This window comes from Streptomyces sp. STR69 (assembly GCF_024519455.1).
Lineage (GTDB): Bacteria > Actinomycetota > Actinomycetes > Streptomycetales > Streptomycetaceae > Streptomyces.
In genome coordinates this window covers 1-57,671 of sequence record NZ_JALJRY010000041.1, presented here as the reverse complement: position 1 = coordinate 57,671, position 57,671 = coordinate 1, and the positions used below count along the sequence as shown (strand labels likewise).

Sequence of the window (57,671 nt, the reverse complement as noted above, 5' to 3'; positions counted from 1 at the left end):
GCACGAAATGGCGCTACAGCGCGTTCTTCGGGTCGGAGCTGCTGCAGCGCATGCGCGCGCAACGGCGTGACCAGTTGATCATTTGCGGTGTCTACGCGCATATCGGTGTGCTGTCGACTGCTTTGGAAGCGTTCTCCAACGACATCCAGCCCTTCCTGGTCGCCGACGCGCTCGGCGACTTCTCCGAGGACCGCCACAGGATGGCCCTCGAATACGCGACACGGTGCTGCGCCATGGTGGTCCGAACCGAGGACGTGCTCGCATGAGCGCACTGCTTGAGCAGGTTCTCGCGCTGGAACTACCCGCCTTCGCGATCATCCACCGTCCCGAAAGCGGCTCCCCCGGCAGGCTGGACATCCTGACCGGCCGGGTGACCGAGTACAAGTCGCTGGACGACATCCCGTTGGCGGACGACTCCGGGCCGGGTCCCGCGCTCGACACGTTGGTGCTCGTCCCCTACCGGCAGCTGGCCGACCGCGGCTTCGCCGCGCGGGACGACGGCACGCCCCTGCTCGCGATGAGCCTCACCGCTCGCGACACCGTGCCGGTCGCCACAGCGCTCGCCCGCTTCCCGCAGGTCCCGACAGAATTGGCCGACGGTCACTTCGACGTGGACGACACCGCCTATGCGCAGATGGTGCGTCAGATCGTCACCGAGGAGATCGGCACCGGCGAGGGCGCCAACTTCGTGATGAAGCGCTCGTTCGTCGCGGACATCGGCGACTACTCCCTGAGCAGCGCCCTGTCGTTCTTCCGGCGGCTGTTGGAGCGCGAGGAGAAGGCCTACTGGACCTTCATCATCCACACCGGCCGCAACACCCTCGTCGGTGCGACACCGGAGCGCCATATCTCGCTCGCCGGCGGCACAGCCGTCATGAACCCGATCAGCGGCACGTACCGGTATCCGTCCGGCGGCCCCACCTTGCAGGGGGTCATGGAGTTCCTCGCCGACGTCAAGGAGACCGACGAGCTCTACATGGTCCTCGACGAGGAACTGAAGATGATGGCCCGGCTGTGCGATGACGGGGGGCGCGTCCACGGGCCGTACCTGAAGGAAATGGCGCGGCTGGCGCACACCGAATACCTGATCGAAGGCAGGACCAGCCGCGATGTGCGGGAGGTCCTGCACGAGACGATGTTCGCCCCGACCGTCACGGGAAGCCCGCTGGAGAGCGCCGCCAAGGTCATCTCGCGCCACGAGCCGAAAGGACGCGGCTATTACAGCGGGGTCGCCGCGCTGATCGGACGGGACGCGGCCGGACAGCAGACACTCGACTCGGCGATCCTGATCCGGACGGCCGACATCGATCCCGGCGGCCGGATGAACATTTCCGTGGGGGCCACACTGGTGCGCCACTCCGACCCGATGGCCGAGGCCGCCGAGACCCACAGCAAGCTGGCGACCCTGCTCAACGCGCTCAAGTCCGACCGTTCATCCGGCTACGCGGCCAACCCGGAGGTCCGCGCCGCCCTGGAGCGCCGCAACGAGGGGATCGCGGGCTTCTGGCTCCGGGACAAGGGCGACCACCCGTCGGCCGGGGCCTCGCTGGACGGCATGACGGCACTGGTCGTGGACGCGGAGGACACCTTCACCGCGATGCTCGACCAGCAGTTGCGGTCACTGGGGTTGTCCGTGAAGGTCCGCCGCTTCGACGAGCCGTACGACGTGGCGGCCTACGACCTGACGGTCTTCGGTCCCGGTCCGGGAGATCCGCGGATGACCTCCCACTCCAAGATCGCCAAGCTGCGGCAGTCGATCGACACCGCGCTGGCGGGTCGCCGGCCGATGCTGGCCGTGTGCCTGAGCCATCAGGTGCTCAGCACGAAGCTCGGCTTCGACCTGCACCGCCGCGAGGTACCCAACCAGGGCGTACAGCGTGAGATCGAACTGTTCGGCGTGCGCGAACGAGTGGGCTTCTACAACACGTTCGCCGCGCACAGCGCGGTGAGCAAGCGAACCGTCGACGGGATCGGCGTGGTCGAGGTGAGCCGAGACCAGGAGACCGGCGAGGTGAACGCGCTACGCGGGCCGGGCTTCGCCTCGGTTCAGTTCCACGCCGAGTCGGTGCTCACCGTCGACGGCCCGCGCATCATCCGAGAGGCGATACAGGGGGTGCTCGGCCGATGAGAGTGGATGTCGTCTGGTGGGACCTGGCCAGGTCCCACCAGACCGTCGAATCCCTGGAGAAGGATCTTCGTGACGGCTCCGTCGAGCCGTGGCACGAGGTCAAGGGACTGCGCCTGAAGCTGTGGATCGCCGACCGTGAACGCGGCCGTTGGGGCGCGGTCATGTGGTGGGACTCGGACGTTCCGGCAGATCAGCAGCTGCCCCCCAACCGGGCGGCCGAGCTGATCGGGTACGCACCCGACCACCGCACCGCCTTCGACGTCGCAGCGGTGGCCGAGGGGATCGACTCGCACGGCCTCGCCTTCTCCGCCGGGCCCTCGGTACCGGCACAAGCCCTGGAGCGCGGGTAATGCACCGATACATGGTCGTAGACGCCTTTGCCAGCGAGCCGCTGCTGGGCAACCCGGTCGCCGTCTTCTTCGACAGCGAGGATCTGACCGGTGAGACGATGCAGCGCATCGCGAAGGAGATGAACCTCTCCGAGGTCACCTTCGTGCTGCCGGCCGAGCAGGACGGCGACGCACGGATCAGGATCTTCACCCCGGTGAACGAACTGCCGTTCGCCGGGCACCCGATGCTCGGCACGGCCTTCGCACTCGGTCGGACCTGGGGACGCGACAGGCTGCGGCTGGAGACCGCGATGGGGGTCATCCCGTTCGAGCTGGGTACCCGCGACGGCGCCGCGTGGGTCCAGATGGAACAGCCGGTTCCCAGTTGGAAGCCCTACGATCTCGCCACGGACCTCCTGGCCGCACTCGGGGTCGGGTCATCGACGGCCCCGGTCGAGATCTACCGCAACGGGCCGCGGCACGTGTTCGTGGGGTTGAGCGACGTTGGGGCGCTTTCCGCTCTCCACCCGGATCATCGCGCCCTCTCGCGCTTCCCCGATATGGCCGCCAACTGCTTCGCCGAGGCGGACGGGGGTTGGCGAACGCGGATGTTCTCCCCCGCCTACGGTGTGGTCGAGGACGCGGCGACCGGTTCCGCTGCCGGGCCTCTCGCGATTCACCTGGCCAGACACGGGTTCGCCGAATACGGGCAGGAAATCAGAATTACCCAGGGCGTGGAAATGGGACGCGCGTCGGTCATGAGGGCGACCGCCGAGGGGGTCGGCGAGTCAATTCACTCGGTGCACGTCGGCGGGCACGCTGTCGCGGTCGCCGAGGGAACAATCAATGTCTAACGGGGGAGTCTTTCATGGACGCAAGTGAATTCGAGTCCCTCAGCGGGAAGGTCGACCTCCCCTTCCCCGAGTACGACGAGCCGCCGTCGGATCCTCTCCAGCTGGTGCGCAGCTGGATTTCCGAGGCACGGGAAAGCGGAGTCCGCGAGCCCACCGCGCTGGCGCTGGCCACTGCGGACGCCCGCGGCCGTGCCTCCAACCGGGTGGTCGCCATCACCGAGGTCACCGACCTCGGTCTGGTGTTCACCAGCCACACGTGCAGCCAGAAAGGACGCGAACTCGCTGCTACGGGGTGGGCGTCGGGTTTGCTGTACTGGAGAGAGACCGGTCAGCAGATCATTCTCTCCGGTCCAGTCGTGCTGCTGCCCGACGCCGAGTCGGACGCCCTGTGGTCCGCCCGGGCGATTCCGTTGCACGCCATGTCGACGGTCACCCGGCAGAGTGAGCCACTGGAGGACGTCGAGGCTCTGCGCGCCAGGGCACGCAGCCTGGAACTGACCGGGTCGCCCCAGCCCCGGCCGGAGTTCTTCGTCGGCTACCGGCTGCAGCCCGCCGTCGTCGAATTCTGGAGCGCGAGCTCGGACCGGCTGCACCGCAGGCTGCGCTATGACCGCGACTCGCTTGAGTGGCGTACGAGCCGACTGCAGCCGTAATCCCCACTCCAGTGCCCGGATACACCCGACCCTTTCCATGAGGGAGAGACAATGCCCTTTACCGCAGAACAGATTCTGGATCTTCCATTCGACGTCCAGCCCGATCCGGACGAGTTCATCCGCGCCGCCATGGAGTGGCACTTCAATCCCGAGACCGGCTGCAGGTTCTGGCTGGACCGAGCCGCCGGTCTCGGCTTCGATCCGCGAGCCGATATCAAGTCGTACGAAGACCTCCGGCTCTTCCCGAACATGGCCGCGGAGCTTCGTGACGTCCGTGGCGAGGACCTGATTCCCGGGGGATACGGAAATCAGCCCGACGTGATCGGGTTCTTCGAAAGCGGCGGCACCACCGGCGCCCCGAAGCGGGTCGTTCTGATGCGGGACTGGCTCGATCGCATGGTGAGCTGGAGCAACGCGAACCTGGACCGCCACGGTGTGCCGCGCGGAGGGAACTGGCTCGGAATCATCCCGACCGGACCGCACGTCGTGGGCACCCTGTTCCGGCAGCACGCCGTGACGCACGGCCGCCACGGCTTCACGATCGACCTCGATCCGCGCTGGGTGAAGCGGCTCATCGCCGACGGTCAGTTCGGGCAGGTCGACGCCTACGGCCGGCACCTCATCGACCAGGCCGCCGACGTCCTGCGGACGCAGGACATCGGCCTGCTCACCATCACGCCCCCGCTGCTGGAACGGCTGTCCAGGGACGAGAAGTTGGTCGCCCTGGTGAACGAGCGGGTGAAGTGCATCAGGTGGGGAGGCACTCAGATGGACGCCGACTCCCGGCACCTCTTCAAGACCGAGGTGTTCCCCGAGGTCGCGCTGTGCGGCGAGTACGGAAGCACGATGATCATCGGGGTCGCGGGCGAGCGTGCCGGGATATCCGTCGACGGTCCGTGTGTCTTCGACTCGTTCTCCCCCTACGTGACCTTCACGGTCGTAGATCCGAAGAGCCTTGAGCCGGTGCCCTACGGAGAGCGGGGCCGGGTGCTGGTCAACCACGTCAGCAAGTCCTTCCTGCTGCCCGGCAACCTGGAACGTGACCTCGCCACGCGGATTCCTCAGGTGAACGGCCTGGTCGGGGACTCGGTCGCCGACATCTCCACGGTCGCGGTCTTCGAGGACGAGGACGTCATCGAGGGGGTCTACTGATGATCGACCTGCCCGCGCTCGGTGCAACGGGTGCCTACCGCTCCAGGAACATACAGACGGTCACCGATGTGGCAGGCACTGCCCTCGCGGAACTGAGCCTCGTGCCGCCGTTGTATGTCAACCGCACCATGGCGGCGCTGCGCCGGGGCAGCGGCATGCCGGCCGACGAACGGGCCGACGCGATGATCCGTGCGGCCGAGCTCTTCGCGACCGCGACGATCGACGGCCTGACCGTCGAGGAGTATCAACACGCTGTCAGCAGAGTCGGTGGAGTCCCGATCTCCTCCGTCGTCACGGCGACCGCCACGGTCGCCGAGCGGGTGGCGAAAGCTCATGCGAGCGTCCAGTACGCGCGTCCGCGGGGGGCGGTCGACAACTGGCGCGATCCGCTGACACGGACCGGCCGTTCGGTGTGGACACGGCGCGGAGACGTGTTCGCCGTGCACGCCGCGGGCAACCATCCCGGCACCCACAGCATCTGGCCGGAGGCACTGGCGCTGGGCTACCGCGTCGCGGTCCGCCCGTCGAGCCGCGATCCCTTCACCCCGCACCGGCTTGTGACGGCACTGCGGAGCGCGGGATTCGCCGACGATCAGGTGGTGCTCCTGCCCACCGACCACGCCGGTGCCGACGCCATTCTGCGCGGCGCCGACCTGGGGATGGTGTACGGCGGCGAGGAGGTGACCCGCAAGTACGGCGAGGCCGCGACGGTGCTGCCGCAGGGGCCGGGTCGGTCGAAGATCCTCATCACGGCGGACGTGGACTGGCGCGACCACCTGGACGTGATCGTCGCATCCGTGAGCGGCCACGGCGGGACCGGATGTGTGAACACGACAGCCGTCTTTGTGGAGGGCGACCCGACTCCGCTGGCCGAGGCGGTCGCTGCGCGGTTGTCCACCGCGACCCCCCTGCCGCCCGAGGACGACAAGGCCGTACTCCCCGTACAGCCGGTCGCGGTCGCCAAGGCGATCGAAACGTACCTGCTGAAGAAAGCAGCGGGCGCCCGGCCCTGGCTCGGCGGCGACGGCGTCGTGGGCGAACTCGGGGACGGGAGCGCCGCGTTGCTGCCGGCCGTCCACCAACTCGACGATCCGGCCGCTCCGCAAGCAGGTGTGGAACTGCCGTTCCCTTGTGTGTGGATCGCGCCGTGGACACCCGAGGCCGGTACGGACCCGCTGAAGAACACGCTCGTGCTCAACGCGATGACCCACGACACCCAGCTCATCGACCGCCTGCTCGACGAGCCGACCATCAGCAACCTGTACCTGGGAAGCCGGCCCACCTACTGGATGGACCCGTCGGTACCGCACGACGGCTACCTCGCCGACTTCCTCATGCGGAACAAGGGCGTTGTCCGGAACGGACTCCCCGTGTCTGTCGGCCGCCACTGAAAGTGGTTCCGGCGACGCTCACGTTCGCACCGTGAGCGCGGTTCCGATGTCGCCCGCGGCGGCTCGCCACCGGGACGCTTCCTCCAACTCCAACGAGATCGAAAGGGTCCTACCTTGTCCCACTCCGTGGAACCGGCCGACGTCCTGATCGTCGGCGGCGGGTCGGCCGGCGCGGTGCTCGCCGCGCGCCTGAGCGCGAACCCCGCCCGGCGCGTCGTGCTGCTTGAGGCCGGGCCGGACTACGGCCCCACCCAGTTCCCCACCGCGCTGCTCGACGCCAACCGCATAGCCGATCTCGATCACGACTGGGGATACACCTCACGGGGCGGGCGACTGAGCCCCGAGATCGCCACTCTGCGCGGCAAGGTGATCGGCGGGAGTTCCGCCGTCAACGCCGGCGCCGCCCTCCGCGCCCGCGCCCGCGACTTCGCCCGCTGGGCCGAGAACGGGCTCGACGACTGGAGCTTCAGCGACGTCCTGCCGTACTTCCGTGCCCTGGAGAACACCCCCACCGGCCAGGACGAGTTTCACGGGCGAAGCGGGCCGATGCCCGTGCGCCAACTGGCCGACTCCGATCTGACCCCCGCGCATCGTGCCTTCATCGACGCCGCGGTCGCCCGTGGCCACAAGCGGATCGCCGACTTCAACGGTACCGAGCAGGACGGCGTCGGAGCCTTCGCGGTCAACGTCCTCGATGGGGTCCGACAGAACACCGCACTGGTCTACCTCACCCCTGAGGTGCGCGCCCGCCCGAATCTCAGCGTGCACGGTGCCGTCACCGTCGACCGGATCCTGTTCCACGGTGGCAAGGCGACCGGAGCGGTCACCGCCGACGGGACCGTGCACAACGCCGACGAGGTGATCCTCTCTGCCGGGACCTACGGAAGCGCGGCGATCCTGCTGCGCTCCGGCATCGGCCCCGCCGGCGAACTGGCGGCGCTCGGCATCGAGCCCCTCGCCGACCTACCCGTCGGACAACACCTGCAAGACCACCCTTTCTGCCCCGCGGTCTATGCCCTCGCCCCGGGGCGAGGGGAGATGGCTCCGGCCCTCGGCGCACTGCTGTGGACCGCCTCCAGCGAGGCCGCGGACGGTGAACTCGACCTGAACGTCGTCGCCGTGCATCCCAACGGCGCTCCGTTCATGCCCGCCGGCGGCGTCATCGCCCTCTCCACGGCTCTCGTGCTCCCCGAGGCGCAGGGCACGGTGCGCCTCGCCGGCCGCGATCCGCTTGCCCAGCCCTTGATCGACCACAACTACCTCGGCACCGACCGCGACCGCCGACGCATGCTCGAAGGCGTACGAATCGCCCGTGATCTGGCCCGTGACCCGGCACTCGCGCCGTCGCTCGCCGGGCTTCTGATGCCGCGCGAACTGCCCGACGACGCCGAGGAACTGACGCGGGTGATCGAATCCAGCCTCTCCATCTACGGTCACCCCACCTCCACCGCCCCCATGGGTGCCGCCGACTCGCCTCAGGCCGTCGTCGACTCCCGCGGAGCCGTGCACGGACTCGCCGCCCTGCGTGTCGTGGACGCCTCGATCATCCCGTACGTGCCCTCCAGCGTCACCAACCTGACCACGATCATGCTCGCCGAACGCATCGCCCACCTCGTCTACGACGACTGACAGCCGTGCTTCCCCTGGCTGAACTCGGCAGGAGTTCAGCCAGGGAGCCCGCATCAGGCCGAATCACTGCGTCTGGGGCTGCTGTGCAGGAAGGGACTGCAGGATTTGAGGGTCCTCTGGACAGGACTTGTTTCGATCATGCGGATGGAGTCCAGCATGCTGAGACTGTCGGCCAGATAGTCATGCAGTTCACTGGGACTCTTGCACAGGACCAGGGCCACCAGGTTGGTCGGGCCGGTGGTGGAGGCCAGGAAGGCCAGTTCCTTGTGTTGGATCAGGGTGTTCGCCACCTGGTTCAGGTGCGCGGGGGCGACGGACATCCACAGCAGGGCTTGCGTGGTGATGCCGTACACCTCCGCGCTGATCTCGACGTCGAAGGTGAGCATGCCGCTGGCCTGCAAAGCGGCGAGTCGCCGCGTAATGGTCGAGGAGGACTGGCCGGTCTCGGCGGCGAGGTCCGTGTAGCTGATGCGGCCGTTGTTCTGCAACGCGGCCAGCAGCTGCCAGTCCGCCTGGGTCAGGGATGAGCGCTTGGGCTCGTCAGCTTCATCCGACGAGTCGAGTCCTCGGCGCAGCTGTTCCTGCTGCTCCTTGGTGAGAGCGCTGGTGTGCCCCTGCCATGCGGTGGGACCGCCCAGATAGTTGTGCAGCAGGCGGTGCGCCGACACCTCGGCGATGTTGGCCACACGAGGGATCTCGCGGAACAGCAGCGTATGGTGCGCCGCGGAATTCATGACGAAACATATTTCGGTTCCGCCTGACACGAGCCGCACCCAGGTCGTGTCGTCCCGCCGAGCCAGGCTGTACGCGACACTCTGAGCGGTGTTCGGGCTGGCCGTGAGCCTCAGAATCCATTTCCCGGCCGACGATTGCCGCGGATTCGCCACCCCGACAACGCGAAGCGACAGCTCACTGCTCAGCCGCCCGTAACGACGGGCGACTGTTTGTGTGGAGACGCCCAGAACCTCGGCGATCCGGCTGAATGGCGCCCGACCGTCGATACGCAGGGCATGAATGATACAGTGGTCCAATTCATCTATTGTTGGGACCGTTGGCTCAGAAAAATCGCCCACTGGCCGTTTAGGCCCATGGACGCTCAGCACGGTTTGCTCAGCAAGGTTTGCAGCACCAGTTTTCCCCCGATAGCCTGGGACAGGACCTTGTCAATGGACTTGACTGTGGGCGACGGCGATCTTCATCACCAAAGCCCCGGCACGTTCCGTTCGATCATGGTGGTCAGCCAGTTCTCGTGATCGGTCACGCTTTGCCGGCCGTGGCGCGCGAGCATGGAGTCCGCAATCGTGGTCTGAGGAATACGCGTCCGCCGAGTACCGGCATCACGTCCTGGCATTCCAAGCGATCAAGGCCGAACGATTCGGCAATATCGCATGCAGCCGCTGCCACTACACCAGCCCCCCGACCAGCTCCTGAACCACTACGGACCATGACCATCTCCACGAAGTGGATATCAATACGTCAAGAGCAACTCGCCGTTTTCCTGACTTATTGCCAGGATTTGGTCGGCGGAATCCACTGGGCCCAGTCTTCGGACGAGTGTACACAGGTTCTCGCTCTCCGTGTGTACGGCGGAAGTATCTGCAGGTGGCAGCGGTGGAGCGGCCCCGTCCTTCAGCGCGCCGGTCCCGGTCGGCGAGCGCGGCTAGGAGCCCCCGCCTCCCGGGGAGACAAGTCCCGTCTCGTACGCGAGGACGACGGCCTGGACGCGATCGCGGAGATCCAGCTTGGACAGGATGCGGCCGATGTGGGTCTTGATGGTGGTGGGGCTGAGGAGCAGGCGGTCCGCGAGTTCGGCGTTGCTCAGGCCCGTCGCGAGCAGGCGGAGCACCTCCAGTTCGCGCGGGGTCAGGCCGGACAGGTCGCGGTGGAGACCGGCCGGCCGGTCCTCCTCGCGCTGGGCGAAGCGTTCGATCAGACGGCGGGTGATCGCGGGGGCGAGCAGGGCGTCGCCGGACTGCACCAGGCGTACGGCGGCGACGAGATGCTCGGGGCTGACGTCCTTGAGCAGGAAGCCGCTGGCGCCGGCGGTGAGCGCCGCGTAGACGTAGTGGTCGAGGTCGTACGTGGTCAGGATGATGACCCTGGTGCCGTCCGGGCCGTCGGCGAGGATCCGCCTGGTCGCTTCTATGCCGTCCATCTGTGGCATCCGGATGTCCATGAGCACGACGTCGGGCCGGGTGCGCCGGACCGCGGCGAGCGCCTCGGCTCCGTCGGCCGCCTCGGCCGTCACCTCGATGCCGTCCGCGGCGAGGATCATTCCGAAGCCGGTGCGGACGAGGGCCTGGTCGTCGGCGATGACGGCGCGCAGCGCCGGCCGGTTCACGCCGTCCGCCACGGGACTCGGGCCTTGACCCGGTAGCCACCGGCGAGGGTCGGACCGGCCGTGAGTTCGCCGCCGTAGACCGCAAGCCGTTCCCTCAGTCCGATCAGCCCGCGGCCGTTGCCGTCCGGCCGAGGGGCGTCGCGGGCGGCTCCGGTGTCGGTGATCTCGATCTCCAGTGAGTCTCCGGTGTATCCGACGGTGACGGAGGCATCGGCGCCGGGCGCGTGTTTGATGGTGTTGGTCAGTGCCTCCTGTACAACGCGGTACGCCGCGAGGTCCACCCCGGGCGGCAGCGGGTCGGGCGGCAGCGACATCGCGATGCCGACCGGTGTCCCGGCGGCACGTACCCGCTCGATCAGGGCGTCGAGCTGCCCGAGGCCGGGCTGCGGTTCGAGGCCGTCGGCGGGGCTGTCGGGGCGGCCGGTGTCCGGGGCGGCCAACAGGCCCATCACATGCCGCAGTTCGGCCATCGCGGCCCGGCCGCCGGCCTCGACCGCCAGCAGGGCCTGCTTCGACCGCTCCGGCGCCGCGTCCATCACCTTGCGTGCCGCGCCCGCCTGGATGACCATCACGCTCACATTGTGGGTCACGACGTCGTGCAGTTCGGCGGCGATCCGGGCCCGCTCCTCCTCGACGGCCCGGCGCATGCTCTCCTCCTGGACCTGCTGCAGCCGTGTGTACCGGTCCCGGCTGGCCGCCAGCCGCCGCTGCCAGAAGCGGACGGTGCTGGCCAGCACCCCGGCGACCAGCAGCACGACCGCTGGGGTCGACCATCCCGGGAACACCGGATCCGTACCCCGGAACGCAAAGCCGACCAGCACGGCGGCGACGACCAGCCCAGCCGTCGCCCGCGCCCGGTGACGGCTGTACATGGTGGCGCTGTAGGCGCCGATGACGCAGGTCAGCACGTTGATCCAGGAGGCGGCGTCGCCGATGACCGCCGTCGCGCCCAGCACCACCCCGAACGTGGCCAGCGGATACCTGCGCCGGGCCGCCAGCGGCAGCGCGGACAGGACGACCAGCGGCCAGGCCGGGGCGGAGGGTTCGCCCTCCACGACCCGCGAACCCGGTACGGGGGGCACGGGCGGGCGCGGGACCGGCAGGCTGTCCCGGGCATACCCGGACTCGACCTTCGAGCTGACCCGAACCGGCCCGTCGCCGGGATAGCGCGACGCCACGACCAGCGCGAGAACGGTCAGCAGGACCGCCAGCACCACATCGGCGCGCACGGCCCGCCGCGACCGCGGGGCATCCTCCGCCTCCGACCGCAGCGCGTCGCGCAGTTGCCGACGCCAGCCTTGCCGGCCCTCCGTCTCCACCGGCTCATTGTGCGGTCCCCGCGCCCCCTTCCGCGTCCTCCTGCGCGGCCAAGTCGCCGTCCCTCAGGCGTACTTCGCAGGGATGAGGCCGCGGGCACCTCCTTCGCAGGGAGGCCCGGATGTCGGTGCCGCGGCCGACGCGCCCCACAGAGCCACGGCCCTACCTTCGCTGGGCCGACACAGACATCTCCCTCTCGGCCGTCTCTCCGACCACCTCCCTCTCGACCGCAAGGACGGACCACACCCATGACTCACGTGATCGAACTGGCGGGCGTGGCGAAGCGCTACGACAGCGCCGGTGCGCCCGCGCTCGGACCGCTGGACGTCAGCGTCGCCCAGGGCGAGGCGCTCGCCGTGACCGGTCCCTCCGGCAGCGGCAAGTCCACGCTGCTGAACCTGGTCGCCGGCCTCGACAAGCCGACCGAAGGCGCGGTGACCGTGGCCGGGCAGCGGATCGACCGGTTGAGCGAGCACGCGCTGGCCCGGTTCCGCCACGAGCGGATCGGCATGGTCTTCCAGTTCTTCAATCTGCTCGACGACCTCACCGTCGCCGACAACATCCAGCTTCCCGCCCAGCTGGCCGGGACCCCGCGGCGCAAGGCGGCGGGCCGCGCCGACGAGCTCATGGAGCTGCTGGGCATGACCAGGCACGCCCGCGCCTACCCGGGCCGGCTGTCCGGCGGCGAGCGCCAGCGGGTCGCGGTCGCCCGGGCGCTGGTCAACCGGCCGGCGCTGCTGCTCGCCGACGAACCGACCGGCGCGCTCGACACCGCCTCGGGCCACGACGTACGGGAGCTGCTGCTGGAACTGCACCGCGGCGGGCAGACCCTCGTACTGGTCACGCACGACATGGCGCTGGCTCAGGCGTGTGCGAGCCGCACCATTCACCTGGTGGACGGCCATCTCTCCCTCGACACGCGTGCGGAGGCCGTCCGATGAACCTCTTCGGCACCGGCGCGCTCGGCCGGGTCGTACGTTCCGGGGTGGGACGGCGCCGGGTGCAGACGGTGGTGATCGCCGTGGCCACCATGATGGCGGTCGCCGCGGCCGTGATCGCCGGATCGCTCATCGTCGCCTCGAACGCCCCCTTCGACCACGCCTTCGCGAAGCAGCACGGTCCGCACATCACCGCGCAGTTCGATCCGGCCAAGGTGAGTGCGGCGCAGCTGAGGGCGACGGGGCGGCTGGACGGCGTCACCGCGAGCGCGGGGCCGTATCCGTCGACGACCATCAGTCCGGTCGATCCGGACGGCGGGCACCTGCCGGACCTGAGTCTGGTCGGGCGGTCCGGTCCGCACGGCGACGTGGACGACCTGGACCTGCAGTCCGGCCGGTGGGCCGCGAAGCCGGGCGAGGTCGTTCTCTCCGCGTCGTTCAAGAGCCCCTTCCTCAAGGTCGGTTCCACCCTGAAGGCTTCGGACGCCGCCGACAGCCCGACCCTGAAGGTCGTCGGCTTCGCGGTGTCGGCCGGCCAGACCGCCGATGCCTGGGCGACCCCGGGGCAGGTCGGTGCGCTGGCCTCGAAGGACACACCGGTCACGAGTCAGATGCTCTACCGCTTCGACTCCGCGGGGACCAAGGCGCAGATCTCCGCCGACCGCAAGAAGCTCACCGCCGCCGTACCGTCCGGGGCCTTGATGGGCACCCAGTCCTACCTGGACACCAAGCGTGCCGCCGACACGGGCGCGGCGGCGACCATCCCGTTCATGGTGGCCTTCGGCGTCCTCGGCATCGTGATGTCCGTGATCATCATCAGCAGCGTGATCAGCGGCGCGGTCGGCGCCGGCCTGCGCAGGATCGGCATCCTCAAGGCCATCGGCTTCACCCCGCGCGAGGTCGTACGGGCGTATGTGGCCCAGGCGCTGATCCCGGCCGGCGCCGGTATCGCCCTCGGGGTCGGGCTGGGCAATGTGCTGGCCCTTCCGCTGCTGAAGGACACCGAGCAGGTGTACGGCTCCGCCTCGCTGACGGTGGCCTGGTGGGTGGACGTCGTCGTGCCGGCCGTCGCGCTGCTGATCGTCGCGATCGCGGCGCTGGTCCCCGCGCTGCGGGCCGGGAGGCTGCGCACGGTCGAGGCCATCGCGATCGGCCGGGCACCCCGCACCGGGCGCGGCCAGTGGGCGCACCGGGCGGCCGGGCGGCTGCCGCTGCCGCGGGCGGTGAGCTACGGCCTCGCCAGCCCCTTCGCGCATCCGGTCCGTACGGTCGCGATGCTGCTCGCGGTGGCCTTCGGCACGGTCGCGGCGACCTTCGCGGTGGGGCTGACCTCGTCCCTGAACGCGGTCGGCAGCGCGTCGGATCCCGAGGACCGCGCGGCGGTCACCGCCGTCGTCGGCGGGCCGACCGTTCCGGGTGGCGCCGGAGGCGGAGTTCGCCACATGCACCCCGGGGAAGGAAGCGGCAGTCCTCCGTCGGCCGACCCGGCGAAGGTCCGCGCCGCCATCGAAGCGCAGGCCGGCACGGCTTCGTACTACGGCATGGCCAAGGACGACGTGACCGTGGTGGGGATCTCCGGCTCGGTCCAGGCCACCCTCTACCAGGGCGATTCACGTCCCGGCAGCTACGAGATGATCTCCGGGCACTGGATCACCGGCGCGGGGCAGGCCGTCGTACCCACAGGTTTCCTGGAACGGACCGACACCAAGATCGGCGACACGGTCCGGGTGACCCTCGGGAAGGACACTCGGACCCTGAAGATCGTCGGCGAGGCCTTCGACACGTCGAACGACGGCCTGTCGATCCACGCGGACCTCGCCAGTTTCGCCGGGGCAGAGCCCCAGGTCTTCCAGATCGAGGTGAAGCCGGGCGTCTCCCCCGCCGCGTACGCCGAGAAGCTGCATACGGCGGTGGAGCCATTGGGCGGCGACGCCATCGCCAACTCCGCCTCGCAGCAGGAGAACATGATCCTCGTCCTGAATACGATCGCGGTGCTGCTCACCCTCATGCTGGTCTCCGTGGCGGGCCTCGGTGTGCTCAACTCCGTCGTCCTCGACACCCGTGAACGAGTCCACGACCTGGGCGTCTGCAAGGCACTCGGTATGTCGCCGCGGCAGACCGTGAGCCTCGTACTCGCCTCGGTGGCCGGGATCGGCGTGCTCGGCGGACTGGTCGGGGTACCTCTCGGGTTCGCGCTGCACGGCTTCGTGCTGCCGGTGATGGGGCACGCGGCGGGCACGAATCTGCCGCCGGCGATCCTCGATGTGTACGACGCTCCTCAACTGGTGCTGCTGGGGCTGGCCGGCGTCGCGATAGCCGTGCTGGGCGCGCTGCTCCCGGCCGGCTGGGCGGCCAAGGCCCGTACGGCGACGGCGCTTCGCACGGAGTAGGCGGTCAGCGCGCGCCCTGGGACTCTCCACCGCGGCACGCTTCGTGACGTCGTACCGGAAACGCTTCGGGGTACGCACCGTCGAACCCTTCGCCGTGGAGGCCTGCGACGCCCTGCTCTTCGTCGCCCAGGGGCTGCGCGCGCTGGGCACGGCCGGGGTCGAACGGGGTGCCGTGGTGCACGGGCTCCGCGCGTCCACCTACAAGGGGCTGGCCAAGACCATCCGCTTCGAGGCGTCGACCGATCAGTTCCACTGGGTCGACGGCCTCTTCCTGCACCGCGTGGAGAACGGCGGCCCACACTTCCTCGGCCACTACGACAAGGCCTGACCGGTGCACACCCGCCCGGCCTTGGAGACGGCACGGGAAAACGGGCGGAGGCCGGTCGGCTCCCCTGCTGCCGACCGACTCCCGCCCGGGTCTCTCGCTCTCGGTGGCGTCCGGGCTTCGCGAGAAAAGGCCGGAGCACTTCCGAAAGTGGTCTGTGATGCCGCTCAGGCCAGTTCGGCAGGGCCCTCGCGACTGCTGCTGGCGCGCTCGTACAACCGCTGACGCGCCCTGCCGCCGACCCGGCGGATGCCGGCCCGGGTGTCGTTGAGCGCGCGCGAGACCTCGGCGACCAGCTGCATGGACTCGGCCATCTGCTCGAAGAGGCCGACAGTGGACGGAACCCATGTTCCTTCCGGTGCGTGCTGCTGTCCTACCGACGCGCACTTGCTGAGCAACTCGCCCATCAGACGGTGGAATTCAGCAACGTCCTCATCGGTGAAGTCGTCAATGGTTAATTGATACATATTCGGCGCAGTCGGCCCGCGCATACGCAAAACTCCTTGGCGGTGGGTGAAGAAGGAACAGCTGACGGAGAGCACTTGACGCATACCCGACCCGCCCGCCGAACGGGTCCTAGTGCCCGAGCCCCGCTCCCCCGTCGACCGGAACGACGGCGCCGGTGATGTATCCGGCACCACCGGAGGCCAGGAACGCGACGGCCGCGGCGACCTCCTCGGGCCTGGCGAGACGGCCGAGGGGGATCTGGCCGGTCAATTGCGTGCGTTGTTCTTCCGTGAGGTTCTCACTCATCGAGGTCTCGGTGAGACCGGGTGCGACCACGTTGAAGGTGATCCCGCGAGCGCCGAGTTCCCTCGCCATCGAGCGGGCGAATCCGATCAACCCCGCTTTGGACGCCGCGTAGTTGGCCTGTCCGCTCTCGCCCCTCAGGGCGACGGCGGAGGAGATGAACACGACGCGGCCCTTCCTGGCGCGGAGCATTCCCCGGGTGGCTCGTTTGACGACGCGGAAGGCGCCGGTCAGGTTGGTGTCGACGACCGCGGTGAAATCCTCTTCGGACATGCGCAGCAGCAGCTGGTCCCTGACGATTCCCGCGTTGGATATCAACACCTCGACCGGTCCGTGCTCCGCCTCGACGTGCTCGAAGGCGACGTCGACCTGATCGGCGTCGGTGATGTCGCACCGAACCGCGAGCAGACCCTCCGGCGGCTCGCCCGTCCGATAGGTCACCGCGACGCGGTCACCGGCGGCTGCCATACGACGCGCGACGGCCAGGCCGATACCGCGGCTGCCCCCGGTGATCAGGACTGAACGGGACACAGAATGCCTTTCCGGTCTCTTGGTTCGCCGTGGGGCGGGCTTCTGACGGATGCGGTCGATCAGGGGTGGCAGCTCATGAAACCTCCGCTTGTTGTCGCTTGATCAACCATCCTCGACATGGACGCGTGCAGGAAGCCTCAGCATGTGCAGATGCCTAATGCTGAGGGGGATAAAGAGTGCACAAAGCCGCCATTTTCTCGTGTTCGAGCCCCCGCAACGCCCCGTTGCCGCTTGAAGTCCGGCCCGGGAAGAATGCGTCCCCATGACTGATTCGACCCAACTCCACGAGATCGCGGCCGGCGTGCACATGTGGGCCCCCAACGGCGTGGACACATGGGGTCTGGCCAACTGCGGGCTGGTCCACTCGGACGGCGAGGCCCTCATCGTGGACACGCCGTACACCCCGGCGCTGACCGAGGCCTTTCTCGCCGCGGCCCGCCGCGTGACGGGCGACATCGTGCCGAACACCGTGGTGGCCACGCACGCCAACGGCGACCACACCTGGGGCAATCAGTGCCTCGCCGGCAGCGAGATACTCGCGACGGACGCGGCACTTGAGCACCAGTGCGTGGAGCCGACACCTCAGCAACTGCACGCGCTGGTGCGGGACAGCGATCCGGACCAGCCGCTGGGCTGGTACTTCCGCCGCCACTTCGGGAAGTTCGACTTCTCGGACATACAAGTCCTGCCGCCCACCGCGACGTTCAGCGGTCGCCACGATCTGACGGTCGCTCGGATACCCGTCGAACTGCACGAGGTGGGCCCCGCCCACACCATGGGCGACCTGGTCGTCCATCTCCCCGAGCAGCGGGTCGTGTTCGCGGGCGACATCGTCTTCTCCGGTGACCATCCCTGTCACTGGGCCGGCCCGCTCGACCAGGTCTCGGCGGCGGGCGAACGCATCCTGGCCTTCGATCCCGAGTGGATCGTGCCGGGCCACGGCCCGCTGCTGACACCCGACGAACTGCGCACGTACATCGCGTACTTGGACGACCTGTCCGACCAGGCGCTCCTGTTGCACGGTCAGGGGAAGACCCCGATCGAGGCGGCCCGCGTCCTCATCGACGAGGACCGCTATCCGGGTCTCGGCCTGCCGGAGCGGCTGGCCATCACCCTGTCCACGGAGTTCCGCCACCTCAACGAGGACCGTTCACGCCCGAGCCTCGTCGAACCGTTCGCACTCGCCGCCCGGATCGCCTGGCAGCGCGCGTCGGACACGGCGGCGCCCGCCTGATCCCCAACTGGCATACGGGGTTGGACAATCGGGCCTCCTCCGGTGCAACCAGGACCACCCCCGGGGACCGCGGGCGGAAGCCTCGTCGCCCACGCGCGGCGGATCGCCGGTAGCGTCGCCGACGAACTGCCGCCCGCAGGAACGGACCCGCCAGCGTGACCGACCCGTTGCAGGACCCCCGGTTCTTCGCCGACCCCTACCCGACCTACGCCCGGCTGCGGAATTCGGCGCCGGTGCAGAAGGTGCCCACCGGTTCCGGAGGGCGCTTCAGCTATCTGGTCACGGGCCACGCGGAGGCCCGGGAGGCGTTCACCGACCCCCGGCTCTCCAAGAACACCGCGCGGTTCTTCGCCGGCCGGCTGTCCGACCGCGACCTCCATCCGGCCGTCTCCCAGAACATGCTGGCCACCGATCCCCCGGAGCACGCGCGGCTACGGGCCCTGGTGACAAAGGCGTTCAGTACCGGAGCCGTCGCACGGCTGCGCCCCTGCATCGCCGGCCTTGTCGACGAACTGCTCGACGCCTGGCCGGAACACGGACCGGTGGACCTCGTCGCCGGCCTCGCCGTACCGCTGCCGGTCACGGTCATCTGCGAGATGCTGGCGGTGCCCGAGGCCGACCGCGAGCGTGTGCACGCGTGGTCCGGCGAACTGTTCGCCGCGGGAGATCCCCGGCGGATCGACGCCGCCTCGCAGGCCGTCGGCACCTACATGACCGACCTCGTCGCCGCCAGGCGCGCCTCCCCCGGCGAGAGTCTGCTCGACGATCTCATCGCGGTACGCGACGGCCAGGACCGACTGACCGAGGACGAACTCGTGTCGCTCGCCGTGCTGTTGCTCGTGGCCGGCCATGAGACCACCACCAACTTCATCGGCAACGCGGCCCTGGCACTGCTCCAACACCCGGAGTCCCTGGCCCGGTTGAAGGCCGAGCCGGAGCTGTTCGGCACCGCCCTTGAGGAGTTGCTGCGCTTCGACTCGCCGGTGGGGATCGCCACGTTCCGCTACAGCACCGAAGCGTTCACGCTCGGCGGGACCGACATCCCCGCCGGCGTTCCGGTGCTCATCGCGCCCGGCGCCGCCAACCGCGACCCCTCCCGATTCCCCGGCCCGGACCGGCTCGACCTCGACCGCGGTGCCACCGGGCACCTCGCCTTCGGCCACGGCATCCACCGCTGCCTGGGGGCACCGCTCGCGCGGGCCGAGGGCGAACTGGCGCTCCGGGCCGTCTTCGCCCGCTTCCCCGACGTACGACTGGCACTTCCCGTGGAACAACTGGAGTGGCGGCACACGCGGTTGACGCGCGGCCTCACGTCCCTGCCGGTCGTCGTGTGACGCGAGTGCTTGCCCGACGTGGAGTCAGCTCGCCCTGGCCGGGCCCGAGTTGTCGACGGCGAGGGAGACGGCGAGGGCGCCGAGGACCGTGCCCATCGCGTAGCGCTGCGCCTTGAGCCAGGAGGGGCGGCGTTCGAGGAAGACGGCGATCGCCCCGGCCGCCAGGACGATGGCGAGGTTGACCGCGATGCTGACCACGATCTGGACCGAGCCGAGGACGAGGCCCTGGAGAAGGACGTGCCCCTTGTCCAGGTCGATGAACTGGGGGATGAGCGAGAGGTACATGATGGCGATCTTCGGGTTGAGCAGGTTCGTCATCAGGCCCATGGTGAACAGCTTGCGCGGTGAGTCGTGCGGTACGTCCTGCGGGGCGAAGACGGAGACACCGCCCGGCTTCAGGGCGCTCCAGGCCAGGTAGGCGAGGTACCCGGCACCCGCGAGCTTCACCGCGAAGTACAGCTCGGGCACGGCGACGAAGAAGACCGACAGGCCCAGGTTCGCGGCGAGCAGATACACCATGAAGCCGAGTGCCACCCCGCCGAGGGAGACCATCCCGGCGCGCCTGCCCTGGGTGATGCTGCGGGAGACGAGATAGATCATGTTCGGGCCGGGGGTGAGCACCATGCCCAGAGCCACCGCCGTCACGCCGAGTACACCGCTCGGTTCGACCATGAATACCCCTTGTGCTGTCGGTGCGTTGGCATCCCTCGGCCGCCGCTCGGAGCGTATTCCAGACCAATGCCTCGATGCAATGCAGATATTGCACTCGGTGCAATGCCATGATTGGATGGATGCTCGATCGAGAAGGGCGGGAGAGCGGAGAGCCGTGCAGGATTACCAGACCGTCGCCGACACCGTGGCCGGGGAGATCAGGTCCGGCGCCCTCCGCCCGGGTGACCGGCTCCCCCCGCAGCGCGAGTTCGCCCGGCGGCACGGCATCGCCAACTCCACCGCCACGCGCGTGTACCGGGAACTGGCCCGCCGGGGCCTGACGGTGGGCGAGGTGGGCCGCGGCACCTTCGTCCGCGCGATGTCCGCCGACCTCTCCGGCTCCGCGCTCACCGAACCCGCCGACGGCCGCCGCATCGACCTGGAGCTCAACTACCCGGTCGTCCCCGAGCAGAGCGCGCTCCTCGCCGAGGGTCTCGCCGGTCTGCTGCGGCCCGACGCCCTCCGGTCCGCCCTGCGGCCGGTCGGCACCTCCGGCTTCCCGGCCGCCCGGGAGTCCGCCGCCGACACGCTCGCCCGCGGCGACTGGCGCCCGGACCCGGCGCGGATCCTCTTCGCGGGCAACGGACGGCAGGCGATCTCGGCCGTCGTCACCGCCCTGGTACCGCCGGGTGCCCGGCTCGGCGTGGAGGAGCTGACGTACCCGGTCGTCAAGGCCGTCGCCGCCCGGCTCGGCATCACCCTCGTGCCGCTGGCCATGGACGACGCGGGGCTCGTCCCGGAGGCCGTCGAGGAGGCGCACGCCGCCGCCCCGCTGCACGCCGTCTACGTCCAGCCGAGGCTGCACAACCCGCTGTCGCTCACCATGCCCGCCGAGCGCGTCGAGCGGCTGGCCGAGGTACTGCTCGGGCTGGGGATCCCCGCGGTCGAGGACACCATCTGGGCCTTCCTCCGCGACGAACTGCCGCCCCTCGCCGCGTACGCCCCCGAGCAGACGGTCCTGATCGACAGCCTGTCCAAGCGCGTCGCCCCCGGTCTGACCCTCGGGTTCACGGTGGCACCCGGCGCCCTGACGGGCGTGATCGTCTCGGCCCTGCGCTCCGGCGGCTGCGCCCCGGGGCGGTTCGCCCTGGAGGTGGCCCACCGCTGGCAGCAGGACGGCACGGTGAAGGCGCTGGTGGCCGCCAAACAGCGGGAAGCGGCGGTACGGCAGGGGATCGCGGCCCGGCAGCTCGCCGGGTTCGCCGTGCGGAGCGATCCCCGCTCCTTCCACTGCTGGTGGCAGCTGCCCCGCCCGTGGCGCGCGGACACCTTCGTCGCGGCGGCCGCACGGCACGGCATCGGGGTCGTACCGGCCGCCGCGTTCACCGTCGGCCGCAACCACTCCCCCAACGCCGTCCGCCTCGGCCTCGCCACCCCCGACCCGGAGACCCTCTCCCGGGCACTCGGCACCCTCGCCGAACTGGCCCGCTCGACACCGGAGGACCTCGTCACCGACTGACGTGGTGGTGTTCCCTAAGGTGGGTCGCCGTGGATCTCGAAGCAGTACGTACCTTCGTCGCCGTCGCGGAGGCGGGCCAGTTCCAGAAAGCCGCCGCCGACCTGTCGATCAGCCAGCAGGCCGTCTCCAAACGCGTCGCCGCGCTGGAACGCGCCCTCGGCGTGAGGCTGTTCACCCGTGCCCCGCGCGGTGCCGAGCTCACCATCGACGGGCAGGCGTTCCTGCCCCACGCCCGCGAGCTGCTGCGCGTCGCCGAGCGCGCGGGCGCGTCCGTGCGCCCCGGCCGCCGTCCGCTGCGCGTCGACGTGATCGCCTCGCGCGTCGCACCGTCGGCCCTGATGCGCGACTTCCACCGGGCGCACCCCGAGATCGACCTCGACGTGGTGATGCTGTCCGACGTCGAGACGGCCGTCGCCGCCATCAGGTCCGGTGCGATCGACGCGTCCTTCCGCGCCGTCGCCATGCCGGGCCGCCCCCTGCCCGAGGACATCGAGTCCGTCCGGGTGCTCGACGAGCCGCACCAGCTCCTCACCGGCCCCGCCCACGCCCTGGCGAACGCCCGCTCGGTGACCCTCGCCCAGCTCACCGGGCACCGGATCTGGATGCCCGGCCTCGCTCCCGGAACCGAGTGGACCGCCTACTACGACGACCTCGTCGCCGAGTTCGGCCTCACCATCGAGGCGACCGGCCCCAACTTCGGCTCCGACGCGCTCCTCGACACGGTCGCCGAGACCCCGGCCCTGGCGACCCTCACGACCGCGCGGACCCGCCTCGTCTGGCCCGCCGGCCACGACCTGCGCCGTATCCCGGTGACCGGCCCGACGCCCGTGTACCCGCACTCGCTCCTCTGGCACCGCGACAACCCCCACCCGGCGCTGCCCGTCCTCCGCGCCCACCTCGCCGCCACGACGGCCGGCCAGGACACCGCCGGGACCTGGGCACCGGGCTGGGTGATTCCGCGCTGACCCGGGCCCGCCCGCCGAAGATCGCGCACGCCCACGACGACGGTAAGTCTGCCCCCGGTTCTGCCCCTGCGGACTTCCCGCCACCCGGCCCCCGTCCGGTAAGAGGGAAGGGCACCCGTCCAGCGAAGGGGAACCGCGCATGCGTATCCAGGGAGAGCACCACTCGGGCGCCGACCGGGCCGGCGGACGACCCGCGCCCCGGCCGGCCGCCGCCCTGCCTCCCCTCGCCGCTCTCCAACGGGCCGCCGGGAACGCCGCGGTGACCCTCGCGATCCAGCGGGCACGGGACGAGGAACACGCCGTAGGGCCGGAAGACACCGGTACCGGGGCGGCCGTGCCGGTTCAGCGGCGGTCGTCCGTCACCGACGCCGTCGGCTCCCCCGGCCGGCCCCTGGAACCCCGCATCCTCCAACGTGCCGAGCAGGCCTACCGCATGGACTTCGGTCATGTACGGGTGCACAGCGGCCCGGTCGCCCAGCGCTCGGCCGAGGAACTCGGCGCCCTCGCCTACACCACCGGTTCCCACATCGTGCTCGGCGGCGGCCGGGTCGACGACGAGGTGATGTACGAAGAGGTCGACCATGTACGGCAGCAGGCCCTGGGGCCCGTGCCCGGCACCCTGAACGGTACGGGCGAGAAGGTCTCCCACCCCGACGACCCGTTCGAGCGGAGCGCCGGCGCCAACGGCCGGAAGCTGGCCCGGGGCGCCGCCCCCGACCTCGCCCTGCCCGGAGCCGCCGTACCGGCCGGGGCGGTGCAGCGCAGCGCGGACGGCGATGTCCCCGTCCAGCGGGCGGACCGCCCCGGACCGTCGACCACAACCGCTCCCCCAACCTCCCCCTCACCACCGCCCTCCGCCTCTCCCCCGGCCATCGCCCGGCTCGCACGGCTGCTCGTCGGGGGGAATCAGGAGATCCGGAACAAGGACGTACGGAACGTCATCCACCGGCGGGGACGCAGTGGGCCGAGCTTCTCGGAAGGGGAACTCGAAGCGATCGAGGCGGCGGCGGCCGAGGACGCCAAGTGGCTGAAGACCGTGGGGATCTGCACCCATGCCGAGGCGCTGGCCTACATCAAGGCGGGTGACTTCCGCAGCTGGCTCCAGCAGCCGGAGGGCAAGCGCCTGCTCGTGGCCACCCTGCGCTGGCAGCAGAACATCGAGGAGCGCGGCCAGGGCAAGGAACCGGACAAGGCCACCCGCTCGGACTACCAGCTCGGCCGCCACATGGCCATGCACGCCGAGGGCACCCCGCAGGCGGAGAAGGACCAGCTCACCGGGGAGCGGAACGAGCAGATCTTCCAGACCTTCGTCAGGACCATGCTCCCGCCCGGCATCGACGACACCGCGCCGGACGCCGGCAAGCACCGGGAGCGGGTCGAGCGCGGCACCGAGGTGCTGACCAAGATCTTCCTGGTCCTGAAGGAGGGGCTGAAGGTCTTCAACCCGGAGGCGGGCATCCACGAGGACTTCGAGGACGACGTGGCCCACGCCCTGGCCTACGGCGGACGCGTCAACATCCGCATTCCGCAGCTCGCCGACGGACAGCACGGCTACGAGCTGCCCCAGTGGCTGCACATCACCAAGGAGAACCGGAAGCCCTGGGAGCCGAAGTCGACGCCCGCGGAGCCGGTGTACCGGCGCGGGTTCGGCACGCATCACATGGAGATCGGCGACAACAGCGCGGACGGGACGCGGGGCGAGTTCGTCGAGAAGGGCGAGATCGGCGCCACCCTGCAGAACTGGGTCGATCCGCACAGTCACCTCTACGGCCTGCCGATGGCCGTCGGCGGCATGGGCAACACCGACTACCACGGCGACACCATCCTCCCGAACGAGTCGTACGGGCACATGTTCATGGGGTACAAACCGCCGACCCACAAGCGTGACGGGGCGTTGCAGGTCGGTATCGAGACCGCCGGGCCGGGGGGCCGTACCCCCGACGGCTATCAGCACGGGGTGACGAGCAGCGAGAAGAACAACAACCCCGTGAGCCAGTTCGGCGGGCACAAGGACGACAAGATCGGCGCCGACGCCCCCCTCCGCTCGAACCAACGCCTGGTCGATCTGCAGGAGTTCGGCGACTGGGTGCAGAAACTGAAGGACCTGGAGAAGGACTGGAAGACCGAACTGGCCAAGGCGAAGACCCACAAGGAACAGGCGGACCTGTACCGGGACCTGATCGGCAGGCGCGGCGGCGCGTAGGCGAGGGAATCCGGCCCCGCCAGGGACGGAGTACGGTGACAGTACCGAGCGCACCTCGCACGCCGTCACCGTTTCGGCGTCGCCCTCGGGGAACGGCAAGGCCGGAACGTCCACGTGTCCGGCCGGAAACGAGCCGCCCCAATGAGTCTGTTGAGTCTCGGAGTACTCTCCTCCTCCCGCAAGGAGAACGAGTTCCGTCTGCCCCTGCACCCCAGCCATCTCGAACGCGTCGCCCCGGATCTCCGTGAGCGGATCTACCTCGAAGAGGGCTACGGCGAACGGTTCGGCGTCGCCGACGACGCGCTGCGACCACTCGTGGCGGGCCTGCGGTCCCGTGAGCGACTGGTCGCCGAGTGCGACATCATGCTGCTGCCCAAGCCCATGCACGACGACCTCGCCGAGCTGCGCGAGGGCCAGGTGCTGTGGGGCTGGCCGCACTGTGTGCAGGACGAGAAGACGACGCAGATCGGCATCGACCGGCGACTGACCCTGATCGCCTGGGAGGCCATGAACCACTGGACGTCGACGGGCGCCTTCAGCGTCCATGTGTTCCACAAGAACAACGAGCTCGCCGGCTACTGCTCGGTGCTGCACGCCCTCCAGCTCGGCGGGCTGACCGGCAGCTACGGGCGCCGGCTGCGGGCCTGCGTGATCAGCTTCGGCGCCACGGCGCGCGGCGCGGTCACCGGCCTGGGCGCGATGGGCGTCTCCGACGTCACGGTCCTCACCCAGCGTGCCGCCGCGGCGGTGGCCTCGCCCATGCCGTCGGTCGTGATGGGGCACTTCCAGGAGCGGGAGGACGATCCCTCGCGCCTGGAGGCCGTCACCGGGCTCGGGCCGGTGCCGCTCGCGCAGTACCTCGCCGGGTTCGACATCGTCGTCAACTGCGTTCTCCAGGACACCGACGCCCCGCTCATGTTCGTCAACAACGAGGAACTGGCCCTGTTCCGGCCGGGGACCTTCTTCATCGACGTGGCCTGCGACGACGGCATGGGCTTCGCCTGGGCCCGCCCGAGCGGTTTCGGCGACCCGATGTCAACGGTCGGTCCGGGCTGCCACTACTACGCGGTGGACCACAGCCCGTCCCACCTCTGGAACTCCGCCACTTGGGAGATCAGCGAGGCGCTGCTGCCGTATCTCCGCAAGGTCATGAGCGGGCCCACGGCGTGGGACGACGACGTCACGGTCCGCAAGGCCATCGAGATCCGCGACGGAGTCGTCCAGAACCCGAAGATCCTCTCCTTCCAGCACCGTTCGGCCACGTACCCGCACGCGGGGGTCTAGGACCTGTTGACCCCGGCGGCCACCGCATGGCCGATGAAGAGGTAAACAAGCGCGGGCAGGCCGTAGTTGACCACGGTGCGCCAGTCGGCCGAGTGGATGGTGAACAGGTTGTGCGACCAGCCCGAGAGCCAGTTGGCCGCGTGGTGGACCCAGTCGACCGTGCTGTTCGCGGTGTTGGCGTCGAACAGGTAGAGGCCGATCCACAGGATCAGGATCAGTGCCGCGATGTCCGCGATGACGGAGATGACCGTCCCCGCGGGGCTTCCGCCGTAGCGTGGTGACATGCTCAACGGGTGGCCGGGAAAGCCGAGTTGAAACCTTACGACGCCCGAACCTCCTCCGGGAAGTGACGCTCGATCACCTCCGCCACCCCGTCCTCGTCGTTGGAGAGGGTGACGTGGGTGACCGCGTCCAGGACACTCGGGTGCGCGTTCGCCACGGCATACGACGTGCCCGCCCAGGCCAGCATCGGCAGATCGTTGGGCATGTCGCCGAAGGCCATCGCCTCTACGGCCGTGATGCCCCGGTCGGCCGCGAACCGCCGTAGGGCGTGGGCCTTGCTGACGCCCGCGGCGATGGCCTCGACCAGCCGCTCGCCGTTGGAGTGGTAGACGGTGACCAGGTCGCCCAGTGCGGGAGCGGCGAGGGCGAGCAGCTCGTCGGCGGACAAGTGCGGGTGGCGGCCCACGAGTTTGGGGGCCGGGCGGTTCCACAGGCCGCTCTCGCCGGGGCGCCGGACGGTGATGTCGGCGTCCCAGGCTCCGGCCTCGTAACGGTCGTCGCCGTGTAGTTCGGTGGCGTGCTCGACCGCGAGGCCGATCTCCGGGATCGCGGCACGGAGCCGGCGGACGGTTTCGGCGAGCGTGCGGGGGTCGATGGCGTGCTCCGCCACGACACTTCGGGTGCCCATGTCGTAGACCAGCGCGCCGTTGGAGCAGATGGCCGTGCCGAACGGGCCGAAGGCGTCGGCGATCGGGCCCATCAGACGCGGCGGTCGGCCGGTGGCGAACACGAACTCGGCGCCGGCGTCCCTGATACGGGCGAAGGCCGCGACGGTACGTGCGGAGACGGTGCCGTCGCCGCGGACGACGGTGCCGTCGAGGTCGGTGGCGACGAGCCGGGGCCGGCCGGTGGGGTGGGTCGAGGGCGGCGGCAGGTCGGTCATGTGCGGCTCCTCGCGGGGGCTCGGACCGGCGGCTTCGGCCCAGGGTCGCCGTTCCGCCGCCCGAACTCGGTGTGTTCCACGCCGAGTTGATCGGTAACGTAAGACGATCATCCGGTACTTGGCACTCGGGGGAAAGATGACCATCGATTCCGCACTCGTCGGCCGGCTGCTCGCCGCGCAGTTCCCGCAGTGGGCCGACCTGCCGCTGACCCTGGTGGAGCAACCCGGTGCGGATCACGTCATCCACCGGCTCGGCGACACGATGTCCGTACGGCTGCCGCGCAGCGACTGGGCGGACGGGGAGGCCGCCAAACAGCACACCTGGCTGCGGCACCTGGCCCCGCGACTGCCGCTGCCCGTACCGGAACCGCTGGGACTCGGCACCCCGGGCTGCGGCTACCCGTGGCACTGGTCCGTCACCCGCTGGCTGGACGGGACCACGGCGACCGTCGAAGACCTCGCCGATCCCGACCTGACTGCTCGTCAACTCGCCGCATTCCTACGGACGTTGCGCGAGATCCCGCCCGCCGACGCGCTGCTCCCCGGTGTCCACCCCGAGCTGGTCCGCGCCCCGTTGGCCGACCGTGACGAGGCGACCCGTGCGGCGATCGAGGCGGTGGCCGGGGTGTTCGACGCCGCCGCCCTGACCGAGGTCTGGGACAACGCGCTGCGCGCCCCCGCGTGGGAGCGCGAACCGGTCTGGTGCCACGGGGACTTCCACACGGGCAACCTGCTCACCGCCGACGGCCGCGTCTGTGCCGTCATCGACTTCGGCGGCGTGGGGATGGGCGATCCGGCCTGCGATCTGGTCATCGCCTACACGCTGCTGTCGGCCACCACCCGGCCGGTCTTCCGTTCCGTCCTCGGTCTGGACGACGCCACCTGGACGCGCGGCATGGGCTGGGTCCTGGCCACCGGGCTGAACGCGTACACGAGTCACGCGGCCACCGAACCCCGCGTGGCCCGGCAGACCACCCGCCAGCTGACCGAGGTCCTCACCGAACACACGGACCGCCGCCCCCTCCGCGAACGCACCGCCCCCTAGGTCCTGGCTCCTAGCCGAAGGCGGGCAACACCTCCCGCTCGAACAACCGCAGACTCGACCACGCCAACTCCATCGGCATGCCCCCGCACAGCGGATGGAACTGGGTGAACGGCCTTGGCGCGGCCTTCAGTTCGCGCACGAACCGCTCGGGCGTCAGCACCCGGTACTGGTCGCCGCGCCGCAGCTCCGCAAGACCCTCGGCCGTACGGAAGGGTGCCGCCACATCGTCCTGGGCCTGCCAGATTCCGTAGGCGTTGGTCTCGTGCAGGAAGTACGGCGCCATCCGCTCCCAGCCCTCGTCGGGGTCCTCGGCGAGGGCGACCACCCGGTTCGGCCCGATCGGGCTGGGGCCGGGGTCGGGGCGGCCCAGCTTGCCGACCTCGTCGCGGTAGTGGTCCCACACCTCGGGCACCGAGGGCACGAACCCGTCCGCGATGCGGGCCGCCCGCCGCGCCGCCGGTTCGCTGCTGCCGCCGAGCAGTACGGCGGGGCCGCCCGGCCGGTACGGCGCGGGCGTGACGCGCACCGTGCGGCCCCGGTAGGTGAACGGCTCCCCGGTGAACGCCGACTTGAGGGTGGTGACCACCTCGGTGACCCGCTTGGCGCGCTCGTTCATCGGTACGCCGAACATGGCGAACTCCTCGCGCACATAGCCGCCCGCGACGATCAGGTCGACGCGCCCGCGGCTGATGTTGTCGAGGACCGCCAACTCCTCGGCCAGGCGCAGCGGATCGTGGAAGGGCGCGATCAACGCGGCGACGAGGAAACGGACTTGCTCCGTGCGGGCGGCCATCGCCGCGAGCATCTGGACCGGGCTGGGCAGATAGCCGTCCGGCGAACCGTGGTGCTCGGAGACGGTGATCCGCGTACAGCCGAGTCCATCGGCCCACTCGGCCATGTCGAGGGCCGCCGCGTAACGGTCCGCCATGGACGTACCGGCCGACTCCGGGTTACGGAAGTCGAATCGAAGGGCGAACCCCACACCAGGACCAGTCATCGTTCGAGAATATGATTCTCGATGACGAGAACACAATATCCGCGGGCAGGAACAATCTTTGCCAAGCCGGCGGAAGGTGATGTTCCCCCAGCCTCTACCGAGCAGTAACCCCTTCGCCCTACGCTGCTGCCGCCAACAACGCGCCAACCAGGCCACGGCGAAGGGGACTTGACACCCATGAAGGCGATAAGACGGCTGGCGGCGCTGCTCGGCGCCACGGCTCTGCTGCTGACGGGGGCCGCGGGCAACGCCCACGCGGCGGCGCCGAAGTTCTCGGAGACGACGACGATCGGTACCCACAACGCGTACGAGAAGGACAAGTACACGTACTGGGCGCAGGCGTTGGACTCCGGGGCCTCGCTGCTCGAACTGGACGTCTACGTCGACAGTTTGAGCAAGCGGTGGCGGGTCAGCCACAGCGACCTGTTCGCCAACGACAACAACTGCGAGTACGCGAGCACCCCCGCCGACCTGTACAGCAAGGACCGCAACCAGGATCTCGGCAGCTGCCTGGACAACATGGCCGCCTGGAACACCCTGCACCCGGACCACGCGCCCATCATCGTCAAGGTGGAGATGAAGGTGGGCTTCAACCAGACCATCGGTCTCGGCCCGACCGCGTTCGACACCCTGGTCTCGCAGAAGCTCGGCAGCAGCGTCTACAAGCCGTCCGACCTGCTCGGCTCCTCGTACTCCACGCTCGACGCGGCGGCCAAGGCGAACGCGTGGCCCTCCCGTGACGCCCTCAAGGGCAAGTTCATCTTCGAACTGATCCCGGGCACGGTCGAGCAGGCCAACCCGTTCGACCACTACTGGACCGACCAGGAGTACGGCGACCATCTCCGGGACCTGTACGCGGCCGGCACGATCGCACAGGCGCAGGCCTTCCCGGCCGTACTCGGCGCGGCGAACGGCGATCCGCGATCGACCCGTTGGACCTCGGACACCTCGATCCGCCCCTGGTTCGTGTTCTTCGACGGAGACGCGGCGACGTACGTGAACAACAGTTACGACACGTCGTTCTACTCCACGAACCACTACATCCTGATCATGACGGACGCGTACGCGGTGGCCCCCGCGATCTCCTCGACGGCTCCCACGGACGCGGAAGTCGCCGCGAAATTGGCACTGTTGGCCGCCGATCACGCAAGTGTGATCACCTCTGACTGGTCGGCGAAATCGGCGGCGGTACTCAGCTCGGCGGCCACCAGAAGCTGAGGTTCCGGATACCGGGGACAGGGCACAAGTCCCCCTATGCTGCATGGAATCGACGTAAGCGCATACCAGTCCACCGCGTACGGCACGGACGGCTCCTCCTTCGTCTTCATCAAGGCGACGGAGGGCCGCTCGTACGTCAACCCGAGACTCACCGCCCAGACGAAGACGGGCCGGGACGCGGGACTGGTCGTCGGCTTCTACCACTTCCTCTGGCCCGGCGACATCACGGCCCAGGCGGAGTACTTCGTGAGCAAGGCCCCTGAGAAAGCGGGCGACTTGCTGGCGGTCGACTGGGAGACGACGGGCGACGGCACCCACGCGTCCAACGCGGAGAAGGACAGCTTCATCCGCAAGGTGAAGGCACTTCGGCCGGGCAACAGGGTCGTCCTCTACTGCAACCGCAACTTCTGGCTGAACATCGACAAGACCTCCTACGCGGGCGACGCCCTGTGGATCGCCGACTACACGACGGCCGGCAAGCCCCGCATCGAGGCGAACTGGACCTTCCACCAGTACACGTCCGACCCGCACGACAAGGACGTGGCCGACTTCGCGAGCAAGGCCGCCCTCCAGGCCTGGGCCAGAGGCGCCTGAGCCACCCGGCCGCGGGACCGGCGGGCAGCCGACCTGTCAGCGCTCAGCCCGTGAAGTCGCCCGTCCGCTCCGGTGAGGCCTCCGCCAGGGCCTTGGTGACGCCGTCCACGCCCTCGCGCAGCCCGTAGACCGGCGTCCCCGGCTGCTGACGCCAGGACTCGTCGAGGCTGCCCGCGTCGACCGTGTCGAAGCCGAGGTCGTCGATCAGGGCCCTGACCACGCGCTTCGCCGCCTCGTCGTCACCGGCGACCGGGAGCGCGAGGCGGTCGGGGGCGCCGGCGGGGCGGTGCCGGTCCAGGATGTCCTGGGCGTAGGTGCCGTTGAAGGCCTTGATGACGGTGTGGCCGATCTGCTCGGCCGTCCAGCGGCTCTCGGTGAGGCCCTCGTCGAGGATGGCGGCGATCCTGCCGTCACGGCCGGGGTAGTAGTTGCCGGTGTCGATCACCGCGACGCCGTCCGCCGCCTCGTCCAGGAATCCCTTGGGCAGGTTCGGTACGGCCTTCAGCGGGACGGTGACGACGACGACCTCGGCCCCGCGCGCCGCCTCCGCCACCGGTACGGGGGTCGCGCCGGTCTCCTCGGCCAGTGCGGTGAGTGTCTGCGGGCCGCGCGAGTTGGCGACGGAGACGTCGTGGCCGAGTGCGGTGAGCCGCCGGGTGAGGTTGCCGCCGATGTTGCCCGCGCCGATGATGCCGATCTTCATGACAGACCCTTCGCCGATCCAGAATCGATGCACACGCATGCTTCTGGGTGCGTGAACCCCGCCCGATCGCCGGCTATTCCGGACCGCCGCCATACAGGTGACCGGACAGGACGACCGGGGCCCCCGGCGATGGTCAAGACTCCGTCATGGGACACCGGCGGCTGAGAGGGCGCGAGTCGGCCGACGTACTAAAAGAGCAAGGCAGAGGCGACTCACGACGAAGGGCCATTTCTTGATGCCACGACGCATCGTCCCCAACCTGGTCGCGGGGCTCGCTTCCGTGTTCCTGCTGGGAGCCTGCGGCTCCTCGACCGACACCGGCACCGGCCCCACGAGCGCGGCTCCCGCAGCACCGGCCGCGTCGAGTCCCGCGCCCACCGCGTCGGCTGCTTCGGCACAGGGCGAGGCCGGCGGCTCCGCGAGCGGTGACCCCGGCACGACCACATCCGTGACGGCCCGGTCGACGAACGGCGCGGGCGTCGTGGTCACCGACGACCAGGGGCTGGCCCTCTACCGCTACGACAAGGACGAGCCGAGTCCCTCGAAGTGGACGTGCAAAGGTACGTGCACCAAGACGTGGATCCCTGTCATCGTGCAGGATTCCGTTCAGACGTCAGGGGTTGCCCAGAGCCTCCTCGGTACGGTCCACCGGAACGGCCTGAAGCAGCTGACCCTGGCCGGCTGGCCGCTCTACCGGTACGTCGGCGACACGGCGGCCGGGCAGGTGAACGGCCAGGGGAAGGACGGCGAGTGGTACGCCGTCACTCCCTCCGGCGGGAAGTCCACCGCGACCGCTGGTTGATCACGGCGGAGTCGGTTCCCCGCGCGACCAAGGACTTCCAGGACCTGTTCCGCTTGAACGGAATCTCGAAGATCTTCGAGAACAGCCAGGCCCCGCACAGCGAAACGGGAAGGCCCAGGGCGAGTGTGAACCCGAACGTGGGCAGCCCGGGTGACACGAAGTGCGGGGCCACCCGGCGAATCACGGTCAGGACGATCGGAAGATGGATCAGGTAGAGGCTGTAGGAGAAGTCGCCGAGCCTGCGCACCGGGCGGGTGGTCAACAGCCGTACGAGAAAGGCGGGTTGGCCGGTGGCGACCGCGGCGAGCAGCATCGTCATGGCCGGTGCGATGGCGAGGTCTGTCCAGAAGTAGTGGTTCACCGTCCAGACGGAGCCCTGGACGGCGCCGAGAGCCAGGACGGGCAGGGCGGCCAGGACCGCGAGCCATCCCCAGGGCAGACGTCGAACCTTGTCCGACGCGCTGATGATCCCCGCACCTATCACTCCGGCGGCGAACACCGGGGCGAGATGGGGGGCGAGCCAGTTGTCGCCCTCCACGGGGGACGCGCCGGCCGCCATCAGCCCGCCGACGACCACCGGAAGCGTCACGCACAGAGCCAGGATCGCGGCGCCCCACCGCCGACGGACGAACAGCAGGAGCGGGAAGAGGAGATAGAGCTCCGACTCCACCCCGATCGACCAGAACGCGCCGTTCGGTGTCGGAGCGGTGACCATGTCCTGGGCGACGAAGCCGTACACCAGTACCGTCATGCCGGTCGGCGGCCCGAAGTGCGAGGCCGGTACCGCGTACCAGGAAACGAGCAGGCTCAGGATCAGCGCCGCCCAGTACGGGGGCAGAATGCGCCAGGCACGCCGGCGCAGGAACTGGCCGACACCGCCGGACCGCCAGCCGTGCCGCGCCGGGGAGATCGCCAGGGAGAACCCGGAGAGCACCAGGAAGAAGACGACGGCGAGACGCCCGAACATCAGGCCGTCGAGCCAGCGAGGCGCCGAACTGTTCGGGTACCCCGGGAAGGTGTACAACCAGCAGTGGAACAGCACCACATACAGTGCCGCCAGACCGCGGAGACCGTCCAGGCCCAGCACTTGTCGGCGGCCCGGTTCCGCGCTCCCCGTCCCGTCCCGCTCCGGCGGAGTGGCCAGGTCGAGAACGCTGCCGGCCGGACGGCTCGAATCCACTGAAATGTCCAGCCCTTCCCCCGGTCACCGCACACCGGCGACACATCCTGACGGCCCGCTACCGCCCACAGCACCTGATACGTCACATCGGGCCGAGCCGTTCAACGGACGGAAGGGGCGCCCGTCCACCGAAGGACGGGCGCCCCTTCCGCTCGGGTCGTTCCCGGGTCACTTGTTCAGGTGGGCCCAGAACTCGTCGAACGACAGGACCTTGTCCCCGTTGAGGTCCCTCGTCTTGATGATGGCCTCGGCGACCGCCTCGGTCACGTTCCAGTCGCCTCCCTCTGCCAGGGCGGTCTTGAACTCGGCCGCGGTGATGAAGCCGTCACCGTCCGTGTCGATCCGCTGGAAATGCTTGCGTGCTTCCTCGATGTCCGCCACCGGATCCGCCCCTTCGTAACGCTTTACTGCCTGTTGACGGAGGCCAGATTATCCGGCCGCGCGAGCACGCAGTGCGGCGACCACCCACGCGAACTCCTCCCGGTGCGCTCCCGCGGGCCCCGAGCCCTTCACCGTGGACAGCAACTCCCGGTACCGGGCGAGGCGGTCGTTGGCCGCCGACTCCATCCGCTCCAGCACGACGGCCGGGTCGCCGCCGTCGCCCAGCACCTCCCGCACGATCTCCGCCGCTTCCGGCGACTCGGGAGCGATCCCCCGCTGCCGGGCCTCCCCGCCCAGCTGCACCAGGCGCATCGGGAACCAGGTGGACCGCCCGCGGACGGCGGCGCGCTCCTGGTCCGAGGCGTTGAACTCGACCGCCTTGCGCATCTGCGCCCGGAACTGCGGGTCCTGCACCATTTCCGCCAACTCCACCCAGGCGTCGACCTGTTCGGGGGTCGGGTCGTCCGGCAGGTCCACCGCGATGGACCGCATCCGCTCCTTGATGCACGGATCCACGGTGTCGAGCCCGTGGAACAGCTCGTCCACGAACTCCTCCATGATCCGCCTGCGTTCGGCTGCCGACAGCCGTGCCAGCTTGTTCATGAGCGTCATCTCCTCTGCGGTCGAACCACGTCGCGCCACGGTCGACAGCACCGCCCTGGTCACCCGCAGCGAGCGGATCTGCGCGTCCAGCGCCACCACATGGGCGGCGGCCACCTCCGCGACTGTCGTCTCCCCCGCCAGCACCTTGCGTACGTCGTCCAGGCCGAGGCCCAACTCCCGCAGGGTGCGGATCAGTTCGAGACGGGCGGCGGACTCGGCGTCGTAGAGCCGGTAGCCGCCGGCGGAGCGGGTCACCGGGGTGAGGACGCCCTCGTCCGACCAGTAGCGGATGGTGCGCACGGTCAGTCCGGTGGCCCTGGCCAGCTCCCCGATGGTGAGCAGTGCGGTGCCGTCGTCGATCATGTCGTGAGTGTGGGCCTTCCAGTGGGTGGAGACTCAAGGAGTGCGAGGAGCACGGCGATGGAGACTCTCCGGGACATTCTCGACGCGGCGGCGCGGGGTGTCTTCCCACCGCCGGACGGCCGTACGACCGTCGTGCCGCAGGCGTCCGAGCGGGACGCGGGGGTGCTCGCCTTCACCGCGCACGCGGTGGTCTTCACGGACGAGGATCCGCGGTGGGTCCTCGACACCCTGGCCGCCGTGCCCTGCGACGCGCTCGCGGCGCCGATGAACCCGCGGTTCCTGACGGCCCTGCTCGACCGGACGGGCCGTACGGCGGAGAACGTCGACGCGATGCTCGTGGGTGCCCCGCTGCCGGGCGAACCGCCGCTCCCGCTGGAGGAGATCACGGACGGCGACCACCCGAGGATCGTGTACGCCCGCAACCGGCGCGACGACGTGCGCGCGTGGACGACGGACGGCGGGGTGCTGGTCATGGGCCGCGGTATCGCGGGCCGCCCGGAGGTCTCGGTCGAGATCGGGGAGGGCGTACGGCACCGGGGGCTGGGGCGCGCGCTGGTGGCCGCCGCGCGCCATCTGGCGACCGAGCCGCTGTGGGCGCAGGTGGCGCCGGGGAACGCCCGCAGCATGCGGGCGTTCCTGGCGGCGGGCTACCGTCCGGTGGGTTCGGAGGCGCTGCTGCTCAGTGCCACGGCTGGTAGTACGGGTTGCTCTCGCAGTCGCTCATGATCTCGACCTTGGTCTTCTTGTCGACCGGGCAGACGCCGATGATGTACTGCCGCTTGATGCCGCCGGGGAAGGCGACCTCGACCTGGTCGGCCCACTTGTGGGTGTCGCCGATGGTCTTGTTGACGTCCACACCGCCGGGGGCGTCGATGTAGTAGTTGTAGCCCGACTTGTACCAGGTCTTGTACAGGTCGTGGTCGTAGGTCGTCGAGACGTACGGCGAGGGCTGGTTGACCAGGACGTACTTCTCGATGTCGTACTGCCCGTTGATGACGTCCTTGGGTGCGAAGCCCTGGTCGAAGACGACCGCCGGGCCGCGGCTGTCGCTGCGGTAGAGGGTGCCGCAGGTCGTGCGCCAGACCGGGTCCGGGGTGATGCGGCTGATGTCCACGCGCTGGTCGACGGCGGCCGTCGCGGGGTCGGCGACCTCGGGGCAGGCCGGTGCGGCGGCCCTTGCCGGCGTGTGGGTGGGGACGGTCGCGGCCGTGGTGGCGAAGACGGCCGCGAGGGACAGGACGGCGGCAGCGGCTCGCCGCCGCAGGTGAATCGTGATCATGCACGGCACGATTCCGGTTCCACGGCGCCGAGTTGCGGATCATCACCCGTACGGGGGCGTGTCCAACTGGCCGCGTTTCAATCCGACTTCAGCGGAAGATGCCGGTGTGGCCGAGCGAGTAGCGGCCCGGCTGCGGGTAGACGGCGAGGCCGTGCGGGCCGCCGCCGACCTTGATGCGGGCGAGCTGGGTGCCGGTGCGGGTGTCGATGGCGTACACCTCGGAGTTGTAGCGGCCGGACAGCCACAGGACCTTGCCGTCGGCCGAGACGCCGCCCATGTCGGGGCTGCCGCCGTGCGGCAGATGCCACTTCTTGGTCAGCTTGTTCTTGGTGAAGTCGAAGATGGAGATGCTGCCTTCGCCCCGGTTGGAGATGTACATCTCGCGCGAGTCCCGGCTGATGTACAGGCCGTGGCAGCCCTTGCCGGTGGGCAGGAAGTCAGGCTTGGCGAAGGTGTCGCCGTTCAGCACCCACATGCCGTTCGCCATCATGTCGGCGATGTAGAACCGCTTGCCGTCGGGCGAGATCTTGACGTCCTGCGGCATCGCCCCGTGGAACGGCAGCTTCTGCTGCCCGATCACCTTCATCTTCTCGGTGTCGACCTTGAGCAGTTCGCCGCTGAACTCGCAGGAGACGATGAAGTACCGGCCGTCCGTGGAGAAGTCGGCGTGGTTGACGCCGTAGCAGCTGACCGGGACCGCCTTCACCGTCTTCATGGTGTGCGCGTCCCGGAACACCAACTGCCGGTCCAGGGAGGCCATCACGATCGCGTACTTACCGTTGGGCGTGAAGTAGAGGTTGTACGGGTCGTGGACGTCAACGGGCTTGCCTGCCTTGCCCGTTCGCGGGTCGATCGGCGTGAGGGTGTTGCCCCGGTCGTTGTTGACCCAGAGCGTCTTCAAGTCCCAGGAGGGCACGACGTGTTGGGGCTGGACTCCGACCGGGATGGTCTCGATGACCTTGTACGTCTTCGGGTCGATCACCGAGACCGTGTTGGAGCCGGTGTTGGGGACGTAGACCCGGGACGGGAAGTCCCGCACCACTGGGGAGAGTCGGCCCGGCCGGTCGGCCGCGTAGACGTCGGCGGGGTCGAGCACCGGCGGCATCCCGGGCAACCCCTTCGGCACCTGCGGCTGTTGCTTCTGCTGCTGCGGCTGGAGGGCGGGCTTGGTGCCGAGGGCCTCGTCGGCGTGGTCCTGCGATCCGCAGCCGGCGAGGGCGGCCAGTGCGGCGAGGGCGGCGCCGGTGACCAGGGCTCGGGTGAGGGGGATGTGTCGCATCAGCTCAGCAGCTCCGTGGTCGTCACCGCGCGCAGTCCGCGGCGGTCGAGTTCTTGCAGTACGGCGGGGAGCGCGGCGACCGTGCCGGCGTACCCGAAGTGCATGCTCACCACGGAGCCGTCGCGGACCTCGGCGAGCACCTTGCGGGTGATGGCAGGGGCGCCGGGCTCGGTGAAGTCGAGGGAGTCGACGTCGTAGGACAGCACATGCGGGTAGCCCACGCGGTGGGCCAGGCGCTGGACGAGGGGGGACGCGGCCGGGGCGCGCGAGGGTCTGAACCAGGTGCCGATCGAGCCGGTGAGCCGCTTGAGGCGGTCGGCGCAGGCGGTGATCTCGGCCAGGGCGTCGGTCTCGGACAGGGTGTTGACGGCGATGTGCCGCTGGGTGTGGTTGCCGAGGTCGTGGCCGCCGTCGAGGATGCGGCGGGCCATCCCGGGGTGGGTGTCGAGCCAGGTGCCGACGGCGAGGACGGTGACGCGGGCGCCGTGTTTCTCCGCCTCGGCGAGGAGGGCGGTGGCGATCTTGGGGTCGCCCTGGCCGTGGAAGGTGAGTGCGATCCGGGGGCGGTCGCGGGGTCCGTGGGTGATCTGCGCGGGCTGCCGGGGGAAGGCGCGCGGGGCGGGGGCGGTGAGCGGGGTCGCCTTGGCGGCGGCGGGGGCGGGGGCGCGGGCGGGAGCGGCGGGGGCTGCGGCGGGGCCGGTCGTGGCACATCCGGCGGCGAGTGCGCCCCCGGCGACGAGCCCGGCACCCGCACGCAACGCCGTACGGCGGTCGGTCGTGGTCACCCGGTCCATTTAAGGGGCGTTGAGCAAGAAAGCGGGGCATTAACCCGATCGAGGGACCCTCACGGGTCGCGCCTCGAACGGTCGTCCGCACGGGGTTGCCCGGCCGATCCAACTGCGGTTCGACAGCGCCCCACCGGGGCGCGGGGAACTGCGCGACCAGCCACAGCGGCGCCGCGGAAAACCGACGACCTGCCCCCGTCACACGCAGCGGAGCGTCACGCGTTCAACGGTCGGCGACCCGCATCTCGAACCACGTCGTCTTGCCTCGAGGCAACAGGTCGACGCCCCAGCGGTCGGAGAGTTTGTCGACGAGGAAGAGGCCGCGACCGCTCAGGTCCATCTCCTGGACCGGCATCAGACAGGGCAGGCCCCGGGACGGGTCGCGGACCTCGACGCGGATCCAGCCGCGACGGCGCTTCATCCGCAGTCCGAACACCCGGGCGCCCGTGTGCCGTACGGCGTTTCCGACCAGTTCCGAAACCAGTAAGACGGCGTCCTCGGTCATTTTCGGGCTGAGTCCCCAGTGCCGCAGGACGACGATCTGGGTGAGCCGGCGGGCCGCGGCGGCGGACTCGGGGCGGGACGGGAGCGGAACTTCCGCCTCCGTCGGATCGCCGAACAATTCGATCGCTTTGAGTGCCCGCTCGTCCTCGACCGCAGGCGACCAGCGCGCCGCGGTCGCACGGCCTTGTCCCCGCGGCTGTCCGATACCTTCCAGCCCCGCCATGCGTCCATCATGGCCGCCCCGGACGGCCTCCGGGGCGGTTCCGGAGGAATACGCCCCCCGGAAGCACCTGTTCCGCGACATCCGATTGGCATATGCCAGTGGCATTTCAGCGTCGGCCGCAACCCCTCCGACCTGCGGCGAAGGCTCTGTTGGAGGCAATCGACAGGCTCCCTCGACAAGGCAGACTTAAGGTCACCTTAAGGTTCCCATAAACCATCCCGTCGAGGGACCTGTATGAGACATCGCGTCAATTGCAAGTGGCTGAGCGGTATTTGACCGTCCGGTTCACCAGACTTCGACGGTCCGGTTCACTGGAACTTCGCCTTGCCGGGGCCCTCTTCGACGAAGCTGCGCATCCCGATCTCACGGTCCTCGGTCGCGAACAGCCCCGCGAACCACGTCCGTTCGACCGTGAGCCCGGTCTCGATGTCCGTCTCCAGACCGGTGTCGATCGCTTCCTTCGCCGCACGGAGCGCGATCGCCGGACCCTGCGCGAGTTTCGCCGCCCACGCGTGCGCCTCCGTGTAGACCTCGGCGGCGGGCACCAGCCGGTCCACCAGGCCCAGTTGGAGCGCCTCGTCGGCCTTGACCATACGGCCGGTGAAGATCAGGTCCTTCGCCTTCGACGGTCCGATCAGCCGGGCCAGCCGCTGTGTGCCGCCCGCACCGGGGATGAGGCCGAGCAGGATCTCCGGCTGCCCCAACTTCGCGTTGTCGGCCGCGATGCGGAAGTCCGCGCACAGCGCCAACTCGCAGCCCCCGCCCAGCGCGTAGCCCGTGATGGCCGCGACGACCGGCTTGGGGATACGGGCCACCGCCGTGAACGAATCCTGCAAGGCACGCGACCGCGCGACCATCGCCGCGTGGTCCATGCGCTGCATCTCCTTGATGTCCGCGCCCGCCGCGAACACCTTCTCCCCGCCGTAGACCACCACGGCCCGCACGTCCTCGCGGCGCGTGGCCTCCTCGGCGAGCTCCTTGAGGCGGTCCTGGGTTGCGGTGTCCAGCGCGTTCATCGGCGGGCGGTCGAGGCGGATGGTGCCGACGCCCTCGGCGACTTCGAGATTCACGGTCATGCACGCAGGTTAACGCGCGCTAACGACAACGGGCCCGGTGCTGTGGGTCACAGCACCGGGCCCGTATCTGTCTAGGAAAGTGTCACGCAGTCCACTTCGCCCACGACATGTTCCAGCCGTTGAGCCCGTTGTCGGGTGCCACGGTCGCGTCGTTGGAGTTCTTGACGACCACGACGTCACCGAGGATCGAGTGGTTGAAGAACCACGCGGCCGGGACGGTCTTGCTGTAACCGCCCTTGACGTCCCGGAGGCCTATGCAGCCGTGGCTGGCGTTGTAGTTGCCGAAGGCGTCGCCGCCCCAGTAGTTGCCGTGGACGAAGGTGCCGGAGTCGGTCAGGCGGGTGGCGTGCGGGACGTCCTTGATGTCGTACTCGCCGCCGTAGCCGACCGTGTCACCGTTCATCCGGGTCACGGTGAGCTTCTCGCTCATGACCATCTGGCCGTTCCAGGTGTCGTAGCCGGGCTTGCCGGTGGTGACCGGGATGGTCTTGATGGTCTTTCCGTCCTGGGTGACCTTCATCGTGTGCTTCTTGGCGTCGACGATGGAGACCTGGTTGCGGCCGATGGTGAACTTGACCGTCTTGGTCTGCTTGCCGTAGACGCCCGAACGGCCTTCGACGCCGTCGAGGTTGAGCTTGACGGTGACCTTGGTGCCGGACTTCCAGTAGTTCTCGGGGCGGAAGTCGAGACGGTCGTTGCCGAACCAGTGGCCCTCGACGTCGACGGCCGGCGAGGTCGTGATGCTGATGGCCTTCTTCACGTCCCCGGGGTGCGTGATGCCCCGGGTGAAGCGGATGGAGAACGGCATACCGACGCCGACCGTGGAGCCGTCCTCGGGGGTGAAGTAGCCGACGAAGGTGTTCGCCGGGGTCAGGGTGGTGAAGCTGGAGTCCTCGGCGGCGACCCGGCCCGCGGAGTCCTTGGCGACCGCGTGCACGGTGTACTTGGTGGAGGCGGCGAGATGCGTCGCGGGAGTCCAGGTCGCGCCGCCGCCGGTGATCGCGCCGTCGACCTCGGAGCCACCGGCGTCCTTCACGGTGACCTCGGTCAACTTGCCCTTCGCGGCGCTGATCTTGAGGGCGCCGCTGGTGTCGACGGACTTCGAGCCGTCCTTGGGGGCGATGGTGACGACCGCCTGCGACTGCTTGGTCTGGGCCGTGTCCGAGGCCTTGTCCTTGGCATCGCCGGACCCGGAGCCGGAGTTGGAGCTACCGCCGCCACCTCCGCACGCGGTGACGGCGAGCAGCAGCACGCCGAGGATCAGCGCCAGCAAGCCCTTGTTTCTCCGGCCGCGCGCGTCAACCGACGCCCCCGATATCGGTCGCACGTTCAAGACTTTCTCCCCTCGCCGGGCCTGGTCCGGCCCGCACCCCTTTGCGCATCTGACGTGCGCATCCGCGCATATTAACTGCCAGGATTTGAGCTTCGTGTCAGGTGATTGTCACCGTTCGGTCGCAACTTCAACTGCCGCCTGACGCAGGGTGCCCGCCCCGTCTCCGGTCACTTGACCGCACTGCCCGCCTTCCACTCCTTCCAACCCATGTTCCACCCGCCGAGGCCATTGTCGGGAGCGACCTGTTTGTCGTTGCTGTGCACGACCTCGACCACGTCCCCGACGATGCTGCGGTCGAAGAACCAGCCGGCCGGAGTGTCCGAACCGCCGCCCTTCACGTCCCGCAGCCCCACGCACCCGTGGCTGACGTTGACGTGTCCGGGGGCGGCCGGCGCCCAGTAGTTGCCGTGCAGGAAGGTGCCGGAGTCGGTGAGCCGCATGGCGTGCGGGACGTCGGGGATGTCGTACTCGCCGCCGAAGCCGACCGTACGGCTGTTCATACGGGTCACCTCCAGCATCTCCATGACCACCATTTTCCCGTTGTACGTCGTCCGCCCGGGGGCACCGGCGGTGATCGGCACGGTGGCCAGGAGGTCGCCGTCGCGCCGTACCTCCATGGTGTGTTTGACCGCGTCGACCAGGGAGACCTGGCTGCGGCCGACGGTGAAGGAGAACGTCTTGTACTGGAGCCCGTAGACGCCGCGTGCGCCTTCCACGTCGCGCAGGCGGAGGGAGACGGTGACCTGGGTGCCGGGTTTCCAGTAGGACTCGGGGCGGAAGTCGAGGCGGGCGTTGCCGAACCAGTGCGGGCGGACCTCGACGGCCGGCTTCGCGGTGACATGGATGGCGCGCTCGACGGCGGCCCGGTTCTCGATCTCCCGGTTGAAGCCGAGGGAGACGATCATTCCGGTGCCGACCGTGGCACGGTTCTCCGGGGTGACGTATCCGATGAACCGTTCGTCGGGGACGTAGGTGGTGAACGTGGTGTGCCGGGCGGAGCGGCGGCCGTGGCCGTCGAGGGCGACCGCGTCGACGGTGTACCGGGCGGCCAGGGCGAGCTTCGCGTCCTCGGGCTCCCAGCGCAGACCGTCCTCGGAGATACGGCCCGGGACGGGGGTGTCCTGGGCGTCCTGCTCCTTGACGACCTGCACGGACTCCAGGCGCCCGCTGGGCACCTTGACCAGCAGTCGCCGGTCGGGTTTGACTCCCTTGGCGGTGTCGTCGGGCGAGATCCGGATCACATCCTCGGGCGCCGGTGCCTTGCCGAAGAGCTCGTCGATACCGCTCCCGCCCGAGCCGTCGGAAGTACAGCCGGTGGCTCCGGCCAGCAGTCCTGCCCATGTCAGTACGGCGGCCAGTGCGACCCCCGCGCGCCGCGCGCGCCCTTGTGCATGCCTCACGGGGTGCTCAACGAGCGGGCCTGCCTCAGGGAAACGTGAGTGCGACCCAAGCTCTGGGCAGAACAGTGGGGAGGATGACAGGACAGGGGCTCGCGACCGGGACGTCGTGCGCCCTTCACCTCGTCGTTCCATGAGCCGCAGGAGGCCGGACGGTGTCGAGCGCAGCCGAGCAGGAGGCCGTGCAGGAGGAGCGCGTCGAGGGCGGCGTGCCGATGGAGCGATCCGTCGACGACGCGGCCGTACCGGCACCACGTGCCGCCCCCCTACTGAACGGCGCCCCGCACCGGGCGCCGGTCGTGCCCGTGTGGCCGGGGACGCCGATGCCGTTGGGGGCCCGGTTCCGGGTCGGCCCGGACGGGGTGGCGGGCACCAACTTCGCGCTGTGGGCAGGGGGCGCTGAGGCCGTCGAGCTGTGTCTGTTCGACGAGCAGGGGGTGGAGACCCGCGCCCCGCTGACCGAGCTGACGCACGAGATCTGGCACGGCTTCCTGCCCGGTGTGCTGCCGGGGCAGCGCTACGGCTTCCGGGTGCACGGCCGCTGGGACCCGTGGACCGGCGCCCGCTGGAACCCGGCGAAACTGCTCCTCGACCCTTACGCGCGGGCGGTGGACGGCGAGTTCGGGCTGCCGCCCGAGGTGTACGCGCATGTCCGGGACTGGCCGCAGCAGCAGGTCGCGGACACCGTGCGCGACGACCGCGACTCAGCGCCCCACGTCCCCAAGGGAGTTGTGGTCCACGACGACACCACCGACGACGAGTGGATGGACGACCGCCGCCCGAAGACCCCGTGGGCGGACTCGGTGATCTACGAACTCCACGTGGGCGGCTTCACCAGACTGCACCCCGGGATACCCGAGGAACTCCGGGGCACCTACGCCGGGTTGGCGCACCCGGCGGCGATCGAGCACCTGGTGAAACTGGGCGTGACGGCCGTGGAACTCCTCCCCGTCCACCAGTTCGCGCACGAGGACCATCTGCTGCGCAAGGGCCTGAAGAACTACTGGGGTTACAACTCGATCGGCTACTTCGCCCCGCACGCGGCCTACGCGGCGACCGGTACGGCGGGTCAGCAGGTCGGCGAGTTCAAGCGGATGGTGCGCGCGCTGCACGAGGCCGGGATCGAGGTCATCCTCGACGTGGTCTACAACCACACCGCGGAAGGGGGCGAGTTGGGGCCGATGCTCTCCCTCAAGGGCGTCGACAACCGCGGCTACTACCGTCTGCAGAGCGACGCCCGCCGCTACGCGGACTACACGGGCTGCGGCAACACCCTGCACGTGGTGCAGCCGCACGTGCTCCGGCTCATCACCGACTCCCTGCGCTACTGGGTCACCGAGATGGGCGTGGACGGCTTCCGCTTCGACCTCGCGGCGGCGCTGGCCCGCTCGATGCACGACGTCGACATGCTGTCCCCGTTTCTCGCGGTCATCGCCCAGGACCCGGTGCTACGACGGGTGAAGCTGATCGCCGAGCCCTGGGACGTCGGCTCCGGCGGCTACCAGGTCGGCGCCTTCCCGCCCCTGTGGACGGAGTGGAACGACCGCTATCGCAACGCCGTCCGCGACTTCTGGCGCGGTGCGCTGCCGGACGTACGGGACCTCGGATACCGCCTGTCGGGCTCCAGCGACCTGTACGCGTGGGGCGGCCGTCGCCCCTACGCCTCGGTCAACTTCATCACCGCGCACGACGGTTACACCCTGCGGGACCTGGTGTCGTACGAACACAAGCACAACGAGGCCAACGGCGAGGGCAATCGGGACGGCACCGACGACAACCGTTCCTGGAACTGCGGGGTCGAGGGCGAGACCGACGACGAGCGCGTACAGGCGCTGCGGCGGCGGCAGTTGAGGAACCTCCTCACCACGCTGCTGCTCTCCACGGGGGTGCCGATGCTGGTCGCGGGTGACGAGCTGGGGCGGACCCAGCGGGGCAACAACAACGCCTACTGCCAGGACAACGAGATCAGTTGGGTGGACTGGGAGCTGCGGGACGACCCGGGCTGGCGGGCGCTGACCGACCTCACCGCCCGGCTGATCGACCTGCGCCACCGCCACCCGGTGCTGCGCCGCCGGGCGTTCTTCTCCGGGCGGGCCCGATCGGCGGACGGCATAAGGGACTTGGCCTGGTTCACCGAGCGCGGCACGGAGATGACGGAACGGGACTGGTACGCGCCCGCCGCCACCCTGGGCATGTACCTCTCGGGGCGGGACATCCCCGGCCGCGACGAACGCGGCGACCCGATCCTCGACGACAGCTTCCTCGCCGTACTGCACGCGGGCGACCGGCCGGTGAGCTTCGCGCTGCCGGGGCCGCCGTGGGCGGAGCGGTACGAGGTGGTCGTCGACACCTCGCGGGAGGAGCAGGGGGAGGCGCCGGGGGTGGTGCACCGGGCGGGGTCGGCGATCACCGTGCCGGCCCGGGCGGTGCTGCTGCTGAAGGTGCTGGGCTGAGCGCCGCCCTCAGCCCAGGATCCCCCGGTCGTACGCCGTCGCCACCGCCGCCGCGCGGTCCTTGACGCCCAACTTGCCGTACAGGTGGGTGAGATGGGTCTTGACGGTCGCCTCGCTGATGAAGAGTTCGCGGGCGATCTCGCGGTTGGAGGTGCCCTTGGCGACGAGGGCCAGCACTTCGCGCTCGCGGGCGGAGAGCGGTTCGTTGCCGGGGGTCTGGGGGCCGCGCACGGCGGAGACCAGGCGGGAGGCGACGGCGGGCGAGAGGACCGTACGGCCTTCCGCCGCCGCGCGGACGGCGGTGAACAGCTCGTCGCGGGGCGCGTCCTTCAGGAGATAGCCGGTCGCGCCCGCCTCGATCGCGGGCAGCGTGTCGGAGTCGGTGTCGTACGTCGTCAGGACGAGCACCTTCGCGCGGGCGGCGCGGCGGGTCAGTTCCCGGATGGCGTCGACTCCCCCGCCGGCCGGCATCCGCAGGTCCATCAGGATCACGTCCGGGTCGAGGGCGGCGGCCCGCTCCACGGCCTCGACACCGTTCGCCGCCTCGCCCAGGACGCGGAATCCGGGCGCGGACTCGAACATGCCGCGCAGACCGTCCCGTACGACGGGATGGTCGTCGACGATCAGCAGGGAGATCAGCAACTCGTCACTCATGGCGGACCAACGGTACGCGAGCCGACAGGGCGGTGCCGTGACCAGGCTCGGACTCGACCGTGAGCGTGCCCGCGATGCGCTCGGCGCGGACCCGCATGCCGTCGAGGCCGAAGCCGCCGGTGCGGGTGCGTTCGGGCAGCGCGAGGGGGTCGAAGCCCTGTCCGTCGTCGCGGATGTCGAGGATGACGTCCTCGCCGAGGAAGGAGAGGGTGACGCCGACGCGGGTGGCGCGGGCGTGCCGGGCCGCGTTCGACAGGGCTTCCTGGGCGATGCGGAGCAGGGTCGCCGAGACCTCGTCGTGGAGCTGTTCGGTGGTGCCGGTGACGGTGAACTCGGCGCGGACGCCGGTGCGTTCGCCCCACTCGGCGACCGTGTTCTTCAGCGCCTCGGGCAGTCCGTCGTGCTCCAGGGCGACGGGGGCGAGGTTCTGCACGGAGCGGCGGGCCTCGCCGAGGCTGTGCCGGGCGAGCGCGGAGGCGCGGTCGAGGTGGGTGCGGGCGGTCGTCAAGTCGGGTGCGTTCGCCACGACTTGGAGCTGGGCGATGATGCCGGTCAGGCCCTGGGCGATGGTGTCGTGGATCTCGGCGGCCAGTCGGCGTCGTTCGTCGGCGACCCCGGCTTCCCTTGCCTGGACGAGGAGTTGGGTGTGCAGGGCGGCGTTCTCGTCGAGGGCCTGCTGGAGGGCGGTGTTGGTGCGTTCGAGTGCGGTGATGGTTTCGCCGCGCTCGCGGGAGCGCAGTGACTCCTGCTCGGTGAGATGCGCGATCGCCATCTGCAGACCGGAGTTGGCGGCCACGAGCGCCGCGAAGAGGACCCATTGGAGCCCACTCCGCAACGGCAGCCCGCCCGCCTGCGCTCCGGCCACCGTGACCGCGCTCGCGAACAGCCCGACCCGCTGCGCCACCGTGCCCGGGATCAGTTCGTCGGCGTCCATGAAGCCGGAGGCGGCGTAGAACGCGAAGAACGGGTCGATCCAGGTGAGGACGAAGGCGATGGCCCAGCGGACGACGTAGTACAGAGTCCCCGCCCGCGACGGGGTCCGGCCGCGGCCCGGTCGGCGGGAGCGGGTGCCGTGCCACCAGAGCTGGACGACTAGCGCAGCGCCGGCCAGGGCCCAGCCGGTCCGCCACTGGGCCGCGGAGTGGTCGAACAGACCGGCGGAGGCGACCGCGAGGACGACACTGACACCGAGCAGCCCGTACGGCCCCCATGTGTGCAGCTGCTCCCAGCGACGGTCGATCTGCCTGTCCCTGGTGGTCATCTCCCCAGTCTGCACGGCCGCCTCCCCTACTCCCAGCGGAACCAGCGCGAGGCGCCGGCCGTCAGCAGTATGGTCCAGGCGACCAGCACACCCAGGTGCGTCCAGCCCGGCCAGTCGCCGGCCGCCGCCCGGTTCAGGGCCTCGGCGGCGGCACCGAACGGTGTGTAGCCGACGATCCGCGCCATGACGTCCGGCATGGAGTTCACCGGGATCCACACCCCCGCGCAGAACATCATCGGGAAGAACACGGCCGACCCGATGGCGCCCGCGATCTTCGTCGTCCGCGACAGCGCGGAGACCACCGCGCCCAGCGCGAGCGCGGCGAGGATCGCGAGGAGCAGGGCGAGGAGATAGCCGATCGGCTGCTTCGGAAGGCGTACGTCGAAGGCGAGGCGGCCGACGATCAGCGCGCACAGGGCGGAGGCCAGGGCCGCCGTGCCGTAGACCACCATCTGCGCGGAGAGCAGGGCGGAGGGGCGGACCGGGGTGGCGGACATACGGCGCAGGATGCCGCGTTCGCGGTAGCCGGTGAGGTTCTGCGGCATCGACTGGAGCGCGCCGACGATCATGCCGAGCAGGACCGCGACCGGGACGTACACGTCGATCGTGCGCAGGCCGCCGAGGTCGGCGTCGTGGTGGCGGAAGCCGGGGATGGAGCCCAGGATCACCAGCAGCAGGGTGGGGAAGGCCAGGATCCAGAAGAGGGCGCCCGGTTCGCGGCGGAAGAGGCGCAACTCGGTGCGCAGGACTGCGGTGTTCATCGGGTGACCTCCGTCAGGTCCAGGAAGGCGTCGTCCAACGTGGCGTCGGAGACCCGGAGTTGGTGGGCGGTGATGTGTCCCCGGGCGAGCAGGGTGATGACGGCGTTGACGGTCTCGTCGGTGCCGGAGAGGGTGATCCGGCCGTCCTTGCGGGCCACGGAGGTGAGCGCGGGCAGCACGTTCAGGTCGCCGTCGTCGAGCGGCGCGGAGGGCGTGAAGCTGATGACGGTGGACCCCGCCGAGCGGCGGATCAGTCCGTCCGGGGTGTCCAGGGCGGCCACCTTGCCCTTGTCGATCACCGCGATCCGGTCGCAGAGGCGCTGGGCCTCCTCCATGAAGTGGGTGACGAGCAGGACGGTGACCCCACTGGCCCGGACCTCCTCGATGAGCTGCCAGGTGTCGCGGCGGGCCCGCGGGTCGAGCCCCGTGGTCAGCTCGTCGAGGACGACGACCCGGGGATTCCCGATCAGCGCGAGCGCGATGAACAGGCGCTGCTTCTGGCCACCGGACAACTTCGCGAACCGGGTGGTCAACTTCGCCGTCAACCCGAGGCGTTCGGCCAGCGGCTGCCAGTCGGCGGGGTGCGGATAGAGGGCCGCGTACAGCTCCAGGGCCTCGCGGACGGTGAGCTTGGCCTGGAGTTCGCTCTCCTGGAGCTGGGCGCCGAGGACACGGGCGACCTGCTCGTGGTCGGCGACGGGGTCGAGGCCGGTGACCCGGACCCGACCCGCGTCCGGGACGCGCAGTCCCTCGACACACTCGACGGTGGTGGTCTTGCCCGCGCCGTTCGGGCCGAGGATCCCGAAGATCTCGCCCTCCTCGACGGCGAACGAGACACCGTCGACGACGGCCCGGCCGCCGTAGGACTTGCGCAGTGCGGTGACTTCGATGACAGGTGTGGCTGACATGCTCCGAGGGTCCCGCGGGGGCCGGGTCGGGCACATCGGCCATCGCGCTCGAAGGGGCATCAACCGATCGGTTGATGCCCTGGTACGACCCCCTGGTCGGCCAAAACTCGGTGGGCACTGTCAGTGCTGGTCCGTAGGCTCGCCCGTGATGTCGACGACACACGCACCCACCGAAGACCGATCCGCCGCCCGTACGCTCGCGCGGCTGTGGCCGTACGTCCGCCCCGTGCGGGTACGGCTGTTCGCCGCGGCCGGGGTGGCCGTCGTCGCGTCCTGTACGGGCCTGGTGTTCCCGCTCGTCCTGAAGTGGATGGTGGACGGACCGGTCGCCGACCGGGACTCGGCGGGGGTGTGGCTCGGGGCCCTGTACCTGCTGCTGCTCGGCATCGCGGAGGCGGGCCTGTTCGGGCTGCGGCGGTGGCTGGTCGCGCGGCCGTTGTCACGGGTCGAGGCGGGGATGCGCGCGGATCTCTACCGGCATCTGCAGCGGCTCCCGGTGGCCTTCCACGACCGCTGGCCCTCGGGTCAGCTCCTCTCCCGGGGCACCACGGACCTCATGCTGCTGCGCATGTTCCTCGCGTTCCCCCTCACATTCCTGCTGGTCAACGCCGTGACGATCCTGGTTGGCGTGATCATCATGCTGCTCCAGGACTGGACACTGGGACTGGTGATCCTGGGGCCCGCCGTGCCGGTGATCGTCACCTGCGTGATCTTCGAACGGCGGTACGCGCACGTGGCGCGGCTCGCGCAGGACCAGGTCGGCGATCTGACGACGGTCGTCGAGGAGAGCGTGCTCGGCATCCGCATCATCAAGGGCTTCGGCCGCCACCGCAGCCAGGCACGGGCCTTCCGCGACCTCTCCCGCACCCTGCGCGGCACCGAACTCCACAAGGCCCGCCTGCTCGCCGCGATCTGGGGCATCATCGTGACGCTGCCCGAGCTGGCACTCGGTGCGACGCTGGTCCTGGGCACGGTCCAGGTGGCGGACGGCAACCTGTCGGCAGGCACCCTGGTCGCCTTCCTCTCCACAGCACTGGCCCTGCGCTGGCCGGTGGAGTCGATCGGCTTCCTGCTGGCCATGAGCCAGGAGGCGGCGACGGCGACAGAGCGCTACTTCGAGGTCATGGATGAAACCCCGGAGGGGGAAGCGCCCCGAGGGGGCGCGCCCAGCCCCCACGCCGGTGCACCCGAAAACGACGGCATCCGCTTCTCCTCAGTCTCCTTCCGCTACCCAGACGCCCCGCCGGATTCCCCACCCACCCTCGACCGCATCGACCTGCACATCAGACCCGGCGAATCCATGGCCCTCGTCGGCGCCACCGGCACAGGCAAAACCACCCTCACCGCACTCGTCCCCCGTCTCCACGAGGTGACATCGGGCCACATCACACTGGACGGCGAGGACATCACGGCGATGCCCCGCCAAACGCTGCGCGCCCTCGTGGCGGTGGCCTTCGAGGAACCCACCCTGTTCTCGACCAGCGTCGGCGAAAACGTACTGATGGGCGCCGAAGAAAGCGCGGGACAACCGGAGTTGGACCGCGCACTGGCCGTGGCCCAGGCCGACTTCGCGCACGCGCTGCCACAGGGCACGGAGACCCGCGTCGGCGAACAGGGCCTGAGCCTCTCCGGCGGCCAGCGCCAACGCCTCGCGCTGGCAAGGGCGGTGGTCGGCAGGCCCCGCTTCCTCGTCCTGGACGACCCGCTCTCCGCGCTGGACGTCCACACGGAGGCCGCAGTCGAGGCAGCCCTGCGTCAAGTCCTCGCGGACACAACGGCGTTGATCGTGGCCCACCGCCCGTCCACGGTCCTGCTCGCCGACCGGGTGGCGCTGCTGTCGGACGGCCGTATCACGGCGGTCGGCACCCACCAGGAACTCCTGCGCACGAACGCGGAGTACGCGCATCTCATGTCGGGCATTCCGTCGGGCACCCCGGAACAGGAGGACGAACGATGACCGCCCCCACCACATCGGCGCCCACCACCGACGACCACGAACCCCCGCGCCCGCCCGCCGTGGACGACCCCTTCGACCACGACGACCTGCCCACTCCCCCGGGCGCGACCGCCGCCCTCCTGCGTTCGCTGCTCGCGCCCATGAAGGCCCGCGTCGCCGTCACCACCCTCCTCCTGCTGCTCCAGCAGGCCGCGGTGCAGGTGGGCCCGCTGCTGGTGGCGTACGCCATCGACCGGGCGGTGCCCGCCTTCCGCGATCACGACCACGGTCCGCTGATCGCCGTGGCCGTCGGCTATCTGCTCTGCGCACTGCTCTCCGGCGGCCTGCAGTACGCGTTCATCGGCGCCTCCGCCCGCGTCAACCAGGACGTGCTGCTCGATCTGCGCGGCCGGATCTTCCGGCACGCGCAGGCGCTCAGCATCGACTTCCACGAGCGCTACACCTCCGGCCGGCTCATCTCCCGTTCCACCACGGACGTCGAGGCGCTGCGCGAACTGCTCAGCGAGGGCCTCCAGGAGCTGATCACGGTCATCCTGTCGTTCGTCTACATCTCGGCGATGCTGCTCTGGCTGGACCTGGGGCTGGGCGCGGTCGCGGTGGCGTCCTTCGTGCCGCTGTATCTGCTGGTGCGGGTCTACCAGCGGCGCGCGGTGCGGGTGTACGGGGTGCGGTCCACGGCGATCGCGCGGGTGATCGTGAAGTTCGTGGAGACGATGAACGGCATCCGCCCGGTGCGCGCGTTCCGCCGCGAGGCCGTGAACGACGCCGACTTCCGGGTCCTCAACCAGCGGCACGAACGGTCCAACGGCGACGCCCTGTTGGAGATGGCCCGCTATGTCACCGGCTCCCGCCTGGTCGCCAACACCGCGGTCGCGGTGATCGTGCTGTGGGGCGCGAACCGGGTCGCGGACGGCTCACTGGAACTGGGCGTCCTGGCCGCCGCGGTGCTGTATCTACGACGGCTCTACGACCCGATCGACCGGCTCGGCATGTTCCTCAACTCCTACCAGTCGGCAGCCGCCTCCCTGGAGAAGATCGCGGGGCTCCTCGCCCAGACACCTTCCGTGCCCGAGCCCTCAACGCCCGTGCAACTGCCCGCACTTGAGTCGGAGCAGCCCGGCCGCGAGGTCGTCTTCGACGGGGTCCGCTTCGCCTACCGCACCGGCGGCGAGGTGCTGCCCGTCTTCGAGCTCACCCTCCCCGCCGGACAGACGGTCGCCGTGGTCGGCTCCACCGGCGCAGGCAAGTCCACCCTGGCCAAGCTGCTGGCCCGTTTCTACGACCCGTCGGACGGGCGGGTGCTGCTCGACGGCGTCGACCTGCGCGAGCTGTCCGGGCCCGAACTGCGGCGCGGGGTGGTGACGGTGACACAGGAGGCGTTCCTGTTCTCCGGCACGGTCGCCGAGAACATCGCGATCGGCCGTCCGGACGCACCCCGTGAGGAGATCGAGCGGGCCGCGAAGGCGATCGGCGCGCACGACTTCATCAGCGCGCTGCCCGACGGCTACGACACGGACGTACGCAAACGGGGTGGCCGTATCTCGGCCGGTCAGCGTCAACTGGTGGCGTTCGCGCGGGCGTTGCTCGCCGACCCGGCGGTACTGATCCTGGACGAGGCGACCAGTTCGCTCGACGTCCCGGGCGAACAGGCCGTGCAGCGGGCCATGTCGACGGTGCTGCGGGGCCGTACGGCGGTGGTGATCGCGCACCGGCTGTCCACCGTCGAGATCGCGGACCGGGTGCTGGTCATGGAGCACGGCCGGATCGTCGAGGACGGCCGCCCGGCCGAACTGATCGCGGGCACCGGCCGGTTCTCGGATCTGCACCGGGCGTGGCGGGACAGTCTCGCGTGAACCGACGGCGGCTACGGGGGCAGTGGTGATCGACGCGTACGAGGATCCCGGGACACCCGACTGTCGCGGCGGCTGGCACTTCCTGTGGTGGCTGGTGATGCGGCAGCGGGGGCGGGCGGTGTCCGGGGCACTGCTGTCGAGCGTCTGGATGGTGCTGATGGCGGCGGCGCCGTATCTGATGGCGCGAGCCGTCGACGACGGTCTTGTGCCGGGCCATCTGGGCACGCTCGCCTGGTGGACCGGGGCGCTGTTCGTGGTCGGGGCGGTCAACTCGTGGCTGAGCATCATGCGGCACCGCACCATGACCCGGGTGCGGATGGACGCCAACTTCCGCACGGTGAAGCTGATCGTGGGCCAGGCGGTCCGGCTGGGCGCCGTGCTGTCGCGCCGGGCGCGGGCGGGCGAGGTCATCACGATCGGCGTCGGTGACGTGTGGACGATCGCCCAGTCCCTGACCGTCGTCGGACCCGGCTTCGGCGCCCTGGTCGTCTACGGCGTGGTGGCGGGGGTGCTGTTGTCGATCTCGGCGCCGCTGGCCGCCGTAGTGCTGCTGGGGGTGCCGGTGCTCGCGCTGCTCGCGGGGCCGTTGACCCGGCGGCTGCAGGGCGTGGAGACGGAGTACCGGGAGCGGCAGAGCGTGCTGACCGCGCGTATCGCCGACCTCTCCGGCGGCCTGCGGGTCCTCAACGGCCTCGGTGGCAAAGGGCTGTTCGCGGACGCGTTCCGGCGTGACTCGCAGCGGCTGCGGGCGCAGGGCTACCGGGTGGGCGCGGTGGCGAGCTGGGTGCAGGCGATCGGGGTCGGGCTGCCGACCCTGTTCCTCGCCGTGGTGACCTGGCTCGCGGCCCGGCTGGCGGCCCAAGGACAGCTCAGCGTGGGCGAGTTGGTCGCCGTGTACGGCTATGTCGCGGTCCTGGTGGGCCCGGTGGCCTTCTTCGTGCAGATGGTCTACGAACTGAGCCGGGGTGTGGTGGCCGCGCGGAGGGTCGTACGGCTGCTGGCGCTCGAACCCGAGGCGGACACGGGAACGTCGGCCGCGCCCGCCGAACCGGCCGCTCTGCACGATCCCGACTCGGGGGTGCGGGTGGCGCCGGGGCGGCTGACCGCGCTGGTCGGGGCGCGGCCCGGGGAGACGCTGGCCGTGGTCGACCGGCTCGGCCGGTACGCGCCGTCCCGGGTCACCTGGGGCGGGGTCGCGCTCGACGCGATTCCGCTGGACCAGGTCAGGTCCCGGATCCTGGTCGCGGACAACGAGGCCGACCTGTTCGCCGGACCGCTGCGGGAGGTGGTGTCCGGGCGACGGGAGCGGTCGGCGGAGACCGTGGAGCGCGCCGTGTTCGCGAGTGCCGCCGACGACATCGTGCAGGGGCTGCCGGAGGGCCTGGACTCACTCGTGGCCGCACAGGGCCGCAGTCTCTCCGGCGGGCAGCGCCAACGGGTGCGGCTGGTAAGGGCGTTGCTCGCCGAGCCCGAGGTGCTGCTCGCGGTGGAGCCGACCTCGGCCCTGGACGCCCACACGGAGGCGGCGGTCGCCCGGCGGCTGCGCGAGGCGCGCTCGGGCCGTACGACGCTGGTGACCACGACGTCCCCGCTGGTCCTGGACCAGGCGGACACGGTCCTCTACCTGGTCGACGGCAAGGTGGCGGCCGGCGGCGACCATCGCCGGCTGCTGGCCCAGGAGCCCGGCTACCGCGCGCTGGTGGCCCGGGACGCGGACCTGGACACGGAGGAGGTCGTACGGTGACGGCGGACAAAGGTCAACTCCCGATCGCGGAGCGGGCCGAGGTGCGGCGGGCCGCGTTCGGGCTGATCCGGGTGGACCGGCGGGCGTTCGCCGTCGTGCTGGTGGTGAACGCGCTGGCGGCCGGGGCCGGGCTGGCCGGGCCGTGGCTGCTCGGGCGGATCGTGGACGAGGTGCGGGCCGGGGCCGGGGTGGCGGTCGTGGACCGGCTGGCCCTGGTCATCGTGGTGTGCTCGCTGGCCCAGTTGCTGCTGGCGCGCTGGGCGCGGTATGTGGGGTACCGGTTCGGGGAGCGCACGCTGGCCCGGGTCCGGGAGGACTTCGTCGACCGGGCGCTGGCGCTGCCCGCCTCGGTGGTGGAGCGGGCCGGGACCGGCGACCTGACGGCGCGCGGCACCTCCGATGTGGCGACCGTGGGCACGACCCTGCGGGACGTCGCACCCGAACTGCTGGTCTGCTCCGTGCAGGCGCTGTTCGTGATGGGCGCGGTGTTCGCGCTCGATCCGCTGCTCGGGCTGTTCGGGGTGGTCGGTCTGACGCCGATCTGGTTCGCGCTGCGCTGGTATCTGCGCCGGGCCCGGGACGGCTATCTCGCGGAGGGCGCGGCGATGTCGGAGGTCGCCGAGATCCTCACGACGACGGCGTCCGGGGCGCGCACGGTGGAGGCGTTCCGGCTCCAGGAGCGGCGGATCACGGCGAGCCGGGACACGCTGCGGACCGCCATGCGGGCCCGGTTGTACACGCTGTATCTGCGGACCGTGTTCTTCCCCGCGATCGAGGTGTCGTACACGATCCCGGTGGCGGGCGTGCTGCTGGTCGGCGGGTGGCTGCACGGACGCGGGGCGGTGGGGGTGGGCGCCGTGGTGGCGGCGGCGCTGTATCTGCGGCAGTTCACCGATCCGCTGGACCAGATCCTGATGCGGGTCGAGCAACTGCAGAGCAGCGGCGCCTCGTTCGCCCGGGTGGAGGGCCTGGCCCGGGCGCCGCGCGCGGAGGACGACGGGGACGCGCCGGCTCCGGCGGACGACCGGATCGATGTGACCGGGGTGCGGTACGCCTACGAGCGCGGCGGCGAGGTGCTGCACGGCGTGGACCTGTCGGTGCGGCCGGGCGAACGGCTGGCGGTCGTCGGCCCGTCCGGCGCCGGGAAGACCACGCTGAGCCGGCTGCTGGCCGGAGTCGACGCGCCGACCGAGGGCACGGTGACCGTGGGCGGGGTGCCGGTCTCCGACCTGGCACCGGAGACACTGCGCCGCCAGGTCGTGCTGGTCACCCAGGAGCACCACGTGTTCCTGGGCTCGGTCCGCGAGAACCTGCTGATCGCCGAACCGGCCGCCACGGACGAGGAGTTGTGGGCGGCACTGGCGGCGGTCGGCGCCGAGGACTGGGTGCGGGAGCTGCCGGACGGGCTCGACACCCCGCTGGGCGCCGACGGTCGGGCCACGGACGGTTCACAGGCGCAGCAACTCGCGCTGGCCCGCGTGGTGTTGGCCGACCCGCACACGCTGATCCTGGACGAGGCGACGGCCCTGCTGGATCCGGCCACCGCCCGGCACACCGAACGCGCGCTGGCCGCCGTACTGGAGGGCCGTACCGTCATCGCCATCGCGCACCGGCTGCACACCGCCCACGACGCGGACCGGGTGGCGGTGATGGAGAACGGCCTGCTGACCGAACTCGGCCCGCACGAGGAGCTGGTGGCGGCCCAGGGGGCGTACGCGGCGCTGTGGCATTCGTGGCACGGCGAGCGGTCGTCACGTCCGTAGCTCCCACTGGTTCGTATAGCGAACATGACCACCCGGACAACGAACGATTTCCGGCCAAGTTCCTGACGCGCTCCTGACAGAAAGCGCGGGCTGGTGCCACTCTTCCCACTGGCGCTTCACAGCAACCCCACAGTTTCACTCCTGTGATCCCTGTGATCTCCCCTGGTCGCGCGATCCGCGACCGTCCTGAAGGAGTCAGTGTTGAGAAGCAATTCCTCGCGCAGACGCACCTCCCACATAGTCGCCGTAGCCGGCGTCACCGCTCTGCTCGCCGCGGCCGTCCAGGCGGGCGCGACCTCCTCCGCCGCTCCGGCCAAACCCCTTGCCAGCAAGGGCAATCCGGCGCACATGGCCCTCTCCCTCTCCGCCTCGCAGCGCGCCGAGCTGCTCCGCGACGCCCAGTCGGCGCGGACCACCACCGCCAAGGACATCGGCCTGGGCGCCAAGGAGACGCTCGTCGCCCGTGACGTCATCAAGGACGCGGACGGCACGGTCCACACCCGTTACGAGCGCACCTACGCCGGACTCCCGGTCCTCGGCGGTGACCTGGTCGTCGACACCGCCAAGTCGGGTGCCACCGAGCGGGTCGTCAAGGCGACCAACGCCACCATCGCGGTCGCCGACCTCACCCCGAGCGTCGCCACGGCGACCGCGGAGAAGCAGGCCGTCTCCCGCGCCAAGGCGCTCGGCTCCACCAAGTCGGCCGCCGACTCGGCCCGCAAGGTGATCTGGGCGGCGAGCGGCAAACCGGTCCTCGCCTACGAGACGGTCGTCGGCGGCCTCCAGGACGACGGCACCCCGAACGAACTCCACGTCATCACCGACGCGGCCACCGGCAAGAAGCTCTACGAGTACCAGGGCATCGAGAACGCCACCGGTACCGGCAACACCCAGTACAGCGGCGCGGTCTCGCTGACGACGACCCAGTCGGGCACGTCGTACAACCTCACCGACGGCGACCGCGGCGGCCACAAGACGTACAACCTCAACCACGGCACCTCGGGCACCGGCACGCTGTTCTCCCAGACCAGCAACACCTGGGGCAACGGCACCACGTCGAACGCGGCGACGGCCGGCGCCGACGCGCACTACGGCGCGGCGGAGACCTGGGACTTCTACAAGAACACCTTCGGCCGCAGCGGCATCAAGAACAACGGTGTCGGCGCCTACTCCCGCGTCCACTACGGGAATTCGTACGTCAACGCGTTCTGGGACGACAGCTGCTTCTGCATGACCTACGGCGACGGCTCCGGCAACGCGGACCCGCTGACGGCGCTGGACGTGGCGGGGCACGAGATGAGCCACGGTGTCACCTCCAACACCGCCGGGCTCAACTACTCCGGTGAGTCGGGCGGGTTGAACGAGGCGACCTCCGACATCTTCGGCACCGGCGTCGAGTTCTACGCCAACAACTCCACCGACGTGGGCGACTACCTCATCGGCGAGAAGATCGACATCAACGGCGACGGCAC

The 57,671-nt window shown here is 70.0% G+C and carries 52 protein-coding genes (1 of these 52 running past the window's edge); 28 read left to right on the top strand and 24 right to left on the bottom strand.

What is annotated here, in order from left to right; genetic code table 11:
- From OC490_RS44840 to OC490_RS44805, 8 genes are all read left to right on the top strand, one after another.
- Positions 1-266: the 3' end of an isochorismatase family protein gene (locus tag OC490_RS44840; protein WP_262063839.1), read on the top strand. It extends 358 nt beyond the left edge of the window; only the last 266 of its 624 coding nucleotides appear in the window; its start codon lies beyond the left edge, outside the window; it ends in the stop codon at positions 264-266.
- Complete coding sequence (locus tag OC490_RS44835; RefSeq protein ID WP_262063838.1) at positions 263-2,128, top strand: anthranilate synthase family protein; 1,866 nt, start codon at positions 263-265, stop codon at positions 2,126-2,128. The genes OC490_RS44840 and OC490_RS44835 overlap by 4 nt, the downstream gene beginning before the upstream one ends.
- Positions 2,125-2,478 (top strand): hypothetical protein, encoded by a 354-nt coding sequence (locus OC490_RS44830; RefSeq protein WP_262063837.1) that lies wholly within the window; start codon positions 2,125-2,127, stop codon positions 2,476-2,478. The genes OC490_RS44835 and OC490_RS44830 overlap by 4 nt, the downstream gene beginning before the upstream one ends.
- Positions 2,479-2,489: 11 nt before the next feature.
- Entirely contained in the window at positions 2,490-3,311 is an 822-nt protein-coding gene (locus OC490_RS44825) for a PhzF family phenazine biosynthesis isomerase (RefSeq protein WP_315986733.1), read from the top strand.
- Between the two features lie 14 nt (positions 3,312-3,325).
- A complete protein-coding gene (gene phzG, locus OC490_RS44820; RefSeq protein WP_262063835.1) occupies positions 3,326-3,964 on the top strand; it encodes a phenazine biosynthesis FMN-dependent oxidase PhzG in 639 nt (212 codons plus the stop codon).
- A gap of 51 nt (positions 3,965-4,015) precedes the next feature.
- Positions 4,016-5,116, top strand: coding sequence for a phenazine antibiotic biosynthesis protein (locus OC490_RS44815; protein ID WP_262063834.1), 1,101 nt, complete (start codon positions 4,016-4,018; stop codon positions 5,114-5,116).
- Positions 5,116-6,507, top strand: coding sequence for an aldehyde dehydrogenase family protein (locus tag OC490_RS44810; protein ID WP_262063833.1), 1,392 nt, complete (start codon positions 5,116-5,118; stop codon positions 6,505-6,507). The genes OC490_RS44815 and OC490_RS44810 overlap by 1 nt, the downstream gene beginning before the upstream one ends.
- 114 nt (positions 6,508-6,621) lie before the next feature.
- Positions 6,622-8,136 carry a GMC family oxidoreductase gene (locus OC490_RS44805; protein WP_262063832.1) on the top strand — a complete coding sequence of 505 codons (1,515 nt, stop codon included), beginning with the start codon at positions 6,622-6,624 and terminating at the stop codon, positions 8,134-8,136.
- Positions 8,137-8,189: 53 nt separating this feature from the next.
- On the opposite strand, the gene OC490_RS44800 is transcribed toward OC490_RS44805, so the two are convergent.
- From OC490_RS44800 to OC490_RS44790, 3 genes are all read right to left on the bottom strand, one after another.
- Positions 8,190-9,167, bottom strand: a complete 978-nt coding sequence (locus OC490_RS44800; protein WP_262063831.1) for an Lrp/AsnC family transcriptional regulator — start codon at positions 9,165-9,167, stop codon at positions 8,190-8,192.
- Between the two features lie 629 nt (positions 9,168-9,796).
- The gene (locus OC490_RS44795; protein ID WP_262063830.1) at positions 9,797-10,489 is read right to left on the bottom strand and encodes a response regulator; all 693 of its coding nucleotides are present in this window, start codon (positions 10,487-10,489) and stop codon (positions 9,797-9,799) included.
- Entirely contained in the window at positions 10,474-11,796 is a 1,323-nt protein-coding gene (locus tag OC490_RS44790) for a sensor histidine kinase (RefSeq protein WP_262063829.1), read from the bottom strand. Before OC490_RS44790 ends, OC490_RS44795 begins: the two co-directional genes overlap by 16 nt.
- A 246-nt stretch (positions 11,797-12,042) precedes the next feature.
- Here OC490_RS44790 and OC490_RS44785 point away from each other — a divergent pair, with 246 nt between their 5' ends.
- Genes OC490_RS44785 through OC490_RS44775 form a run of 3 tightly spaced genes read left to right on the top strand, consistent with a single transcriptional unit; the run spans position 12,043 to position 15,450 of the window.
- Positions 12,043-12,735: an ABC transporter ATP-binding protein gene (locus OC490_RS44785; RefSeq protein WP_262063828.1), complete on the top strand. Its 693-nt coding sequence runs from the start codon at positions 12,043-12,045 to the stop codon at positions 12,733-12,735.
- Positions 12,732-15,122, top strand: coding sequence for an FtsX-like permease family protein (locus tag OC490_RS44780; RefSeq protein ID WP_262063827.1), 2,391 nt, complete (start codon positions 12,732-12,734; stop codon positions 15,120-15,122). The genes OC490_RS44785 and OC490_RS44780 overlap by 4 nt, the downstream gene beginning before the upstream one ends.
- A gap of 43 nt (positions 15,123-15,165) precedes the next feature.
- Positions 15,166-15,450, top strand: a complete 285-nt coding sequence (locus tag OC490_RS44775; RefSeq protein WP_262063826.1) for a hypothetical protein — start codon at positions 15,166-15,168, stop codon at positions 15,448-15,450.
- Between the two features lie 164 nt (positions 15,451-15,614).
- Here OC490_RS44775 and OC490_RS44770 read toward each other — a convergent pair whose 3' ends face one another.
- Together OC490_RS44770 and fabG are read right to left on the bottom strand one after the other, a co-directional pair.
- Entirely contained in the window at positions 15,615-15,938 is a 324-nt protein-coding gene (locus tag OC490_RS44770) for a hypothetical protein (RefSeq protein WP_262063825.1), read from the bottom strand.
- A gap of 85 nt (positions 15,939-16,023) precedes the next feature.
- Positions 16,024-16,728: a 3-oxoacyl-ACP reductase FabG gene (gene fabG, locus OC490_RS44765; RefSeq protein WP_262063824.1), complete on the bottom strand. Its 705-nt coding sequence runs from the start codon at positions 16,726-16,728 to the stop codon at positions 16,024-16,026.
- Positions 16,729-16,990: 262 nt separating this feature from the next.
- Between fabG and OC490_RS44760 the strand changes: the two genes are divergently transcribed.
- Positions 16,991-17,962 carry an MBL fold metallo-hydrolase gene (locus tag OC490_RS44760; protein WP_262063823.1) on the top strand — a complete coding sequence of 324 codons (972 nt, stop codon included), beginning with the start codon at positions 16,991-16,993 and terminating at the stop codon, positions 17,960-17,962.
- Positions 17,963-18,117: 155 nt separating this feature from the next.
- A complete protein-coding gene (locus OC490_RS44755) occupies positions 18,118-19,296 on the top strand; it encodes a cytochrome P450 family protein (protein ID WP_262063822.1) in 1,179 nt (392 codons plus the stop codon).
- Positions 19,297-19,320: 24 nt separating this feature from the next.
- Here the strand turns inward: OC490_RS44755 and OC490_RS44750 are convergent, their stop codons facing one another.
- Positions 19,321-19,968 carry a LysE family translocator gene (locus OC490_RS44750; protein WP_262063821.1) on the bottom strand — a complete coding sequence of 216 codons (648 nt, stop codon included), beginning with the start codon at positions 19,966-19,968 and terminating at the stop codon, positions 19,321-19,323.
- A gap of 154 nt (positions 19,969-20,122) precedes the next feature.
- Between OC490_RS44750 and OC490_RS44745 the strand changes: the two genes are divergently transcribed.
- The 4 genes from OC490_RS44745 (at position 20,123) to OC490_RS44730 (ending at position 25,918) form a co-directional block, all read left to right on the top strand.
- Positions 20,123-21,466, top strand: coding sequence for a PLP-dependent aminotransferase family protein (locus OC490_RS44745; protein ID WP_262063820.1), 1,344 nt, complete (start codon positions 20,123-20,125; stop codon positions 21,464-21,466).
- A 29-nt stretch (positions 21,467-21,495) separates the two neighbouring features.
- Positions 21,496-22,431 carry a LysR family transcriptional regulator gene (locus tag OC490_RS44740; protein WP_262063819.1) on the top strand — a complete coding sequence of 312 codons (936 nt, stop codon included), beginning with the start codon at positions 21,496-21,498 and terminating at the stop codon, positions 22,429-22,431.
- Between the two features lie 139 nt (positions 22,432-22,570).
- Positions 22,571-24,634, top strand: a complete 2,064-nt coding sequence (locus OC490_RS44735; protein ID WP_262063818.1) for a DUF4157 domain-containing protein — start codon at positions 22,571-22,573, stop codon at positions 24,632-24,634.
- A 141-nt stretch (positions 24,635-24,775) separates the two neighbouring features.
- Positions 24,776-25,918: a N(5)-(carboxyethyl)ornithine synthase gene (locus OC490_RS44730; RefSeq protein ID WP_262063817.1), complete on the top strand. Its 1,143-nt coding sequence runs from the start codon at positions 24,776-24,778 to the stop codon at positions 25,916-25,918.
- Here OC490_RS44730 and OC490_RS44725 read toward each other — a convergent pair.
- Together OC490_RS44725 and OC490_RS44720 are read right to left on the bottom strand one after the other, a co-directional pair.
- Positions 25,915-26,202 (bottom strand): hypothetical protein, encoded by a 288-nt coding sequence (locus OC490_RS44725; protein ID WP_262063816.1) that lies wholly within the window; start codon positions 26,200-26,202, stop codon positions 25,915-25,917. The two genes, OC490_RS44730 and OC490_RS44725, sit on opposite strands and share 4 nt — an antisense overlap.
- A gap of 35 nt (positions 26,203-26,237) precedes the next feature.
- Complete coding sequence (locus OC490_RS44720) at positions 26,238-27,083, bottom strand: HAD family hydrolase (RefSeq protein WP_262063815.1); 846 nt, start codon at positions 27,081-27,083, stop codon at positions 26,238-26,240.
- A gap of 136 nt (positions 27,084-27,219) precedes the next feature.
- Between OC490_RS44720 and OC490_RS44715 the strand changes: the two genes are divergently transcribed.
- A complete protein-coding gene (locus OC490_RS44715; protein ID WP_262063814.1) occupies positions 27,220-28,128 on the top strand; it encodes an aminoglycoside phosphotransferase family protein in 909 nt (302 codons plus the stop codon).
- Positions 28,129-28,138: 10 nt separating this feature from the next.
- On the opposite strand, the gene OC490_RS44710 is transcribed toward OC490_RS44715, so the two are convergent.
- Positions 28,139-29,125 (bottom strand): LLM class flavin-dependent oxidoreductase, encoded by a 987-nt coding sequence (locus OC490_RS44710; RefSeq protein ID WP_262063813.1) that lies wholly within the window; start codon positions 29,123-29,125, stop codon positions 28,139-28,141.
- Positions 29,126-29,302: 177 nt separating this feature from the next.
- On the opposite strand from OC490_RS44710, the gene OC490_RS44705 reads away from it, so the two are divergent.
- A complete protein-coding gene (locus OC490_RS44705) occupies positions 29,303-30,343 on the top strand; it encodes a phosphatidylinositol-specific phospholipase C domain-containing protein (protein WP_262063812.1) in 1,041 nt (346 codons plus the stop codon).
- Between the two features lie 36 nt (positions 30,344-30,379).
- The gene (locus OC490_RS44700) at positions 30,380-30,937 is read left to right on the top strand and encodes a glycoside hydrolase family 25 protein (protein ID WP_262063811.1); all 558 of its coding nucleotides are present in this window, start codon (positions 30,380-30,382) and stop codon (positions 30,935-30,937) included.
- A 43-nt stretch (positions 30,938-30,980) separates the two neighbouring features.
- Here OC490_RS44700 and OC490_RS44695 read toward each other — a convergent pair whose 3' ends face one another.
- Positions 30,981-31,679 (bottom strand): NADPH-dependent F420 reductase, encoded by a 699-nt coding sequence (locus tag OC490_RS44695; protein WP_410099257.1) that lies wholly within the window; start codon positions 31,677-31,679, stop codon positions 30,981-30,983.
- A gap of 196 nt (positions 31,680-31,875) precedes the next feature.
- Between OC490_RS44695 and OC490_RS44690 the strand changes: the two genes are divergently transcribed.
- Positions 31,876-32,442, top strand: coding sequence for a hypothetical protein (locus OC490_RS44690; RefSeq protein ID WP_262063809.1), 567 nt, complete (start codon positions 31,876-31,878; stop codon positions 32,440-32,442).
- On the opposite strand, the gene OC490_RS44685 is transcribed toward OC490_RS44690, so the two are convergent.
- The 3 genes from OC490_RS44685 to OC490_RS44675 all read right to left on the bottom strand — a co-directional run bounded on the left by OC490_RS44685 (position 32,402) and on the right by OC490_RS44675 (position 34,969).
- Positions 32,402-33,622, bottom strand: coding sequence for an acyltransferase family protein (locus tag OC490_RS44685; protein WP_262063808.1), 1,221 nt, complete (start codon positions 33,620-33,622; stop codon positions 32,402-32,404). The two genes, OC490_RS44690 and OC490_RS44685, sit on opposite strands and share 41 nt — an antisense overlap.
- Before the next feature lie 168 nt (positions 33,623-33,790).
- Complete coding sequence (locus OC490_RS44680) at positions 33,791-34,003, bottom strand: EF-hand domain-containing protein (protein WP_262063807.1); 213 nt, start codon at positions 34,001-34,003, stop codon at positions 33,791-33,793.
- A gap of 48 nt (positions 34,004-34,051) precedes the next feature.
- A complete protein-coding gene (locus OC490_RS44675; RefSeq protein WP_262063806.1) occupies positions 34,052-34,969 on the bottom strand; it encodes a MerR family transcriptional regulator in 918 nt (305 codons plus the stop codon).
- A gap of 57 nt (positions 34,970-35,026) precedes the next feature.
- On the opposite strand from OC490_RS44675, the gene OC490_RS44670 reads away from it, so the two are divergent.
- Positions 35,027-35,695, top strand: coding sequence for a GNAT family N-acetyltransferase (locus OC490_RS44670; RefSeq protein ID WP_262063805.1), 669 nt, complete (start codon positions 35,027-35,029; stop codon positions 35,693-35,695).
- Here OC490_RS44670 and OC490_RS44665 read toward each other — a convergent pair.
- The 7 genes from OC490_RS44665 to OC490_RS44635 all read right to left on the bottom strand — a co-directional run bounded on the left by OC490_RS44665 (position 35,649) and on the right by OC490_RS44635 (position 42,848).
- On the bottom strand, positions 35,649-36,248 hold the full coding sequence (locus OC490_RS44665; protein ID WP_262063804.1) for an ADP-ribosyltransferase: 600 nt from the start codon (positions 36,246-36,248) through the stop codon (positions 35,649-35,651). The genes OC490_RS44670 and OC490_RS44665 overlap by 47 nt on opposite strands.
- Before the next feature lie 88 nt (positions 36,249-36,336).
- Positions 36,337-37,527: a beta-propeller fold lactonase family protein gene (locus OC490_RS44660; protein WP_262063803.1), complete on the bottom strand. Its 1,191-nt coding sequence runs from the start codon at positions 37,525-37,527 to the stop codon at positions 36,337-36,339.
- The gene (locus tag OC490_RS44655) at positions 37,527-38,321 is read right to left on the bottom strand and encodes a polysaccharide deacetylase family protein (protein WP_262063802.1); all 795 of its coding nucleotides are present in this window, start codon (positions 38,319-38,321) and stop codon (positions 37,527-37,529) included. The genes OC490_RS44660 and OC490_RS44655 overlap by 1 nt, the downstream gene beginning before the upstream one ends.
- Before the next feature lie 214 nt (positions 38,322-38,535).
- Positions 38,536-39,039, bottom strand: coding sequence for an ATP-binding protein (locus OC490_RS44650; RefSeq protein WP_019074483.1), 504 nt, complete (start codon positions 39,037-39,039; stop codon positions 38,536-38,538).
- A 308-nt stretch (positions 39,040-39,347) separates the two neighbouring features.
- Positions 39,348-40,115 carry an enoyl-CoA hydratase/isomerase family protein gene (locus OC490_RS44645; RefSeq protein ID WP_262063800.1) on the bottom strand — a complete coding sequence of 256 codons (768 nt, stop codon included), beginning with the start codon at positions 40,113-40,115 and terminating at the stop codon, positions 39,348-39,350.
- Between the two features lie 82 nt (positions 40,116-40,197).
- A complete protein-coding gene (locus tag OC490_RS44640; RefSeq protein WP_410099256.1) occupies positions 40,198-41,448 on the bottom strand; it encodes an Ig-like domain-containing protein in 1,251 nt (416 codons plus the stop codon).
- A gap of 167 nt (positions 41,449-41,615) precedes the next feature.
- A complete protein-coding gene (locus OC490_RS44635) occupies positions 41,616-42,848 on the bottom strand; it encodes an Ig-like domain-containing protein (RefSeq protein WP_262063798.1) in 1,233 nt (410 codons plus the stop codon).
- A gap of 152 nt (positions 42,849-43,000) precedes the next feature.
- On the opposite strand from OC490_RS44635, the gene glgX reads away from it, so the two are divergent.
- On the top strand, positions 43,001-45,298 hold the full coding sequence (gene glgX, locus OC490_RS44630) for a glycogen debranching protein GlgX (protein WP_262063797.1): 2,298 nt from the start codon (positions 43,001-43,003) through the stop codon (positions 45,296-45,298).
- A gap of 9 nt (positions 45,299-45,307) precedes the next feature.
- Here the strand turns inward: glgX and OC490_RS44625 are convergent, their stop codons facing one another.
- From OC490_RS44625 to OC490_RS44610, 4 genes are read right to left on the bottom strand one after another with little or no spacing between them, the layout of a single operon-like run.
- The gene (locus OC490_RS44625; RefSeq protein ID WP_262063796.1) at positions 45,308-45,952 is read right to left on the bottom strand and encodes a response regulator; all 645 of its coding nucleotides are present in this window, start codon (positions 45,950-45,952) and stop codon (positions 45,308-45,310) included.
- Entirely contained in the window at positions 45,945-47,213 is a 1,269-nt protein-coding gene (locus OC490_RS44620; RefSeq protein WP_262063795.1) for a sensor histidine kinase, read from the bottom strand. Before OC490_RS44620 ends, OC490_RS44625 begins: the two co-directional genes overlap by 8 nt.
- A gap of 26 nt (positions 47,214-47,239) precedes the next feature.
- Positions 47,240-47,974: an ABC transporter permease gene (locus tag OC490_RS44615; protein WP_262063794.1), complete on the bottom strand. Its 735-nt coding sequence runs from the start codon at positions 47,972-47,974 to the stop codon at positions 47,240-47,242.
- Positions 47,971-48,882, bottom strand: coding sequence for an ABC transporter ATP-binding protein (locus OC490_RS44610; protein ID WP_262063793.1), 912 nt, complete (start codon positions 48,880-48,882; stop codon positions 47,971-47,973). Before OC490_RS44610 ends, OC490_RS44615 begins: the two co-directional genes overlap by 4 nt.
- A gap of 148 nt (positions 48,883-49,030) precedes the next feature.
- On the opposite strand from OC490_RS44610, the gene OC490_RS44605 reads away from it, so the two are divergent.
- From OC490_RS44605 to OC490_RS44585, 5 genes are all read left to right on the top strand, one after another.
- Positions 49,031-50,839 carry an ABC transporter ATP-binding protein gene (locus OC490_RS44605; RefSeq protein ID WP_262063792.1) on the top strand — a complete coding sequence of 603 codons (1,809 nt, stop codon included), beginning with the start codon at positions 49,031-49,033 and terminating at the stop codon, positions 50,837-50,839.
- A complete protein-coding gene (locus tag OC490_RS44600) occupies positions 50,836-52,692 on the top strand; it encodes an ABC transporter ATP-binding protein (protein WP_262063791.1) in 1,857 nt (618 codons plus the stop codon). Before OC490_RS44605 ends, OC490_RS44600 begins: the two co-directional genes overlap by 4 nt.
- Positions 52,693-52,717: 25 nt before the next feature.
- Positions 52,718-54,436, top strand: a complete 1,719-nt coding sequence (locus OC490_RS44595; RefSeq protein WP_262063790.1) for an ABC transporter ATP-binding protein — start codon at positions 52,718-52,720, stop codon at positions 54,434-54,436.
- A complete protein-coding gene (locus OC490_RS44590; RefSeq protein ID WP_262063789.1) occupies positions 54,433-56,199 on the top strand; it encodes an ABC transporter ATP-binding protein in 1,767 nt (588 codons plus the stop codon). Before OC490_RS44595 ends, OC490_RS44590 begins: the two co-directional genes overlap by 4 nt.
- A gap of 201 nt (positions 56,200-56,400) precedes the next feature.
- Positions 56,401-57,671, top strand: a 1,271-nt coding sequence (locus tag OC490_RS44585; protein ID WP_262063788.1) for a M4 family metallopeptidase, incomplete at its 3' end; no start/stop codon positions are given.

Coding starts and splice junctions, on each gene's coding strand:
- OC490_RS44835 (WP_262063838.1), top strand. CDS start 263: ATGAGCGCACTGCTTGAGCAGGTTCTCGCGCTGGAACTACCCGCCTTC.
- OC490_RS44830 (WP_262063837.1), top strand. CDS start 2,125: ATGAGAGTGGATGTCGTCTGGTGGGACCTGGCCAGGTCCCACCAGACC.
- OC490_RS44825 (WP_315986733.1), top strand. CDS start 2,490: ATGGTCGTAGACGCCTTTGCCAGCGAGCCGCTGCTGGGCAACCCGGTC.
- phzG (WP_262063835.1), top strand. CDS start 3,326: ATGGACGCAAGTGAATTCGAGTCCCTCAGCGGGAAGGTCGACCTCCCC.
- OC490_RS44815 (WP_262063834.1), top strand. CDS start 4,016: ATGCCCTTTACCGCAGAACAGATTCTGGATCTTCCATTCGACGTCCAG.
- OC490_RS44810 (WP_262063833.1), top strand. CDS start 5,116: ATGATCGACCTGCCCGCGCTCGGTGCAACGGGTGCCTACCGCTCCAGG.
- OC490_RS44785 (WP_262063828.1), top strand. CDS start 12,043: ATGACTCACGTGATCGAACTGGCGGGCGTGGCGAAGCGCTACGACAGC.
- OC490_RS44780 (WP_262063827.1), top strand. CDS start 12,732: ATGAACCTCTTCGGCACCGGCGCGCTCGGCCGGGTCGTACGTTCCGGG.
- OC490_RS44770 (WP_262063825.1), bottom strand. CDS start 15,938: ATGCGCGGGCCGACTGCGCCGAATATGTATCAATTAACCATTGACGAC.
- OC490_RS44760 (WP_262063823.1), top strand. CDS start 16,991: ATGACTGATTCGACCCAACTCCACGAGATCGCGGCCGGCGTGCACATG.
- OC490_RS44750 (WP_262063821.1), bottom strand. CDS start 19,968: ATGGTCGAACCGAGCGGTGTACTCGGCGTGACGGCGGTGGCTCTGGGC.
- OC490_RS44735 (WP_262063818.1), top strand. CDS start 22,571: ATGCGTATCCAGGGAGAGCACCACTCGGGCGCCGACCGGGCCGGCGGA.
- OC490_RS44730 (WP_262063817.1), top strand. CDS start 24,776: ATGAGTCTGTTGAGTCTCGGAGTACTCTCCTCCTCCCGCAAGGAGAAC.
- OC490_RS44725 (WP_262063816.1), bottom strand. CDS start 26,202: ATGTCACCACGCTACGGCGGAAGCCCCGCGGGGACGGTCATCTCCGTC.
- OC490_RS44720 (WP_262063815.1), bottom strand. CDS start 27,083: ATGACCGACCTGCCGCCGCCCTCGACCCACCCCACCGGCCGGCCCCGG.
- OC490_RS44715 (WP_262063814.1), top strand. CDS start 27,220: ATGACCATCGATTCCGCACTCGTCGGCCGGCTGCTCGCCGCGCAGTTC.
- OC490_RS44710 (WP_262063813.1), bottom strand. CDS start 29,125: ATGACTGGTCCTGGTGTGGGGTTCGCCCTTCGATTCGACTTCCGTAAC.
- OC490_RS44705 (WP_262063812.1), top strand. CDS start 29,303: ATGAAGGCGATAAGACGGCTGGCGGCGCTGCTCGGCGCCACGGCTCTG.
- OC490_RS44700 (WP_262063811.1), top strand. CDS start 30,380: ATGCTGCATGGAATCGACGTAAGCGCATACCAGTCCACCGCGTACGGC.
- OC490_RS44695 (WP_410099257.1), bottom strand. CDS start 31,679: ATGCGTGTGCATCGATTCTGGATCGGCGAAGGGTCTGTCATGAAGATC.
- OC490_RS44690 (WP_262063809.1), top strand. CDS start 31,876: ATGCCACGACGCATCGTCCCCAACCTGGTCGCGGGGCTCGCTTCCGTG.
- OC490_RS44675 (WP_262063806.1), bottom strand. CDS start 34,969: ATGATCGACGACGGCACCGCACTGCTCACCATCGGGGAGCTGGCCAGG.
- OC490_RS44670 (WP_262063805.1), top strand. CDS start 35,027: ATGGAGACTCTCCGGGACATTCTCGACGCGGCGGCGCGGGGTGTCTTC.
- OC490_RS44665 (WP_262063804.1), bottom strand. CDS start 36,248: ATGATCACGATTCACCTGCGGCGGCGAGCCGCTGCCGCCGTCCTGTCC.
- OC490_RS44660 (WP_262063803.1), bottom strand. CDS start 37,527: ATGCGACACATCCCCCTCACCCGAGCCCTGGTCACCGGCGCCGCCCTC.
- OC490_RS44655 (WP_262063802.1), bottom strand. CDS start 38,321: ATGGACCGGGTGACCACGACCGACCGCCGTACGGCGTTGCGTGCGGGT.
- OC490_RS44650 (WP_019074483.1), bottom strand. CDS start 39,039: ATGGCGGGGCTGGAAGGTATCGGACAGCCGCGGGGACAAGGCCGTGCG.
- OC490_RS44645 (WP_262063800.1), bottom strand. CDS start 40,115: ATGACCGTGAATCTCGAAGTCGCCGAGGGCGTCGGCACCATCCGCCTC.
- OC490_RS44625 (WP_262063796.1), bottom strand. CDS start 45,952: ATGAGTGACGAGTTGCTGATCTCCCTGCTGATCGTCGACGACCATCCC.
- OC490_RS44620 (WP_262063795.1), bottom strand. CDS start 47,213: ATGACCACCAGGGACAGGCAGATCGACCGTCGCTGGGAGCAGCTGCAC.
- OC490_RS44615 (WP_262063794.1), bottom strand. CDS start 47,974: ATGAACACCGCAGTCCTGCGCACCGAGTTGCGCCTCTTCCGCCGCGAA.
- OC490_RS44610 (WP_262063793.1), bottom strand. CDS start 48,882: ATGTCAGCCACACCTGTCATCGAAGTCACCGCACTGCGCAAGTCCTAC.
- OC490_RS44605 (WP_262063792.1), top strand. CDS start 49,031: ATGTCGACGACACACGCACCCACCGAAGACCGATCCGCCGCCCGTACG.
- OC490_RS44600 (WP_262063791.1), top strand. CDS start 50,836: ATGACCGCCCCCACCACATCGGCGCCCACCACCGACGACCACGAACCC.